Annotated in this window: 59 protein-coding genes, 1 pseudogene and 1 CRISPR repeat array (1 of these 61 running past the window's edge); of the genes and pseudogenes, 12 read left to right on the top strand and 48 right to left on the bottom strand. The window is 52.0% G+C overall.

Going from position 1 to position 56,793, the window contains the following annotated elements:
- Together OCV69_RS02155 and OCV69_RS02150 are read left to right on the top strand one after the other, a co-directional pair.
- A protein-coding gene (locus OCV69_RS02155; RefSeq protein ID WP_158357251.1) for an ABC transporter substrate-binding protein crosses the window boundary here: on the top strand, positions 1–121 show its final stretch. It extends 1,478 nt beyond the left edge of the window; the window shows 121 of its 1,599 coding nt (coding positions 1,479–1,599); the start codon falls outside the window, past its left edge; the stop codon is at positions 119–121.
- A 63-nt stretch (positions 122–184) separates the two neighbouring features.
- Positions 185–1,048 carry a hypothetical protein gene (locus tag OCV69_RS02150; protein WP_158357249.1) on the top strand — a complete coding sequence of 288 codons (864 nt, stop codon included), beginning with the start codon at positions 185–187 and terminating at the stop codon, positions 1,046–1,048.
- 103 nt (positions 1,049–1,151) lie between these two features.
- Here OCV69_RS02150 and OCV69_RS02145 read toward each other — a convergent pair whose 3' ends face one another.
- The 20 genes from OCV69_RS02145 to OCV69_RS02050 form a co-directional block, all read right to left on the bottom strand.
- Positions 1,152–1,985 carry a DegV family protein gene (locus OCV69_RS02145; protein ID WP_158357247.1) on the bottom strand — a complete coding sequence of 278 codons (834 nt, stop codon included), beginning with the start codon at positions 1,983–1,985 and terminating at the stop codon, positions 1,152–1,154.
- 130 nt (positions 1,986–2,115) lie between these two features.
- Positions 2,116–3,897 carry a M56 family metallopeptidase gene (locus OCV69_RS02140; protein ID WP_158357245.1) on the bottom strand — a complete coding sequence of 594 codons (1,782 nt, stop codon included), beginning with the start codon at positions 3,895–3,897 and terminating at the stop codon, positions 2,116–2,118.
- Complete coding sequence (locus OCV69_RS02135) at positions 3,894–4,304, bottom strand: BlaI/MecI/CopY family transcriptional regulator (protein ID WP_158357243.1); 411 nt, start codon at positions 4,302–4,304, stop codon at positions 3,894–3,896. Before OCV69_RS02135 ends, OCV69_RS02140 begins: the two co-directional genes overlap by 4 nt.
- Positions 4,305–4,471: 167 nt before the next feature.
- A complete protein-coding gene (locus tag OCV69_RS02130) occupies positions 4,472–5,773 on the bottom strand; it encodes an immunoglobulin-like domain-containing protein (protein WP_158357241.1) in 1,302 nt (433 codons plus the stop codon).
- Positions 5,774–5,904: 131 nt separating this feature from the next.
- Complete coding sequence (locus OCV69_RS02125) at positions 5,905–6,357, bottom strand: hypothetical protein (RefSeq protein ID WP_158357239.1); 453 nt, start codon at positions 6,355–6,357, stop codon at positions 5,905–5,907.
- A gap of 586 nt (positions 6,358–6,943) precedes the next feature.
- Positions 6,944–8,221, bottom strand: coding sequence for a phosphoribosylamine--glycine ligase (purD, locus tag OCV69_RS02120; protein ID WP_158357237.1), 1,278 nt, complete (start codon positions 8,219–8,221; stop codon positions 6,944–6,946).
- Positions 8,222–8,257: 36 nt separating this feature from the next.
- Positions 8,258–8,851, bottom strand: a complete 594-nt coding sequence (gene purN, locus OCV69_RS02115) for a phosphoribosylglycinamide formyltransferase (RefSeq protein ID WP_022273574.1) — start codon at positions 8,849–8,851, stop codon at positions 8,258–8,260.
- Positions 8,845–9,876, bottom strand: coding sequence for a phosphoribosylformylglycinamidine cyclo-ligase (gene purM / locus OCV69_RS02110; RefSeq protein WP_158357235.1), 1,032 nt, complete (start codon positions 9,874–9,876; stop codon positions 8,845–8,847). The genes purN and purM overlap by 7 nt, the downstream gene beginning before the upstream one ends.
- A gap of 51 nt (positions 9,877–9,927) precedes the next feature.
- A complete protein-coding gene (purE, locus tag OCV69_RS02105) occupies positions 9,928–10,446 on the bottom strand; it encodes a 5-(carboxyamino)imidazole ribonucleotide mutase (RefSeq protein WP_022273576.1) in 519 nt (172 codons plus the stop codon).
- A gap of 102 nt (positions 10,447–10,548) precedes the next feature.
- Positions 10,549–12,639, bottom strand: a complete 2,091-nt coding sequence (locus OCV69_RS02100) for an aminopeptidase (protein WP_158357233.1) — start codon at positions 12,637–12,639, stop codon at positions 10,549–10,551.
- A 71-nt stretch (positions 12,640–12,710) separates the two neighbouring features.
- Positions 12,711–13,028, bottom strand: a complete 318-nt coding sequence (locus OCV69_RS02095) for a calcium:proton exchanger (RefSeq protein WP_158357231.1) — start codon at positions 13,026–13,028, stop codon at positions 12,711–12,713.
- A complete protein-coding gene (locus OCV69_RS02090; RefSeq protein WP_022273579.1) occupies positions 13,009–13,488 on the bottom strand; it encodes a VanZ family protein in 480 nt (159 codons plus the stop codon). Before OCV69_RS02090 ends, OCV69_RS02095 begins: the two co-directional genes overlap by 20 nt.
- A gap of 133 nt (positions 13,489–13,621) precedes the next feature.
- Positions 13,622–13,771 (bottom strand): hypothetical protein, encoded by a 150-nt coding sequence (locus OCV69_RS02085; protein ID WP_262562937.1) that lies wholly within the window; start codon positions 13,769–13,771, stop codon positions 13,622–13,624.
- Between the two features lie 13 nt (positions 13,772–13,784).
- Positions 13,785–14,459 (bottom strand): orotate phosphoribosyltransferase, encoded by a 675-nt coding sequence (pyrE, locus tag OCV69_RS02080; protein WP_158357229.1) that lies wholly within the window; start codon positions 14,457–14,459, stop codon positions 13,785–13,787.
- A gap of 43 nt (positions 14,460–14,502) precedes the next feature.
- Entirely contained in the window at positions 14,503–15,405 is a 903-nt protein-coding gene (locus OCV69_RS02075; RefSeq protein ID WP_158357227.1) for a dihydroorotate dehydrogenase, read from the bottom strand.
- A gap of 2 nt (positions 15,406–15,407) precedes the next feature.
- Positions 15,408–16,247 carry a dihydroorotate dehydrogenase electron transfer subunit gene (locus OCV69_RS02070; RefSeq protein ID WP_158357225.1) on the bottom strand — a complete coding sequence of 280 codons (840 nt, stop codon included), beginning with the start codon at positions 16,245–16,247 and terminating at the stop codon, positions 15,408–15,410.
- Positions 16,248–16,256: 9 nt separating this feature from the next.
- A complete protein-coding gene (pyrF, locus tag OCV69_RS02065) occupies positions 16,257–17,174 on the bottom strand; it encodes an orotidine-5'-phosphate decarboxylase (protein ID WP_022273584.1) in 918 nt (305 codons plus the stop codon).
- 142 nt (positions 17,175–17,316) lie between these two features.
- Positions 17,317–19,101: an oligoendopeptidase F gene (pepF, locus tag OCV69_RS02060; RefSeq protein WP_158357223.1), complete on the bottom strand. Its 1,785-nt coding sequence runs from the start codon at positions 19,099–19,101 to the stop codon at positions 17,317–17,319.
- Between the two features lie 48 nt (positions 19,102–19,149).
- Positions 19,150–19,827, bottom strand: coding sequence for an LrgB family protein (locus OCV69_RS02055; protein WP_022273587.1), 678 nt, complete (start codon positions 19,825–19,827; stop codon positions 19,150–19,152).
- On the bottom strand, positions 19,828–20,187 hold the full coding sequence (locus OCV69_RS02050) for a CidA/LrgA family protein (protein ID WP_022273588.1): 360 nt from the start codon (positions 20,185–20,187) through the stop codon (positions 19,828–19,830).
- A gap of 209 nt (positions 20,188–20,396) precedes the next feature.
- On the opposite strand from OCV69_RS02050, the gene OCV69_RS02045 reads away from it, so the two are divergent.
- Positions 20,397–21,131, top strand: a complete 735-nt coding sequence (locus tag OCV69_RS02045; protein WP_262562935.1) for a GNAT family N-acetyltransferase — start codon at positions 20,397–20,399, stop codon at positions 21,129–21,131.
- Between the two features lie 55 nt (positions 21,132–21,186).
- On the opposite strand, the gene OCV69_RS02040 is transcribed toward OCV69_RS02045, so the two are convergent.
- Entirely contained in the window at positions 21,187–21,912 is a 726-nt protein-coding gene (locus tag OCV69_RS02040; protein WP_022273590.1) for a GTP pyrophosphokinase, read from the bottom strand.
- Positions 21,913–22,138: 226 nt separating this feature from the next.
- Here OCV69_RS02040 and OCV69_RS02035 point away from each other — a divergent pair, with 226 nt between their 5' ends.
- Entirely contained in the window at positions 22,139–22,981 is an 843-nt protein-coding gene (locus tag OCV69_RS02035; protein ID WP_022273591.1) for a D-amino acid aminotransferase, read from the top strand.
- 48 nt (positions 22,982–23,029) lie between these two features.
- Here the strand turns inward: OCV69_RS02035 and OCV69_RS02030 are convergent, their stop codons facing one another.
- The 20 genes and pseudogenes from OCV69_RS02030 to OCV69_RS01940 form a co-directional block, all read right to left on the bottom strand.
- Positions 23,030–23,671 (bottom strand): endonuclease III domain-containing protein, encoded by a 642-nt coding sequence (locus OCV69_RS02030; RefSeq protein ID WP_158357221.1) that lies wholly within the window; start codon positions 23,669–23,671, stop codon positions 23,030–23,032.
- A 44-nt stretch (positions 23,672–23,715) separates the two neighbouring features.
- Positions 23,716–24,498, bottom strand: coding sequence for a GNAT family N-acetyltransferase (locus tag OCV69_RS02025; RefSeq protein WP_262562934.1), 783 nt, complete (start codon positions 24,496–24,498; stop codon positions 23,716–23,718).
- 22 nt (positions 24,499–24,520) lie between these two features.
- Positions 24,521–25,267, bottom strand: coding sequence for an MATE family efflux transporter (locus tag OCV69_RS16800; RefSeq protein WP_331485613.1), 747 nt, complete (start codon positions 25,265–25,267; stop codon positions 24,521–24,523).
- Positions 25,252–25,848: an MATE family efflux transporter gene (locus OCV69_RS16795; RefSeq protein WP_331485612.1), complete on the bottom strand. Its 597-nt coding sequence runs from the start codon at positions 25,846–25,848 to the stop codon at positions 25,252–25,254. The genes OCV69_RS16800 and OCV69_RS16795 overlap by 16 nt, the downstream gene beginning before the upstream one ends.
- On the bottom strand, positions 25,845–26,288 hold the full coding sequence (locus OCV69_RS02015) for a MarR family winged helix-turn-helix transcriptional regulator (protein WP_158357220.1): 444 nt from the start codon (positions 26,286–26,288) through the stop codon (positions 25,845–25,847). The genes OCV69_RS16795 and OCV69_RS02015 overlap by 4 nt, the downstream gene beginning before the upstream one ends.
- 165 nt (positions 26,289–26,453) lie before the next feature.
- Entirely contained in the window at positions 26,454–26,870 is a 417-nt protein-coding gene (locus OCV69_RS16940; RefSeq protein WP_158357402.1) for a DUF5655 domain-containing protein, read from the bottom strand.
- Positions 26,850–27,197 (bottom strand): annotated as a pseudogene (locus tag OCV69_RS16935) (DUF2200 domain-containing protein); the annotation flags it as partial. The gene OCV69_RS16940 and the pseudogene OCV69_RS16935, both read right to left, overlap by 21 nt.
- Positions 27,194–27,601 carry an iron chaperone gene (locus tag OCV69_RS02000; protein ID WP_158357218.1) on the bottom strand — a complete coding sequence of 136 codons (408 nt, stop codon included), beginning with the start codon at positions 27,599–27,601 and terminating at the stop codon, positions 27,194–27,196. The pseudogene OCV69_RS16935 and the gene OCV69_RS02000, both read right to left, overlap by 4 nt.
- A gap of 53 nt (positions 27,602–27,654) precedes the next feature.
- A complete protein-coding gene (locus OCV69_RS01995; protein ID WP_158357216.1) occupies positions 27,655–27,942 on the bottom strand; it encodes a hypothetical protein in 288 nt (95 codons plus the stop codon).
- A gap of 74 nt (positions 27,943–28,016) precedes the next feature.
- The gene (locus OCV69_RS01990) at positions 28,017–28,256 is read right to left on the bottom strand and encodes a hypothetical protein (RefSeq protein WP_158357214.1); all 240 of its coding nucleotides are present in this window, start codon (positions 28,254–28,256) and stop codon (positions 28,017–28,019) included.
- 21 nt (positions 28,257–28,277) lie between these two features.
- Positions 28,278–30,844: a CRISPR direct-repeat array (repeat unit 32 nt; unit sequence ATTTCAATCCACGCTCCCACAAGGGGAGCGAC).
- Positions 30,845–31,051: 207 nt separating this feature from the next.
- Positions 31,052–31,342 (bottom strand): CRISPR-associated endonuclease Cas2, encoded by a 291-nt coding sequence (gene cas2 / locus OCV69_RS01985; protein WP_158357212.1) that lies wholly within the window; start codon positions 31,340–31,342, stop codon positions 31,052–31,054.
- Positions 31,343–31,351: 9 nt separating this feature from the next.
- Positions 31,352–32,383: a type I-C CRISPR-associated endonuclease Cas1c gene (gene cas1c, locus OCV69_RS01980; protein WP_158357210.1), complete on the bottom strand. Its 1,032-nt coding sequence runs from the start codon at positions 32,381–32,383 to the stop codon at positions 31,352–31,354.
- Positions 32,380–33,045: a CRISPR-associated protein Cas4 gene (cas4, locus tag OCV69_RS01975; protein WP_158357208.1), complete on the bottom strand. Its 666-nt coding sequence runs from the start codon at positions 33,043–33,045 to the stop codon at positions 32,380–32,382. Before cas4 ends, cas1c begins: the two co-directional genes overlap by 4 nt.
- Positions 33,045–33,956, bottom strand: a complete 912-nt coding sequence (cas7c, locus tag OCV69_RS01970) for a type I-C CRISPR-associated protein Cas7/Csd2 (protein ID WP_158357206.1) — start codon at positions 33,954–33,956, stop codon at positions 33,045–33,047. The genes cas4 and cas7c overlap by 1 nt, the downstream gene beginning before the upstream one ends.
- The gene (cas8c, locus tag OCV69_RS01965; RefSeq protein WP_158357204.1) at positions 33,957–35,687 is read right to left on the bottom strand and encodes a type I-C CRISPR-associated protein Cas8c/Csd1; all 1,731 of its coding nucleotides are present in this window, start codon (positions 35,685–35,687) and stop codon (positions 33,957–33,959) included.
- Positions 35,684–36,346: a type I-C CRISPR-associated protein Cas5c gene (cas5c, locus tag OCV69_RS01960; protein WP_158357202.1), complete on the bottom strand. Its 663-nt coding sequence runs from the start codon at positions 36,344–36,346 to the stop codon at positions 35,684–35,686. Before cas5c ends, cas8c begins: the two co-directional genes overlap by 4 nt.
- Positions 36,347–36,366: 20 nt before the next feature.
- Positions 36,367–36,807 carry a hypothetical protein gene (locus OCV69_RS01955; RefSeq protein ID WP_158357200.1) on the bottom strand — a complete coding sequence of 147 codons (441 nt, stop codon included), beginning with the start codon at positions 36,805–36,807 and terminating at the stop codon, positions 36,367–36,369.
- Positions 36,791–37,258 (bottom strand): DUF3990 domain-containing protein, encoded by a 468-nt coding sequence (locus tag OCV69_RS01950; RefSeq protein ID WP_158357198.1) that lies wholly within the window; start codon positions 37,256–37,258, stop codon positions 36,791–36,793. The genes OCV69_RS01955 and OCV69_RS01950 overlap by 17 nt, the downstream gene beginning before the upstream one ends.
- Positions 37,259–37,551: 293 nt before the next feature.
- Entirely contained in the window at positions 37,552–39,711 is a 2,160-nt protein-coding gene (gene cas3, locus OCV69_RS01945) for a CRISPR-associated helicase Cas3' (protein WP_158357196.1), read from the bottom strand.
- A 14-nt stretch (positions 39,712–39,725) separates the two neighbouring features.
- Positions 39,726–42,950 carry a UvrD-helicase domain-containing protein gene (locus OCV69_RS01940; protein WP_158357193.1) on the bottom strand — a complete coding sequence of 1,075 codons (3,225 nt, stop codon included), beginning with the start codon at positions 42,948–42,950 and terminating at the stop codon, positions 39,726–39,728.
- 104 nt (positions 42,951–43,054) lie between these two features.
- Here OCV69_RS01940 and OCV69_RS01935 point away from each other — a divergent pair, with 104 nt between their 5' ends.
- Positions 43,055–43,921, top strand: a complete 867-nt coding sequence (locus OCV69_RS01935) for a YitT family protein (protein WP_158357191.1) — start codon at positions 43,055–43,057, stop codon at positions 43,919–43,921.
- Between the two features lie 13 nt (positions 43,922–43,934).
- Here OCV69_RS01935 and OCV69_RS01930 read toward each other — a convergent pair whose 3' ends face one another.
- A complete protein-coding gene (locus OCV69_RS01930; protein ID WP_158357189.1) occupies positions 43,935–44,747 on the bottom strand; it encodes a helix-turn-helix domain-containing protein in 813 nt (270 codons plus the stop codon).
- A 105-nt stretch (positions 44,748–44,852) separates the two neighbouring features.
- Between OCV69_RS01930 and OCV69_RS01925 the strand changes: the two genes are divergently transcribed.
- Positions 44,853–45,887 (top strand): alpha-L-fucosidase, encoded by a 1,035-nt coding sequence (locus OCV69_RS01925; protein WP_158357187.1) that lies wholly within the window; start codon positions 44,853–44,855, stop codon positions 45,885–45,887.
- Here OCV69_RS01925 and OCV69_RS01920 read toward each other — a convergent pair.
- The 5 genes from OCV69_RS01920 to OCV69_RS01900 form a co-directional block, all read right to left on the bottom strand.
- The gene (locus OCV69_RS01920) at positions 45,882–47,069 is read right to left on the bottom strand and encodes a serine hydrolase domain-containing protein (RefSeq protein WP_158357185.1); all 1,188 of its coding nucleotides are present in this window, start codon (positions 47,067–47,069) and stop codon (positions 45,882–45,884) included. The genes OCV69_RS01925 and OCV69_RS01920 overlap by 6 nt on opposite strands.
- A gap of 92 nt (positions 47,070–47,161) precedes the next feature.
- A complete protein-coding gene (locus OCV69_RS01915) occupies positions 47,162–50,185 on the bottom strand; it encodes a suppressor of fused domain protein (protein WP_158357182.1) in 3,024 nt (1,007 codons plus the stop codon).
- 417 nt (positions 50,186–50,602) lie between these two features.
- Positions 50,603–51,349, bottom strand: a complete 747-nt coding sequence (locus OCV69_RS01910) for an ATP-binding protein (RefSeq protein WP_262562932.1) — start codon at positions 51,347–51,349, stop codon at positions 50,603–50,605.
- Complete coding sequence (gene istA / locus OCV69_RS01905; RefSeq protein ID WP_262562931.1) at positions 51,336–52,571, bottom strand: IS21 family transposase; 1,236 nt, start codon at positions 52,569–52,571, stop codon at positions 51,336–51,338. Before istA ends, OCV69_RS01910 begins: the two co-directional genes overlap by 14 nt.
- A gap of 30 nt (positions 52,572–52,601) precedes the next feature.
- Complete coding sequence (locus OCV69_RS01900; RefSeq protein WP_262562930.1) at positions 52,602–52,904, bottom strand: hypothetical protein; 303 nt, start codon at positions 52,902–52,904, stop codon at positions 52,602–52,604.
- 185 nt (positions 52,905–53,089) lie between these two features.
- On the opposite strand from OCV69_RS01900, the gene OCV69_RS01895 reads away from it, so the two are divergent.
- The 4 genes from OCV69_RS01895 to OCV69_RS01880 all read left to right on the top strand — a co-directional run bounded on the left by OCV69_RS01895 (position 53,090) and on the right by OCV69_RS01880 (position 55,177).
- Complete coding sequence (locus OCV69_RS01895; RefSeq protein ID WP_158357180.1) at positions 53,090–53,722, top strand: cytidylate kinase-like family protein; 633 nt, start codon at positions 53,090–53,092, stop codon at positions 53,720–53,722.
- Between the two features lie 145 nt (positions 53,723–53,867).
- The gene (locus tag OCV69_RS01890; protein ID WP_158357178.1) at positions 53,868–54,311 is read left to right on the top strand and encodes a sigma-70 family RNA polymerase sigma factor; all 444 of its coding nucleotides are present in this window, start codon (positions 53,868–53,870) and stop codon (positions 54,309–54,311) included.
- Positions 54,304–54,504, top strand: a complete 201-nt coding sequence (locus tag OCV69_RS01885) for a helix-turn-helix domain-containing protein (RefSeq protein ID WP_158357176.1) — start codon at positions 54,304–54,306, stop codon at positions 54,502–54,504. Before OCV69_RS01890 ends, OCV69_RS01885 begins: the two co-directional genes overlap by 8 nt.
- Positions 54,505–54,556: 52 nt before the next feature.
- The gene (locus tag OCV69_RS01880; RefSeq protein ID WP_331485610.1) at positions 54,557–55,177 is read left to right on the top strand and encodes a GNAT family N-acetyltransferase; all 621 of its coding nucleotides are present in this window, start codon (positions 54,557–54,559) and stop codon (positions 55,175–55,177) included.
- A gap of 163 nt (positions 55,178–55,340) precedes the next feature.
- On the opposite strand, the gene OCV69_RS01875 is transcribed toward OCV69_RS01880, so the two are convergent.
- Positions 55,341–55,802 carry a MarR family winged helix-turn-helix transcriptional regulator gene (locus OCV69_RS01875; RefSeq protein WP_158357174.1) on the bottom strand — a complete coding sequence of 154 codons (462 nt, stop codon included), beginning with the start codon at positions 55,800–55,802 and terminating at the stop codon, positions 55,341–55,343.
- 120 nt (positions 55,803–55,922) lie between these two features.
- Here OCV69_RS01875 and OCV69_RS01870 point away from each other — a divergent pair, with 120 nt between their 5' ends.
- Both OCV69_RS01870 and OCV69_RS01865 read left to right on the top strand, forming a co-directional pair.
- Positions 55,923–56,420, top strand: coding sequence for a flavin reductase family protein (locus tag OCV69_RS01870; RefSeq protein WP_158357172.1), 498 nt, complete (start codon positions 55,923–55,925; stop codon positions 56,418–56,420).
- 170 nt (positions 56,421–56,590) lie between these two features.
- Positions 56,591–56,791, top strand: coding sequence for a transposon-encoded TnpW family protein (locus OCV69_RS01865; RefSeq protein ID WP_331485608.1), 201 nt, complete (start codon positions 56,591–56,593; stop codon positions 56,789–56,791).
- Positions 56,792–56,793: the final 2 nt, after the last annotated feature.

The following is a 56,793-nucleotide window of genomic DNA, read 5'->3' as shown; positions in this document are numbered from 1 at the left end:
CGATCTGGGTCCTCTTCCCTGGACCGCCAGGGTCCTCGTGGGCGGTCTTATACTTTCCTGGGTACTGATCCTTCTCTGGGCCTTCCGGGATATCTTGAAAAAGAGAACACAAAATCATTGATTTTCCCGTTTTTTCAGCTATAATAGGTGGTTGGGAAATATTGTATTAAAAGGAGAGCTGATTATGAAAAAAATCACAGTAACCGCAATCGCACTTTCCATGGCTATGGCCATGACCGGCTGTTCCGGAAACAGCACCGAAACCACAGCCGCCAGCGAGGCTGAGACCACAGCCGCCGAGACTTCTGCTGCTGAGACATCTGCCGCTGAAACCTCCGCTGCCGAAACGTCTGCCGCTGAAACCTCCGCTGCCGAAACGTCTGCCGCTGAGGCCGGAGAGGTTTCTGTCATGAGCTATGAGGAGTACATGGCCGCCGAGCTGGATTCCAAGGTTGTCATCGAGGCTTCCGTACAGGCAAAGCAGTCCTGGTGGGAGGACAAGGCCACCGTTTACGCCCAGGATGAGGACGGCGCATACTTCCTTTATAACATGGCCTGCTCCAAAGAGGACTATGAAAAATTAGTTCCCGGCGCAACGATCCGGGTAACCGGCTATAAGACTGAGTGGTCCGGCGAGGTGGAGATCATCGACGCCACCTTCGAATTTGTCGATGGTGAATTCATCGCTGAGCCCTTTGACGCCACAGAGCTTCTGGGCAAGGACGAGCTCATCGACCACCAGAACCAGCTGGCCACCTTTAAGGGACTGACTGTGGAGCCCGCAGGAAAGGATGCGGACGGCAATGACGTCGCTTTCCTTTACAACTGGGATGGAAGCGGCTCTGAAGGCGACGATCTGTACTTTAACGTTTCCTATAACGGCCAGACCTATTCCTTCGTTGTAGAGTCCTACCTCTGCGATGCTTCCTCTGATGTATATGCCGCTGTAAAGGCCCTGGAGATCGGCCAGACCATCGACGCCGAGGGCTTCCTTTACTGGTATGAGGGCGTAAACCCGCACATCACTTCTGTGACCGTTGCAGAATAAAAAGCGGTCGGGGCCAGTCCCCTCCCTTTTGCCAGGAACCCAAAAAAGACCGGTACGCTCCCGGGCAGCCTCATGCCCCGGAAGGTACCGGTCCTTTTTATTCCTATCGTTCGATATACTGGATGGCCACGCACCCGGGTCCGCCCTGGGCCACGAATACAGGGCTTAGATCCATCATCTGGATCCCGATCCCTTTAAATTCTGCTTCGATCATCTCACGGATGGCTCCGGCTTCTTTGGGAGCCGCCGCATGGACGATATAAAGGAGATACCGCCCATCGATCCCTTTTTTCTTCATATGGTCCATGATCCCGGACACAGCCGCTGACATGGTACGCTTCACAAAAAATTTATCCAGACGGGTGCCGTCCTCCGTCAGCCGCATCACCGGCTTCAGCTTAAGGACTGAACCCAGGGCCGCCGCCACAGGAGTCAGCCTCCCTCCGCGCTTTAAAAATCCAAAGTCCTGGGGGATCAGAAAAGATTCCGTCTTTTCCGCTGCACTCTTTAACCATTCCAGGATCTCGGGGATCCCCTTCCCCTCCTCCTTCATCTTCTGGGCCTTTTCCACCATATATCTGTGGGGGCCGCAAAGGGTCCGGCTGTTGAACACGGTGATCCGGTCCCGGTTTTCCACCATATCCCTGGCGCTTAAGGCACCATGATACGTCCCCGAAAGACCGTCGGCGACACAGATATTCAAAACATCCGCATCCTGGTATTTCTCATAGACCTCCACAACATCCCCGATGGGAGGCTGGGAGGACCTGGGAATCTCTCCCTTTCCAATACGCCCGTAGAACTCTTCCATATCGATCTGTAAATCCCGGCCATCCATATCTCCCACGCTGACACACAGGGGGATCACGTCAAATCCGGCCGCCTTCGCCTCTTCTTCTGTATAGAGCACAGAAGAATCCGTCACTATCTGTACCACGACAAAACCCTCCACTTTTTGATGTGGTTTTCAAAACCACTTTTTATAGTTTGCAATATATGTCGTGATTTGTCAATAGCTTGGTTCTAAAATCTTTATAAATTTGTATCAATCCAGCCGTGCGCAGATCTTACGGAAACAGAACGTATTTCTCGATCCGGCCATCCATCTCATACCAGATCCCGTACCAGAGATCCTCCAGGTCCGGTCCGTCCGCTGCCAGAAAGCCGCAGATGATGCTGTCCGTTTCCGGGATCTCCACCGGGCCGTATACCAGATGGTTCCCCGGGATCTCCGCTATTTTTTCCTCCACCTGCTGCCGGTACTCCTCTGCCAGGGGGGCATCCCGGAATACGCCGGAGCCACTTTGCTCCAGAAACAGCTTCGTCATATCTTCCGGAAGAGGCTCCACGGTCCCTCCATCCTCCAGATACCAGAAGATCCGGCTGTCTCCGCCCTCCTTATATGCCTCCGTCACCACAAGAGCCGAATCGCGGCCTCCCACGACCTCTGTATACCGGTCGCCCTGGACGACGATGGGGCCTGCCTCCTCCAGGGTAAAGGCCGCGGCCAGCTCGGATTTCCCATTGGCCTTCAGAAGGAAGGACAGGTACCCGAAGCTGCCGTGGAGAGAGATCTTTCCGCCGCTGACCCAGTCCAGCTCCGCCGCTGCACCATAGGGCTCTTTTTTCGCCTTCTCCAGATCCAGGACTGCCGCCGGAGCTTTCTCCTCCCCGTCTCCTTCCCCAACCTTTCCCGCCAGGAAAATGGAGGTGGGGCCGTCCGCTCCCCCGATGATGCTGAAGGACTCTGCGGTCTGCCCGTCTCCTGTCTTTCCTGCCAGGAAGATCGAGGTGGGGCCATCTGCTCCCCCGATGATGCTGACAGCATTCTGGGCCTTCCCGTCCGGAGCCATGAGAAAGAGTCCCGCGGCCAGGGCCACCAGGAGCAGAGCCAGGGCGGTCATCCAGGAGCCCGGCTTCCTGTAATCTAAAATATGCCGGATCCGTTCCCTGGCGCTGCTTTCCCCAAAGGCCAGGGGAATAAGCAGGGCGCTCCTCTCCTCCTCAAACCGGAGCAGGGCCAGGGAATAGGGCTTCCTGCTTTCCTCTCCCAGCCATTCCATCACCTTCTCATCACAGGCCATCTCCACATCCCGGCAGTACAGGAGGAAGGCGGCCCATGCCAGTGGATTGAACCAGTGGATGACCAGGACTCCAAAAACAAATATCTTTGTCACATGGTCGTACCGGAGCCTGTGGGCCTGTTCGTGGGCCAGGATCAGCTCCCTCTCCTCTTTCCGCTCTTCACCAGAGCAGGCAGACGGAAGGAGGATCCTGGGCTTCCAGATCCCCAGCACCATGGGCATCTGGATCCGGTCCGTGATATATACGCGTTCCAGCCGCTTCCCCCTCACCGTACACTGGGCCTCCTCCGCCGGGACTGCATCAGAGATCCGCCGCTTCAGCAGCCCATACCGGAAAAGCCCTGTCAGAAGAAGGACTACCATTCCGCCCAGCCACAGCCACTGGAACGCGAAGGCATAGATCTGCACCGGATCCGCAGACGTCGCTGGAGAAGGCTCCAGAAGCTGCCAAAGAAGTTCATTGACAGCCGAATCCACCGGCTCCAGTCCTGTGGACAGCCGGAGGACCGTGCCCATGCCGGGCCTTCCATCCACCTCCACAGCGGCCTGTTGGAGCGGTTCCGCCGCCGGAAACAGACTGGAAGCCGCCGGGACCGGAATGGAAAACAGCAGCCTTCCAAAGGCAGCCAGCCACAAAATACACACATATTTTCTTGGGAACCGCCTCATCATAAGGCGCAGCGCCAGAACGGCCAGGATCACAACCCCTCCCGTCAGGCTTCTGTTTAAAAGCTCCGTCATCGTGCCTACGTCAAACAGGCTCATACGCTCCCTCCCTTCTCTTCCCTATGCTCCTCCTCAGACGCGCCGTCCCCGGGAACGGCTTCCTCGATAAGCCGGTGCAGCTCCCTGGCCTCCTCAGCCGTCAGCCTGCGTCCGCTGAGGAACGCATTGAGAAAGGCCGGAAGAGAACCGCCGAAGCTCCTTTCGATCAGCTGGCTGCTCTCGGCCCTCTGTACCTGCTCCCGGCCAATCAAGGACGTGACCGTGGCATCCTCGTTCTTTACAAAGCCCTTGGCCTCCAGCTTCTTTAAAACCGTATAGCAGGTGGATTTTTTCCACTCCAGCCGCTCTCTGGCCATTTTCGCCAGCTCCGTGGACCGCACCGGCTCCGCCTCCCAGATCAGATCCATAAACCGGTATTCGCTTTCATACAATTTCAGATCTGTCATATATTCCCTCCTTACCACGGTCTATTGCAATAGTCCTTTTGTATTTTAAGTCTATCATAATAGACCTATTTGTGCAAGAAGAGAAATCTTACAGTTTTATGAACGAAAAAAGGCTGCTGCAAGGGGCAGGTTCATGACCCGCTTTTTGCAGCAGCCTCCAGGCTCCCCTATTCTGTGACCACCAGATAACATGCCTCTCCATAAAAGCCCCTGGCATCTCCCCGGCCGCTGTCCCACTCTGCCAGGATCTCATACATCCGGTCGGGCCTGAGCTCCAGCAGCTCCCCAGCTTCCAAGATTGTTTCCGAAACAGGCTCTGCATCCGCTTTTCCCATGTCGGCCCTGGAGTATTCTTTTATATTCATCCGGTCGGGAACCACTGTACAGGATACTGTATATAAAACGCCTTCCATTCCCTGGTACTGCGTAAGCTCCAGCGGATCCTGCTGTGGAAACGCCTCCGTGGAAGCGGCTCCGCAGGCTGTGATCCCCTGCATTTCTCCGCCGGCTCCGCGTTTACAGTGCCATGTATAATTTTCCGGCTCCAGCTGAAGCTCCGCCAGGGTGGAGGAAAGAGAATCCTGGAGCCTCAGGACCGGCGGCTCCTGTAACGCCTGGACCGGAAGCTCAAATTCTGCCGTCAGCCCGTACTCTGTGAAGTCCCCTGGCCCCCGGAAATCCATGACCGGCTTCACCAGCCGGTACTGCCCCGGTTCCAATGTTCCGTAAAGCGCTTCCCAGTCTGCCTTCCACTCCACCGGCTGGTTTTCCGGCATGGAATAGGCAATACTGTGAAAGGCCCACTGGCCATCTTCATATGGAACCGCCTCCCAGCCTGTGCCGTTCCAGACCTCCAGACTGTATTCCTCCCCAAATTCCATATTGAGCTCCGTGTGGTTCACCAGGGAAACCGTGATCCCTGTTTCTGTAACGTCCGTGATCTCCATGGTCACTCCCTGGAGGAGACCAGCCTCTGACTCTGCCTGGATCGTCTCCCCGGCGCCATCATCCCCGGATTCCCCGGCGCTGGGATTTTCTGTTCCCTGGTGTTCAGACGCCCCGATTCCCAGAGTTCCGGTGTTTTCTGTCTCAGCATTTTCTTCTGCCTCAAAAAGCGCAAAGCCCCTGTCATATTTTACATACAATTTTTTCGGTTCTTCCGGATCATAATAAATTTCCTGCCCCTGATTCAGATGGGTGCCGCAGAAATCCTCCGCAGGCCATTCCAAATTATTGACGGAAGCTACATTCCCCAAAAACTGCCAGCCGTCCTCCCTGGGAAGATCAAAGCCAGTGGCATTGTACAAGTACAGGGATCCATCATAAAAAACAGAGATCCGCTGTACCTCTTCAGAAGCGTATCCGGTGGGGGCAAGGGTATCTGGTTCCGATGGTGTCCCGGCAGGAGCCTGGCATCCTGACAGAAGCAGACAGGAAAGTCCAAAAAACATAAATATCCTTTTTATCACAATATCGCCGCCTTTCTTTTTGAGTCAGATGTCTTTCACCGTTTCCCATGCAGTTCTGCGATCCTTTCATAAAAACAGCTCTATCCTGATCCATGTTCTGGCTTTTTTCCATAGACCGCACCTCCGCTATTTTAAGACTGGGACATCAGATACTCTGCAATGTAATGATATGCCAGCACAGCAAAAGCAGGCATGATACAAATGTATGTCAGGACATTGCCGACTGTAAAATTGTAAGTGTTGGATACCTCGCCGTACTCCAGCAGGTATCTGCAAAGCAGCCCGGCAATCGTCAGGATAACTGATAGAAGGTAAACCCGTTTTTCTTTTTTTGCCCCATAAACTCTGGCAAATCCCAGACCGATCACTCCATAGGACACCACCAGAAAATAAATTTTTGAAAAATCCAGAGGGGAAACCGGGCTTAGGACCGGGAAAACAAAGCAGCCGGCAAATACCACATAGCCCAACAAAAATATCTTTACGGCACACGGGTATTTATTCTTGTATCTGGCACCGGCATTTCCCAGGGTAAAAGCCTCGGCCATTACCAGCACAAATGAGATCATCAGAAAGATCCACATATCATCACCCCTTCCTGTGTCCAGACAAACATGTACCGTTCTCTGTATATTTGTATTGTATCATAAAGTCACACCTGAATCCTTTATTTATTCTTACAATATGATGAAAACAGTATCATTTACAGCCTGTTTTCCCTGCCTGTCCCGTACCATTTCTGACGCGGGTATCTGTCCTGGATATCTTTCCAGGAACGAAACCGTTGACTCTTTCCCAGACGTGGCATATTACAGTCTTAGCAAGGAAACCGGACCCTGTTCCACAGCTAAAGCGAACCCCCAGAGAGACCAATCTCTGGGGGCCCTTTTCGGGTTCGCTGTCTTTATCATTTCGTTCTAACCAATCGCGAATATAATAACCAGTTACGCTTGCAGTAACCGAAGCAAGAAATCAGATCCTGTATTTCAATGTTTTTAGGATTGCCACGCCAAACTATGCCAGATGGGGTTTTCTGCGAAACAGGCGGCTGATTGAAAACAGTTTTCCCATTCTTCACCCCTGTCACGGCACATTGTTTTTTTACAGCAGAAAAAAGAAAGACCACGGCCAGCCAGTTTTTCCCGGCTGTCCGTGGTCTTTCCAATATCCCTACGCCTCGTCCACCGCCCTGGCGATGTCCGTCCTGTAATATTTGTTGGCAAAGGAGATCTCCTTCACTGCCTTATATGCGTTTTCTCTGGCTTCCTTCACAGTGGCTCCGTTGGCCGTCACGCCCAGTACCCGGCCGCCGTTGGTGACGATCTGGCCCTGGCCGTTGAACTTCGTACCGGAGTGGAATACATAGTAATCCTCTTTATCCCTGAACTTCTCCAGGCCGTCGATCACAAAGCCCTTCTCATAAGAAACGGGATATCCGTCGGAGGCCAGGATCACGCAGACGGTGGCCCGGTCGTTATCGAATTTCAGATCGATCTGGTCCAGGGTCCCGTCAATGCAGGCCTCAAATACATCCACAATATCATTTTCCAGCCTGGGCAGCACCACCTGGGCCTCCGGATCGCCGAATCTGGCATTGTATTCCAGTACCTTGGGGCCGTTTTCCGTCAGCATCAGACCGAAGAAGATCACGCCCTTAAAGGGACGGCCTTCGGCCTTCATGGCGTCCACCGTAGGCTGGTAAATATGCTCCTGACAGTAGGCGTCCACTTCCTTCGTATAGAAGGGGCTGGGGGAATAGTTTCCCATACCGCCGGTGTTTAAGCCCTGGTCTCCGTCCTTGGCCCGCTTGTGGTCCTGGGCAGAGCTCATGATCTTCACTGTATTTCCATCCACAAAGGAAAGGACGGAAACCTCCCGGCCTGTCATGAATTCTTCGACTACGATCTCGTTTCCCGCAGAGCCGAACTTTTTATCCATCATCAGCTCACGGACTCCGGCCCTGGCCTCAGAAAGGTCCTGGCAGATCAGCACGCCCTTTCCCAGGGCCAGCCCGTCGGCCTTTAATACAATGGGCATTTTTGCAGTCTCCAGGTATGCCAGCGCCGCCTCCGGATCCGTAAAGGTCTCATAGGCCGCCGTTGGGATCCCGTATTTTTTCATGAGGTTTTTGGAGAACGCCTTGGAGCCCTCCAGGATAGCCGCTGCCTTGTTGGGTCCGAATACCCGCAGTCCAGCCTCCTGGAAGGCGTCCACGATACCGCCTACCAGGGGATCGTCCATGCCGATCACCGTCAGATCGATCTCCTTTTCTTTGGCAAAGGCCACCAGCTTTTCAAACTCCATGGGCTTGATATCCACGCACTCCGCCACCTGGGAGATCCCGGCGTTTCCCGGTGCGCAGTAGATCTTATCCACCCGGCGGCTCTGGGCCGTCTTCCAGGCAATGGCGTGCTCTCTTCCGCCGCTTCCTACGATCAGAACTTTCATTTTCCTCTCCTCCTGTAAACAAGGGCTGCGATCTTTCTATATCTGTCCGTTGGCGATCATATCAATGGCTCTTGGGAGGATCACCCACTCGGCCTCCTCCATGACCCGCCGCTGCAAAAGCTCCGGCGTATCCCCCGGCTTTACCTCCACTGCCTTCTGTAAAAGGATGGGGCCGGAATCCATGCCCTCGTCCACGAAATGGACGGTAGCTCCTGTGAGCTTCACGCCCCTGGCCAGGGCAGCCTCATGGACCTTTAACCCATAATAGCCCACGCCGCAGAAGGACGGGATCAGGGACGGATGGATATTGATGATCTTATTCCTGTACTTTGCGATCATGGCCTCCGGGATCTTTACCAGGAAGCCTGCCAGGACCACCAGGTCCAGGTCATAGGAATCCACCTTTGCCACCAGGGCCTCGTTAAAGGAAGCCCGGTCCGGAAAATCCTTCGGTGAGATGCACTCTGCCGGGATCCCATGGTTCCTGGCCCGCTCCAGGGCGTATGCACCCGGGTTATTGCTGATGACAGCCGCAACCTCTGCATTGGTGATCTTTCCCTGGTCCATGGCATCCAGGATGGCCTGGAGATTGGTCCCTCCTCCGGAAACCAGCACCCCGACTCTTAGCATAAGGTCACTCCCTTTTCGCCTGCCTCAATGGAACCGATGATATACGGCGTATCGCCTGCTGCCCGCATGGCCTCCATGGCCTTTTCAGCGTCAGCCGGATCCACGGCAACGATCATGCCGATCCCCATATTAAAGGTATTGTACATCATCTGCTCCTCGATCTGGCCCTTTTTCTGCATCATTCCGAAAATAGGCGGTACAGGATAGCTGTCCTTTCTGATCACAGCATGAACGCCGTCCTTTAACATACGGGGAACGTTCTCATAAAATCCGCCGCCTGTGATGTGGCTGCACGCCTTTACAGTCACGCCGGCATTTTTCACATTCTTTAATGCTTTTACATAGATCCTGGTGGGAGCCAGCAGTGTCTCACCCAGGGTCTTTCCCAGCTCGTCGTAATATGTATCCAGGCCCTCGCGGTCCATTTCCTTCTCAAACACCTTTCTCACCAGAGAGAAGCCGTTGGAATGAACGCCTGTGGAGGCCATGCCGATGAGAACGTCTCCGACAGCCAGGTTCTCGCCTGTGATCATTTCCTTCTTATCGCAGACACCCACAGCAAAACCGGCCAGATCGTACTCGTCCTCTGCCATGAGACCCGGATGCTCCGCAGTCTCTCCGCCGATCAGAGCAGCTTCCGACTGGAGGCAGCCCTCGGCCACGCCCTTAACGATATCCGCGATCTTTTCCGGATAATTCTTGCCGCATGCAATATAATCCAGGAAGAATAAGGGCTCTCCGCCTGCACAGGCAATATCGTTGACGCACATGGCAACGGCGTCGATACCGATGGTATCGTGCTTATCCATGATCATGGAAAGCTTCACCTTTGTTCCGCAGCCGTCGGTACCGGAAAGCAGCACAGGCTCCTCCATCTCTTTGATCTTCGCCAGGGAAAAGGCGCCGGAAAAGCCTCCGAGACCGCCTAAAACCTCTTCACGCATGGTCTTCTTCACATGCGCCTTCATTAATTCCACAGACTTATAACCAGCTTCAATATCTACTCCGGCTTTCTTGTAATCCATACTTTCCTCCTAAAATCCAGGGTTTTCGTTTGTGTTTCCGTTTTGTGCGCCTTATTTCTTCATGGACGCCAGATACTCTTTGTATCCGGTCTTGTCTAACTTCTCCGCTTTTCCTACGACTTCGTTTTTCATCTTTTCAGAGTATGCCTTTAACCGGGAAAGGAGCTCCGGATCAGAGGCAGCCAGGATCTTCGCTGCCAGGATCCCCGCGTTCTTTCCTCCGTTGATGGCAACCGTGGCCACCGGGATGCCGGAGGGCATCTGGACAATGGAATAAAGGGAGTCCACGCCGCCCAGATCAGACGTTTTCATGGGGATGCCGATGACCGGCATGGGGAACAGGGCTGCACACATGCCCGGTAAATGGGCTGCCTTCCCGGCTCCGGCGATGATCACCTTTACTCCCCGCTCCTCGGCGGTCTTTGCATAATCAAAGAAAATATCCGGCTCCCTATGGGCGGAAATTATGGTCATTTCAAAATCGATCCCCATCTCTTCCAGGAAGTCTGCGGCCTGGGCCATTACCGGCATATCCGAATCGCTTCCCATTACAATGCTTACTTTTGCCATTGTCAACACTCCTTCATAGGTAGATGATTATTAATAAGTAATTCTAATAAAAGCTAGTAAGATGAATCATTCTTCTTATGAATCATAATACTAGCTTTTTATTTACCTGTCAAGTGCCTGGTTCAACTCTTCTGTTCCAGGGAGCACAAAACGGCCGTCCTTTATGATTGGGACCCGGGTTCCGCCAGGCTCCACGACGGTGATGCTGCCCAGCTCCTTATAGGGGATGGTGATGTCCTTATGGACACCGAAATATGCCCGGGAAACATTCTCCTTCCTTAAGATGGAGATCTCGTTGTCCCTGGCAGTCATCTCCTTGCCGTCGGGATTATACATGGGGCTGTCCTCAGACCAGCTATAACAGGTGTCTCCCACAGCAAAATGGGGGCCCATTTTCTCCACGATCAGGATCGGCAGCCGGTCTGTGATCCCGAACCGCTCGGCCATGGCGTAAGCCGTGGTATTGGTGCCGATGGCAAATTCTCCCATGGGAAGGGTCTCATGCTGGTTCATGATCTCCTGGACCACCAGCCGTCTTCCTGCCTCGGCGGCCTCCTTTTTTTCCTGCTCTCCAGCCAGGGGCAAAAGCTCCTCCAGGAAGTTGCCGCAGGATACGAAGGTCACCCGGCCCTCCTTAAATTCCATGGTCAGATCTTTAAACTGGATGCCGCTGATATAAACGCTTCCCACATGGAGGAGGCCTTCCGTTCCAGAAAGCCTCGGAGATGTAAACACCTCTCCCAGAGGGATATTTACATCAGCCACGCAGTTTTCAAACCGGGTCTGGGAGGCCGGATCGGAAAGCTCCGCCAGATCGATGCGGAGGTTCGTCCGGTTCGTTCCATTTCCCAGGACCTCCACGTACTCCGCCCGGTCCAGGGCGTCGATGATGTGCTGCTGGATCTTCTGGTATTTTACGTAATCCAGGGTATTGATGTCGATGGTTTCCTTAAAGATCTCCTCAAAATCCGGTCCGATGGAAGGCAGCGGGAAGGCGATGATCGTAAAGCTGGTCTCGTCGCCCGGGATATACTGGTTCACCACCGGCATGGACAGATTCCTGTATTCCAGGAACAGCCTCTGCTGCTTTTCTGTGAAGGACCAGGCCTCCTCCTTATTGACCGGAGAAAAGCTGTCCTCTCCAAAGGTCTCCACCACAGCCGGTCCGGCGTATTCTGCGGCTTCCTTTTTGTACTGCTCATAGGCAGTCTTTAAAACGGAAAGTTTCCGGTCCCGGAACGCCTTATCATAATAAACGGCGCTGTCATACCTGTGATCATAGTCATACTGCTTATTGGGCGAAGAGGAGGTGTATCCCGCTCTTCCTGCCGGGTTTTTATTGACGCTGTCCACGGCTGCCCGCATGAAGATCACAGAAAGCCCATGGGCCTCAAAATTTTTCACAGCCTGGCGGATCATCCGCTCGAATCCCAGGGGATAACGGATCAGCACGGTCTTTTTCTTTGAAAGATCGCGGCCCATGACGGCAAATCCCCGGATATATCCGTCGGTATACGTATCCGCCATGCAGCGGATGGTCTCCTCCGGAAGACGGTTCAGGAAACCGGCTGTCTGGAGCTCCTGCTCTGAAATATACTCGCCGAACCGGTACAGGTAGGACAGATCAGAAAGATCGCTTTCCATGATGATCTTCTTTGCAAAGTCCAGGGACGGGTCCAGGCATTCCCGGATCCTGTATGTTAAGGTCACGTCGCAGTAATCGCTGACGCACCAGTACAGGACGTCCTTCACTTCCCTTTCTGTGGGAACGCCTTCCTCGAACAGATTATAGATCTCGATCAGGGCCTCGTTTCCGATGACCATTTCCAGCATCCGTCCCTCAAAGGCGTAGGCGATATCGCCCCGGATCTCGGCGTACAGGAAGCAGAGCAGCCTTCCCAGCTCCTTTCCCAGCCGGCTCACCGCCCAGGCCGGATTTCCGTAGCTCGTCTCATACCGGTCCCCCCGGATATCCTCATAGAGCTTTTCATTGAGCTCCTTAAGCTCCTCTCCGGTCCAGGAACCAAAAGTTCCTTCCTCCACTGCCTCCATGACTCTGCCGCAGAGCCCGATAAACCGGGACATGGCCGTAAAGAAATCCCTGTACGGCTCCGTTACCGTCTGCTCCTCCTGAAATTTAAGGATCCGCGCCATGGAAAGCTCATACCGCTCTCTGATCAGCTGCTGTTCCATTTTTCCCTCCATTTTCCGCCCTGCCCGGCTCCAGGCCGGACCGGCTTCCCATTATTTTACGATATACCCGTTTACAGGGCTATAAAGATCACCGCCAGCCACAGGACCACCAGGATCCCTGCGGCTATGAGGCTGGCCTTTGCCAGTATATAATTCTTTTCCCTCTCTAAAAAAGAAAAGATCCCATAGACCAGGGACGAGGCCGCCGTCAGGATGCTGCAGAATCCCAGAGCGGCCGCCACCAACGGCGCATTTCCCCCGGTCACATACCCCAGGGCCAGGGCGGCGGCTCCAAAGAGAAGGGAAACCGCCGCTAACCCCGCTGCCACAAGGCTGGCCTTTGCCAGGGGCTTTTTTATATACGATACTTTATTTCCGATACGCTGCACTATATCTTCTCCATATCTTTCTGGCTCCGCAGAAGGTCAGATACCCTGCCAGAGCTCCGATGGTATTTAAAAGCAGGTCGTCCACGTCAAAGCTTCCCACCCGGAAGACCAGCTGGGTCGTCTCGATACAGAGGCTGAACACCGCTCCCAGAAGGGTCGTGGTGTACCAGCGGTCCACCCGGCTCCATATCTCCGGAAGGAAGAACCCAAATGGCATGAACGCCGCCATGTTTCCGACAATATTTAAAAATACGGCTCTCCAGCCCAGCACATCCGCATGGGTCAGAAAGCGCCTGATCTCCTTTAATGGGGTCAGATTATAGCTGTAACCGGCCCGTATGCCGGGAGTCCGCCCCATCTCCTCCGCAAAAAACAAAAAATACGTCAGCAGCACCAGATACAGGACAAAAAACAGGAAGCCCAGCTTCCGGTGCCTTTCATTCTTAATAAAAAAATCCACGTTTTATTCCAAACAGACCCTGGGCCTGATACTTTCTATATTATTGTTTCCATCTGACAATTTCCGATTTGTCCCTTTTTGCACAGATAAGATGCCGTCCCCAGGACAGCATCTTATCTGGTGTACCTTATGATTAAAATGTGATCTCTGATTTTCTCTTAAGGAGCAGAGCGCCGTTTATAATGGCGATGATGCCTGCTGTCAGGCCCACAGAAGCGACTACGATCCCGACGGCAATGCTGGCGGCGCCTGTATTGCGCATGGTCTTATAGATTCTTTCCATGACGTGTCCTCCTCTATTTTACACCATACTGCTCATAGTATGCATCGATGGCAGCCTTTAATGTGTCGTCGATCACAACTTTTCCTTTATACTCTCTGTTGTAAAGGTGCTCCACCACTTCCTTCATGGTCACGATGGCCGTGGTCTTGAAGCCATACTTTTCCTGGATCTCTGTAAGGGCAGATTTTTCTCCCTTTCCTCTTTCGCAGCGGTCCACAGAAACCACCAGTCCCAGAACGTCCACATTCCCCTGGGCCTTGATGATCGGAAGAGTCTCCTCGATGGAGGTTCCCGCTGTGGTCACATCCTCGATGATGACTACCTTATCGCCATCGGCAATGGGGCTTCCTAAGAGGATCCCCTTATCGCCATGGTCCTTTACCTCTTTTCTGTTGGAGCAGTATTTGATATCTGCGTCAAAATGCTCGCTTAAGGCCATGCTGGCAGCAACGGTCAGGGGGATTCCCTTGTAAGCCGGTCCGAACAGCACGTCAAACTCTGTTCCAAAGGTATTCTGGATGGCCTTTGCATAGTACTCTCCCAGCTTTCTTAACTGGGCGCCGGTGCGGTAAAAGCCTGTGTTCACGAAGAACGGGGTCTTTCTTCCGCTCTTTGTTACGAAATCACCAAACTTTAAAACGCCACAGTCCACCATAAATTCAATAAATTCCTGCTTATATTTTTCCATTTTCCGAATCCTTTCTCTGTTTTGCGGATGCGGGACACTGGCCCTAACGGACCGCCCCGATCAGCTCATTGATATCTTCCACTCCGTACTTTTTCATGTACGCTTCGATCCCGTCCACGATCTCTGCCGTTGTGCAGGGGTTCACGAAGTTGGCCGTTCCCACTGCCACGGCTGTGGCTCCGGCCAGGATAAATTCCATGGCGTCGTCGGCAGTCATGATGCCGCCCATGCCGATCACCGGGATCTTCACTGCCTGGGCTGCCTGGTACACCATACGCACCGCCACCGGCTTCACCGCCGGACCGGACATTCCGCCGGTCTTATTGGCCAGGGCAAAGGTCCTCCGGTTGATATCGATCTTCATTCCCGTAATGGTATTGATCAGGGATACCACGTCGGCTCCTCCTGCCTCCACAGCCTTTGCCATTTCGGAAATATCCGTCACATTGGGAGAAAGCTTCATGATCACCGGCTGCTTTGCCACTTTTTTAATGGCGGCTGTGATATCCTCCGCCACCTTCGGATCCTGTCCAAAGGCCAGGGCTCCGGCTTTTACGTTGGGACAGGAGATGTTGATCTCCAGCATGTCCACATCCGTCTCGCCCAGGCGCTCCACCACGTCCAGATAATCTTCCTTTGTTTTTCCGCAGACATTTACGATGATCTTCGTATCATACTGCTTTAAAAACGGGATATCCCGTTCGATAAACACATCCACACCCGGTCCCTGAAGGCCGATGGCGTTTAACATGCCGCCGTATACCTCTGTCACCCTGGGCGTCGGATTTCCCGGCCAGGGTACATTGGCGATCCCCTTGGTCACCACGGCTCCCAGACGGTTCAGATCCACCATCTCGCCGTATTCCATACCGGACCCGAAGGTACCGGAGCAGGTCATCACCGGATTCTTAAGCTGGACTCCGGCTAAATTCACCTTTGTGTTCATGCTTAATCCTCCTTTACTTTTACCGTTCCGCACATACAGCCGCCGGCGATCCGCTCCCTCTGCTCCTCAGAGGAAAGCAGCTCCACCTCATCCGCTAAGAATACGGGGCCGTCCTTGCAGACTCTCTTGTTTTTCACGTTGCTGTGCTCGTCCACGTCCTTACTGTGGCAGACGCAGCCCAGACATGCGCCGATGCCGCAGGCCATCTTCTCCTCCAGGGAGATCCAGCACTCGATGCCGTTTTCTGCTGCATACGCCTTAAGGGCCTTTAACATGGGCGTAGGACCGCAGGCATAGATCACATCGGCCTTTAAGCTGCCCGCCCGGATGGCATCGATGACGTTTCCTTTCGTTCCGACGCTTCCATCCTCAGAGGCGATGACCACCTCTGCGTATTTTCCGATCTCATCTGCCAGGAAGGTCTCCGCATCCCGGTAACCTAAAACGGCGGTCTTTTCGCATTCTAAGTTCTTTGCCAGCTCTAACATCGGCGGGATCCCGATGCCTCCTCCGATAAGAAAGGCCTTCTTATCCTTTAACGGAAACCCGTTTCCCAGAGGACCCATGATGTCCAGCGTATCCCCGGCCTGGTATCCGGAAAACTCCAGAGTCCCGGCTCCGGCGATCCTGTACACGATGCGCAGTCTTCCCTTTTCCTTATCAGCTTCACAGATACTGATGGGCCGCGGTAAAAGTTTTGAGGGGTCGTTGGTGTAGACTGCGATGAACTGGCCGGGTCTGGACGCCGCTGCCATTTCCGGCGCATCCAGCCACATGCTGAAGATCCCCTCCGCCAGCTTTTCCTGGCTTACGATTGCTGCTCTCACTTTTTTCTGTGCCATGGCTTCCTCCTAGAGAACACTGTTGATATCAGCGATCATGTCCATAACTGCCTGTCTGGACGCCTCTGCGAAATGCTCCGGGCCGAACTTGGCGTATTTTTCCTGCTTGTAAGCCGCAATGATGCCGCGGGAGGAGTTGACCACCGCGCCGAGTCCGTCTTCATTGAAGCAGTTGGCCAGATCCTTTGCCGTGCCGCCCTGGGCGCCGTAGCCCGGCACCAGGAAGTAGGTATGGGGCATCAGCTTTCTTAAGATCTTGCTCATTTCCGGATAGGTGGCTCCCACAACGGCTCCCACATTGCTGTATGTACCGTCCATGCAGTCTGCGCCCCACTCCACGACCTTTTCAGCCACCAGCTCGTACAGCGGCCTTCCGTCGATGAGGCGGTCCTGGAACTCGCCGCTGGAGGGATTGGAGGTCTTTACAAGGACGAACAGTCCGCGGTCCTCTTCCCGGCACACGTCCACGAAGGGCTTTACGCCGTCGGTTCCCAGATACGGGTTCACAGTGATAAAATCAGTATCAAAACCGGAGCATACATTGCTGCCGACCTTTACCTTTCCCAGATGTCCCACCGCATAGGCAGAGGACGTGGAGCCGATATCGCCGCGCTTTACGTCTCCGATCACCAGAAGTCCCTTTTTCTTGCAGTATTCCACGGTTCTGGCATATATTTTAAGTCCCTCAATGCCAAACTGCTCATACATGGCAATCTGGGGTTTCACTGAGGGAATCAGATCATAGGTGCTGTCAACGATTTCTTTATTGAACTGCCATACGGCTTCCGCAGCTCCTTCTAATGTCTCTCCAAACTCCTTAAACGCGTTCTGGACGATGTGAGACGGAATGTAGCTTAACATCGGGTCAAGACCAACACAGATAGGCGCCTTTGTTTTCTGAATCTTCTGTACCAGCTGACTAATCATAGTTTCCTCCTTCAATGCAGTTCCATTTCCTGTATTTCTATTTCCTATAAAACCTTATTCTTATAGATTTTAGCATAAGAAAGAACGGCTTTCAAGCCCCAAGTGAAAAGATTTGGGGCTTGAAAGAAGGGAGTTTCCATGATCATTCCAGGGATCCCAGCAGAGACTCAAACACATCCAGAGCAGCGTTTACCACTCCCGGCCCCTCCATATCAAGGCCGCAGAGTTTTAAAAGCTCTGTGGGCTTCATGGAGGATCCGCCCTTTAAAAAGTTAAAATAGCCCTCCAGGGCATTTTTATCTCCGTCGAAGATCCTCTGGCCGATGGTAACGGCAGCGGCAAAGGCCGTGGCGTACTGGTACACGTAGAAAGTATAGTAAAAATGGGGGATCCGTGCCCACTCCACGTCGATCTCCGGATCCACGCACATATCCGGGCCAAAATATTTTTCATTGAGCCCGTGATAAAGAGAGCAGAGAGCGTCCGCAGTCAGAGGGATCCCGTCCCGGCACATCTTATGGGTCTCCCACTCAAATTCGGCAAACATGGTCTGGCGGAACATTACGGAGCGGAACCGGTCCAGAAGCTGGAAGATCAGGGATTCCTTCTCCTCCCTGGTCCCTGCCTGGCGGATCATGTGCTGGAACAGGATCACCTCGTTGCAGGTGGATGCCACCTCCGCTACAAAAATGGTATACCCGGCGTAGGCCGGCGGCTGGGCGTGATCCGAATACCAGGAATGGAGGGAGTGGCCCATCTCATGGGCCAGGGTAAGGACCGAATCCAGGCTGTCCGTATAGCTCATGAGCACATAGGGATGACAGCCGTATACATGACGGGAGTATCCGCCGCTCCTCTTTCCCTGGTTTTCGTAGACATCGATCCACCGGCTGGAAAAGCCCGTTTCCAAAAGCTTCCCATACTCCTCTCCCAGAGGCTTTAACCCCTCCAGGATCAGCCTTTTCCCCTCCTCATAGGGATACTTCTTATCCGTCCCTCCGGCCAGGGGGACAAACAGGTCGTACATATGGATCTCTGGAAGGCCCAGCCGTTCCTTTCTCAGCCTCACATACCTGTGCAGGGCCGGAAGCCGGTTTCCAATGGTCTCCAGAAGGCTGTCATAGACCTGCTCCGGCACCTCGTTGGCCGCCAGGGACATTTCCCGGCTGGAGCTGTAATTTCTCGCTCTGGCCGTAAAGCAGGCCTGCTTTACATGGCCCTCATAGGCTGCTGCCAGAGTATTGGAAAACTGGCGGTAGCTGCTGTAATAACTATGAAAGACCGCCTGCCTCAGACTCCAGTCCCGGCTTTCCATCAGCGTTCCGTAGGAGCCGTGGGTCACAGGGATCTCCTCTCCGTCTCCCCCGCGGACTGCCTGGAAACGGACGTCTGCATTGTTGAACATGGTAAAGATCGCCGAAGGAGCCGCCGCCGTCTGGCCAAAGCCCGCCAGGAGCCGTTCCTCCCTTTCTCCCAGCATATGCTCCTTCCTGGCCAGGATCCGCTCCAGATACAGCCGGTACCCGGAAAGCGCTCCGTCTTCCAGGAAGCCCTTCATGACCGGTTCCGGTATCCCAAGGAGCTCCGGCTCTGCAAAGGAGGATGCCTCCATGGCCCGGGATAAAAGAAGCTGCGCCCGGGATAAAAGGGCCTGGGAAGCGCTCTGGGACGTATCCTCGTCTCTTTTCTGGATCGCGTAAGCCAGAAGCCTGGAAAATTTCAGATCCATGGCCACATCGTGATCCAGGTACTCCTTCAGCACAGCCGCGTCCTCCCCTAAACGGCCCTTAAAGCCATCATACCGTCCGATCCCGCTTTCCAGCTCTGCAAAAAGCTCCTCCAGAGCCTCCTCTGTGGGGATCAGATCCCGCAGATCCCACTGGAACTGCGGATCCATCTCACTGCGTTTTTTTAATGCCTCTGCCATAAAAACTCTCCTTTCCTCCCGGACATGCCTCCCGGCTCCGGGGCTTTCTTATCCGATCAGTCCCGCCATCAGGGGAACGGCGATCACGGTCATCAGGCCTGCTACGGCAATGGAAAGGCTGCTCATGGCGCCCTCCACTTCTCCCAGCTCCAGGGCCTTGGAAGTCCCGATGGCATGGGCCGCCGTTCCCAGGGCCAGTCCCTTTGCAATGGGCTCCCGGATCCCCACCAGCTTAAACCAGCCTTCTGCCACGATGTTCCCCAGGATGCCGGTAAATATGATGCTGACGATGGTGATGGTCACGATGCCTCCGGCCTCCTCCGCCACGCCCATACCGATGGCTGTGGTGATGGATTTGGGAAGCAGGGATACATAATGCACATGCTCCAGACGGAACACCAGGGACATGGCAAAAATGCTCAGGACGCTTCCTGCCACTCCGGTGGTGATGCCGCAGAGAACAGCGGCAAGGTTTTTCTTTAAAAGCTCCAGCTGCTTATAAAGGGGGATCGCCAGACAGACCGTGGCCGGTGTCAGAAAATAGCTGATGTAGGACGCCCCCTGGTTATAATCCCCGTAAGAGATCCCTGTGGCCTTTAAAAGGGCCATCACCAGAAGGATCGCTACCAGAAGGGGGTTCAGAATGGCCCAGCCCAGTTTTTTCTTTAAGGCCATGCCCACAAGATAGGCGGCCACACTTACAAACATCCCAAAATATAACGGCATCTAGTTCTCCTCCTTTTTCTGTCGTCTGATGATCCACTCTGCCGATTTTCCCGTCACCGTCATGACGACCAGCGTGGAAACCACGGTGATGACGAAAAAGGGGACCAGGATGGCCTTCAGTTCGTCAAATTTCTCAATGAGGCCCACTGCTGACGGAATGAACATCAGAGGCATCAGATCCAGCAGCAGATTGCCGGTGGCCTGGACGTCCTGAAGCTTCACCGCCCCGGAGCATAAAAGCCCAAGAAGGATGAACAGGCCGTAAACTCCTGCGGGCACCGGAAACGGGATCCACTGGTTCAAAAGCTCGCCGGTCATGGTGATCCCAAAGATAATGGCGATTTCCTTCAGATATTTCATAATTATTCTCCTCTCCTTATGAATGTCCCCATTTTAGCACCGTCTGTCTCTCCGGGCAACAAATTATACAGAATTTTCCGCATTTTCTTCCGGCCTTCTTGCATTTCCATCTGATACCTGTTACTATCTGAGATACTGGATCCGGGAATCAGGGGACAAAACAGGCCATTGTCCTGACCCGGATCAGACTATACCAGGAGGATTCTTCTATGGATATCACCATTTCTTCCAGCCTGACACCCAGAGAAAAGGATAAAATTTTCCTTCTTCTGGACGCATGCTATAAAAAAGAGCCCGTTTCCCTGACCTTTCCCACGGAGGAAGCCGATCATTATCTTCTTGCCTGGGAAAACGGCCGTCTCCTGTGCGCAGCCGCGCTTTTAAAGGAGGACGAGACCGTTTATGAATGCACCGCCTTCACCCGGCCGGACTGCCGGAGAAACGGCATCTTTGGAGCCGTTCTTGAAAAGGGCCTTTCCCTTCTTCCGGAGGATACGGAGCTTTTATTCTATGTAGACAAAAAAAGCCCCGATGCCCTGGAGGCCGTAACGGCCCTGGGCGCAGAGCTTCTTTCTGACGAACATATGATGGAGCTGGCATCAGATGCCGTCTCTGCCATAAAAGGCATGGGAAAAACGGGATATCTGACGGTCACAGAGGCCATGGAGGGAGAACAGGCCATCCTGGTCTTTTCTGACGCCCACGGCTCTCTGAACATCTCCCTTTACGGCACCCACTATTACCTGTACGGCTTTGAGATCCGGGAGGGCCAGAGGGGGCAGGGCTTCGGGACCAGCCTGCTTATAAAGGTTCTGTCCTTCCTGGCAGAACGGGAGCCTCTTCCAGTGACGCTCCAGGTATCCGGCTCCAACGGCCCGGCCCTTTCCCTGTATAAAAAAACAGGGTTCCGCATCACCGAAACCCTGTCCCGTTATCTGTACTAAACTTTGGACATCCAGCCATTTGGCCTATTGGCCGCACCGGCCTGCCAGACGGCTGTTAATCCTTGTCAAACTGCAGGAGCCTGGACGGATCTGCCCGGTTCTCGATCTTCTGCCGGATGGACTGCATCTTTAAGTCCGTCTGGGCAATGATCTCCGCGCACTCCTTTAATTCCTCGCTGATCTCGCCCGAGTCGTCCAGATCCTTTTTATACTTCATCTGGTGGTCCAGGCTGGCCCAGAAGTCCATGGCCATGGTACGGATCTGGACCTCCACCCGCATCTTCTCCTTCCGGTCGGAAAAGAATACGGGGATCTCAATGATCATATGGTAGCTGCGGTAGCCGTTGACCTTGGGACAGCGGATATAGTCCTTTACCATAAGAACGTTCACATCGTCCTGGCGGGCCAGCATCTCAGCCACCACATAAATATCGTCGATGAAGGAGCAGATCACCCGGATCCCGGCCACATCGTAAAGGTTTTCCGCCACCGACTGGACGCTCACCGGATATCCCCGGCGTTTCAGCTTTTCCAGGATGCTTAACGGCTTCTTCACCCTGGATTTGATCATCTGGATGGGATTTCTCTGGTAGCGCACCGCCAGATCGTCGTTGAGCACCTCCAACTTGGTCTTCACCTCCCGGATGGCACAGGTATACATCATCATCATCTCCCGGAACTGGAGCGCCTCATTGAGAAAGCTGTCCGGGATATCCACGGTCATAGGAGCATTTACGGCAGACTGTACCAGGCCGCCGCTGGGATTCATAGTAATATTCATTTATTTATGTACCTCACTGATCTCATTGGAATTTTCTTTTCTTCATTATACATGATATGGGATGGCTTCTCAATGAAAGAATACTTAATTTTCTCTAAACCTTTCCATAACCTGTCCATCGGATTCTTTACAACGGGAACAAACCATGCTATGATAGCCATAGATGTAACTGGCAGACAAAGACTTGCCTGCATCACCACACAAGAATCCTTGGGAGGGTAAAATAATGAAAACTCTAGGCTACTACAATGGCAATTACGGACCGCTGGAAGAAATGACCGTACCCATGAATGACCGTGCCTGCTACTTCGGCGACGGCGTTTACGAGGCGACTCTTGCAAAAAACGGAAAGATCTTCGCTTTAAAGGAGCACCTGGACCGTTTCTTCAACAGCGCCGGACTCCTTAAGATCGAAATTCCCTACACACGGGAAGAGCTGACCTCCATCCTTTACGATATGCTGGCAAAAATGGACGACTCTGAGATCTTCATTTACTGGCAGGTGACCCGCGGCACAGGGATCCGCCAGCACCAGTTCCCGGCTGCCGGAACAAAGGCGAACCTGTGGATCTTCATGAAACCTGGAAAGCACGGCGATTCCAGCAAGCGTCTGAAGCTGACCGATATGGAGGACACCCGCTTCCTTCACTGCAACATCAAGACACTGAACCTGCTCCCCAACGTTATGGCTGCTGAAAAGGCAGAGTCCATGGGCTGCGGAGAATGCGTATTCCATCGTGGAGACGTGGTTACGGAATGTGCCCACAGCAATGTTTCCATCATCAAGGACGGCGTTTTCAAGACCCATCCCACCGACCACTACATCCTTCCCGGCATCACAAGGATGCACCTGGTACAGATCTGTAAGGACAATGGGATCCCTGTGGATGAGACTCCCTTCACCATGGAGGAGCTGATGGACGCCGACGAGGTCATCGTTTCCAGCTCTACTAAGTTCTGTGCACCGGCCTGCGAGATGAACGGTACTCCCATCGGAGGAAAGGCTCCCGAGCTGGTAAAGATCCTTCAGGAAAAATATCTGGAGAAATTTGAGAACGAAACAAAATAAGATGCAGACGGCGGCCCCGGATCGATCCAGTTCCAGGGCCGCCGCTTTTTATACTCCGGCTTTTTTACAGATATCAGAAAGGCAGCATCGTTCACAATGGGGCTTCGTCCTGGCGGTGCACACATCCCGTCCATGAAACACCAGCCGGTGGCAGAAATCGCTTCCCTCGTCCGGGGGGATCAGCTTCCACAGCTCCATCTCTACCTTCTTCGGTTCCTTTACGCCGTCCACCAGGCCCATGCGGTTCACCAGACGGATGCAGTGGGTATCCGTGACGATAGCCGGTTTTCCGAACACATCCCCCATGATCAGATTTGCACTCTTCCGCCCCACCCCCGGCAGCTTTAAAAGGGCGTCAAAATCGTCGGGCACCTTTCCTCCGTACTGGTCCCACAGGATCTTCATACAGGCGCTGATGTCCCTGGTCTTGCTGTGACCCAGTCCGCAGGGCTTTACGATGGCCTCGATCGCATCTGGATCCGCCTGGGCCAGGGACTCCACATCGGGGAATTTCTCATACAGCTTTTCCACTACCACGTTGACCCGGGCATCGGTGCACTGGGCCGCCAGCCGGACACTGACCAAAAGCTTCCAGGCCTCGTTATAATCCAGGGTACAGCCCGCCTCCGGGTATTCCTTTTTCAGCCGGTCTATGATCTCCAGAGCCAGCTTTTTTCTTTCGTTTTCCATAAAACCTCTCCTTTATATCTGCTTCTATGGCATCCGTTTTCCCACTACACAGGCCCTTTGTCTGCTTCCACTTCATAGACCACATAGGGATGGCTTACATGATACCCAAGCTTCTCTGCCAGAGCTGCGGAGATCTCCGTATGGGCATCCCAGGACGGATAAAGCCCCCGCTCCAGGCATTCCAGGATCAGCGCCGCCCCGCAGGCAGAGGCCAGGCCCCGGTTCCTCATATCCTCCCGGGTATCGATCTCGATCTCAATGGCGTCCCGGCTCCTGGCATAGGAGGAGGCTCCTGCCAGCAGCTCGTTTCCCCGGAGGGCCGCCACCCCCAGTCCCATGGCTTCATACGCCTCACAGGAGGGGAAGCAGGAAACCAGGTCCCGGCTCCATTCCTCCTTAAGGCATTTTCCATATAACTCCCCATGGATCCGGGAAAGGGTGATCCCCGCAGGAAGGGTCTCCGCCAGGGCCCGCAGCCTGCCAGGGTCGAAGCAGTCCCCCTCTTTTTTTATGGCATACCGGGTATGCTCCCTGGCCCGGTCTCCCAGGACCTTTTTTATAAGCTCCCGCCAGGCTGCATCCGGCGGCGCCAGGAGCAAGTACTGCCGCCCGTAATCCCAGGCTATGAGACGTTCTTCTGGTTTTCCCGCCAGAAAGCAGAAGTCACCCAGGACCGCTGCTGCCGAATCCATGCCGCCTGCGGTCCCATAAACGCATCCCATCATTCCCTGGAGACAGGCATCGGCCATCACTTCCCTGCGGCCGGAAAACAGAAAAGCAGCCATGCCCGGATCCTCCAGCCTGTAAATTCCCTCTGGAATCTTCATCCCGCAGCCTCCTTTATCTTTTTTAATACTGATACCGTTTCCTTTTTGCCGCCAAAAAGACCAGGGTCACGGCCGCCGCCACCAGTTCGGCTCCCACAATGGAGCCCCAGATGCCGTCCACGCCCCAGATCAGCGGAAACACCAGGACTGCCGTGATCTCAAACACCAGGCTCCTCAAAAAAGCGATGGCCGCCGAAGTAAGCCCATCGTTTAAGGCCGTAAAGAAAGCAGAGCCGAAAATGGCGATCCCGGAAAACAGGAATGAAAATGAGTAGATCAGAAAGCCCCTGGCCGTCAGCTCCATGAGCCCTGGGTCGTATCCCACAAAAAGCTTTGCCAGCGGCCTTCCAAGAAGCTCCGCCGCCCCGAACATGGCCGCGGAGGAAACTAAGATCACCGCAGAGCTTTTCTTTAACAGGCTGTGAAGCTCCAGACGGTTTCCGGCCCCGAAATGGAAGCCCACCACTGGAGCCACTCCAGTGGAATATCCGATGAATATGGACAGAAAGACCATGTTCACATACATCAGGACCCCATAGGCAGCGACACCGTCCTCACCGGCATACTTTAAAAGCTGGAGATTATAGAGCATCCCCACCAGGGACATGGAGATATTGCTCATGAGCTCTGAGGAGCCGTTGATGCAGGCTTTGGCCAGAGCCCTTTTATCCAGGGATGCCTTTCCCAGCCGGAACAGGCTGCCGTTGGGCCGGGAAAAGTAGACCAGGGGGATCAGGCCGCCCAGAGACTGGCTTAAGGCCGTGGCCATGGCTGCTCCCGGGAGCCCCACCGGAACACGGCCATAAACAGGTAGTCCATGACCATGTTTGCAATGCCGGAAACCACCGTCACTGCCAGTCCCAGCCTTGGCTTCTGGGCTGTGATAAAAAAGGTCTGGAACTCATACTGGAGCATGAACAGGGGAAGGGCCGACAATATGATCCGTCCATAGATCACACAGTTTTCCAGCATGATCCCCTCTGCACCCAGAAGCCTGGCCACAGGCCGGATCAGAAGCATCCCCAGGATACCGATCCCGATGCCGCAGCCGGCTGTTACATAAACAAACATAGAAAAGAGGCGCTGGGCCTTTTCATGCTTTCCCTCTCCCAGGGTCTTGGCGATCAGCGCCCCGCCTCCGGCTCCGAACATAAAGCCCACGGCTCCCAGGATCATTAAAAACGGCCATATAAAGTTCACCGCCGCAAAGGGCGTTTTCCCTACCAGGTTAGAAACAAAAAAACCGTCCACCACGCCATAAACCGACGTGAACACCATCATGATAATGGATGGGATCGTAAAGCGCATGAGCCGTCCTAAGCTGAAATGGTCTGATAACTGGATCTTCATACGCCAAGCCTCCCGGTCTTTTCCCGGAACTGCTCCAGGTATCTTCCTGTGAGCCGGATATACTGCTCCAGTTCTTCTCCGGTCCAGGAATCAAAGATCTCATTTTCGATCTTTATAAGACGGCCGGCCGTCTTTTCTGCCAGCTCCATTCCCTCCTCTGTCAGGCGGACCAGCTTTCTCCTGCCCCCGGGGCTTTCCAGGGTCAAGATCCCCTGGGCCTCCAGCTTTTTAATAGCCGAGTGGATGGTCTGCCTGCTGATCCCCGTCAGCTTCGCGATCTCCAAAAGAGGGCATGGATTCTCCCTGGAGCAAAGCGCATAAAGGATCATCATGGCGCTGTCTGAAAGCCCCAGCTTCAATGACGCATTGTGATATGCCTCGTCGATCTCAGAGGTCAGCAGATTATAGTACTGAAGCTGCTCTGATACACATGGTTTCATATGTCGTCTTCTCCTTTCAGTCCGATTTCGTACTCTGGATTATAGTCCGAAATCAGACTGGTGTCAAGATTTTTATAAAGAGATCCTTCCATGCCCCGCCCATGGATCCTAAAACCCAAAAAGCGCTCTGACAGATCTCTTCCTGTCAAAACGCTTTTATGACTGCTACTTCCGATCTGAAAAAGCCGCTGCCTCCCGGATCCACTCCATCAGCTCATCGTCGATCTCCTCCTTACTGGCGGTAAGAACATGATGGGTCCAACGGCCTGGATACGGCTCTGTGGCCACATCAATCCTGGGGGAAACGACCTGGTGAGGCAGGCTGAACGTTACCACCAGAAACGGCTCCGGACAGTCCTTTTTCTTTCTGACCCGCATAAACGAAGCACAGGCAAACATGTGTTTATTATAAAAGGAAATCTGAGTTTTCTGGAATTTGACCCGGACACCTGGGATATCCTTTAATATTTTCTGCTCTAGGACCTCGTAAATGGGGAGCGCATCCGGATGGGGTTCAAAAAACAAAAGCCGCTGGCTGTCTGCTGGCTCTGCCTCTGGCAGCTTTCTCAAGATCTTTTCCATGGCTTTCCCCCTGGCCAGCTCATCCACCAGCTTATCCAGATAACGGATCTCCCGCATCAGCGGCTCTTCGATCTCCTCCACCCGTACACCACAGACAACGCCCTTGATCTCATTTCTGGCCGGATTGGGGGCCGGAGCGTTCCGGAAGAAATCGCCATAAGAAAGCTCCGAATCCAAGGCCGCTTCAAGCTCTGTCCGTGTATAACCGGTCAGCCAGGTGATGATCTGGTCCACTTCCCCCTGGGTGCGTCCCTTTTTCATTGCCTTATTTACCAGTAAAGGATAAATTTTCCCGAATTTCATGTTATATACGTTTTCACTGGTCATTTCCCATTCTCCTTTTCACACCATACCGCAATCTCTGCCACCAGCTCCCAGTCCAGGGGCTGGTCATAAGGCAGCCGGATCGTCCCCTTCTGGGTCTGGTACCCGGTCAGACGGTCTGCAAATTTCTCCACAGCTTCCGGTCCCGGATACAGTCCCACATGATTTTTAAACGCTGCAAACTGGATCAGATTGCGCTTTTTCCAATATGTGGGCATACTCCAGGATATTTTTTCCATGGTATCCGGGATCGCTGCCCGGATCGTCTCGTTAATCTCTTTTAAAAGCGGCTGTGCCTTTTCCGGCTGGTTTAAAATATATTCGTCAATGGTTTCCGGCGGCTTCCCGCAATAATGATCCTGGCCGTTACGAGCAAATGTACGGCCGCATTTGGGACATGTCCACATAAAAATTCCTCCTCAATACGTTTTAATCTATTTTTGCGCGAAGGGAACGACTGTCATACTGTTCCTGGTCCACACCCTCCAGCTGGAAGTGAATATTGTCCCACCGGAACAGAGGCAACTTCCTTTCTTTCGGATGCACCTGGTTTCATATCTGCATTTTCTGTTTTTTCCTGGTTTTCGCTTCTGGCTTCATTTGATTCTCCAAATTCCGCATTGACATCCTCTAATTTTTTAAATATACTGTATATAGAGGAGGCAAGAGCGTCGCTGGGGGAACCGTTTTTCGGGATGGCCCTGGTCTTGATCGGCGTATTACCTCCGTTTTTTCTGATAAATCTCATGTAAATACAAACGGTTATCTTTTGCGACCTTCACCGCAAAAACGACAAAATAATCTCCCGAAAATTCCCCTTTTTCAATGCGTATTTTCTCCGATAACAGCACCATCCCATCCGCGGCCTTTGCGATCCTTTTGGTAATCCAACACCTTTCCATGATCTATGACTGCTGGTACTGCGCCAGATGTAATTGCTTCCATTCGGCCTATTCCATGGCCAATATCCTCTTTTATTCCCGCACGGCTCAGATAAACCTGTCCCAGTACATCAAGATTTTTTGTAGCAACCCTAATGCCATAAATCGACGCTTCATTCATGACCTGAAGACCGCCTATGCTATTTCAATTCACGCTCCCACGAGGGGAGCGATGCAAGGTGACAACCCCCTGCGAGACGGATTGCTCTATTTCAATCCACGCTCCCACGAGGGGAGCGACGAAGATGGCTCATCGCTTACTGCTGTAACAATAGGCATTTCAATCCACGCTCCCACAAGGGGAGCGACTTTTTGAAGCGTTTGCTTTAAACATCTTATTTGAATTTCAATCCACGCTCCCACAAGGGGAGCGACGCTTTACAACTTGATCCACGTCCCCACTATGGCATTTCAATCCACGCTCCCACAAGGGGAGCGACGATGCACCGGAACATCACCGGGGTTGTCGGCTTCGTATTTCAATCCACGCTCCCACAAGGGGAGCGACGATGTTTGCATGGTATGCACCAGTGCAGATGTGGATTTCAATCCACGCTCCCACAAGGGGAGCGACGGTCTGCCTCTTTTTATTTTGGAGGTTCCTTATGGAATTTCAATCCACGCTCCCACAAGGGGAGCGACAGACAGGCAAAGAGCCAGGTCACCGCCCGGACCATGATTTCAATCCACGCTCCCACAAGGGGAGCGACTATATGGGAGCAGATAAAGGAGTAGAAGATAAATATTTCAATCCACGCTCCCACAAGGGGAGCGACGGCTCCAAACACAAGCGTCCTTCTGATGGATTCAATTTCAATCCACGCTCCCACAAGGGGAGCGACTTTTCCCGCTGGATCCTTCGCACCTGGATCTCCAATTTCAATCCACGCTCCCACAAGGGGAGCGACCGGGATCCGGTTCAGCACCTTAAAGCGTGCGTTTATTTCAATCCACGCTCCCACAAGGGGAGCGACGGCAAAAATTTTAATTGACCATAAAATCCAGGAGCTATTTCAATCCACGCTCCCACAAGGGGAGCGACCCTGTTCTCATCGCTGGGGATGCCGATATACGCGATTTCAATCCACGCTCCCACAAGGGGAGCGACTGGTTATAGACATTAACACGGGTGGAGATGTAAATTTCAATCCACGCTCCCACAAGGGGAGCGACCTGATAAACAGCAGTGGTATGCTTACGCAGTACAATTTCAATCCACGCTCCCACAAGGGGAGCGACAGCAAAAGGCGTTTGCGGATGAGTATTTAAAATGTGGATTTCAATCCACGCTCCCACAAGGGGAGCGACGCAATCGCCTACACGGCGGGCGCTGGGATTAGGATTATTTCAATCCACGCTCCCACAAGGGGAGCGACGATAGCCGCCAGTACATCCCTAGATACTGACGGCATTTCAATCCACGCTCCCACAAGGGGAGCGACTGTTATTGACCCCGCCAGAACTCCGCGGGCATATAAGATTTCAATCCACGCTCCCACAAGGGGAGCGACCTCCGCGAATCCGTATTTGAGCAGATTGCATGGGATTTCAATCCACGCTCCCACAAGGGGAGCGACCATCCCTAGATACTGACGGCGAACTACTTTCTGGGATTTCAATCCACGCTCCCACAAGGGGAGCGACCGGATCGGCGATATGAAGGATTTTACGCCTTCATATTTCAATCCACGCTCCCACAAGGGGAGCGACAGTCCAGTTTATTAAGGATGTCCGGGACAAGCTGATTTCAATCCACGCTCCCACAAGGGGAGCGACAAATGAGCATACAGGAGTTCCTGGACACCTTGGGATTTCAATCCACGCTCCCACAAGGGGAGCGACGGTGCATTTGGAGACAGACCGGGGGCAGATCATATTTCAATCCACGCTCCCACAAGGGGAGCGACGCCGCGATGGCATTATAAGGAGGGGACATGGAATTTCAATCCACGCTCCCACAAGGGGAGCGACTCCGGGATTTTGCCAATATCTACGCCACTCTGGAGATTTCAATCCACGCTCCCACAAGGGGAGCGACCTTTGCTTGATTTCTTAGGCTTTCTGCGTATTTAAATTTCAATCCACGCTCCCACAAGGGGAGCGACGGCTGGAGGAATTGGACGAGTTCTCTGGAATCGAAATTTCAATCCACGCTCCCACAAGGGGAGCGACATTAACTCCCTTCCAGCAGCCATTCTGGTATCAAGCATTTCAATCCACGCTCCCACAAGGGGAGCGACTGTTATTGACCCCGCCAGAACTCCGCGGGCATATAAGATTTCAATCCACGCTCCCACAAGGGGAGCGACGCTGACACAGTCCCCAGCGTTGATCCGGCTCATGATTTCAATCCACGCTCCCACAAGGGGAGCGACGTGCGGTTGTTTACATAGCAAAACATTGTCAAAGAATTTCAATCCACGCTCCCACAAGGGGAGCGACCAACTGCCGCCATTCGTTCGGATCTGGGGATGGTGTATTTCAATCCACGCTCCCACAAGGGGAGCGACACGGAATCAAGCGTGATATACCCGTATGTGATATCATTTCAATCCACGCTCCCACAAGGGGAGCGACACAGACAGGCGGTATGAGGGATTTTACGCCTTCATATTTCAATCCACGCTCCCACAAGGGGAGCGACGGATAAAATCGCGGAAAAGGGTCTGAACACAGGATTTCAATCCACGCTCCCACAAGGGGAGCGACCGCAATTTTACACAAAATTCCATATCTGTTTTATTTCATTTTTACCAATCCTTTCCCCATATCATATTTCCACACACAGCCCGCTTCCGACTTTTAATCATTTTTTGTACATTTTTTCTGGTGCGAATCGCCCAGAGATTTCCTGTCTGCTTCCATTTCGCACCAAAACAATATTCGGCATTCTATAATGTCTGCTCCACAGACCTGCTATAAGATCAATACCTGATCTGCCGCAAGCCCATGATCCACGCCAACATGGTCTACCTTTGTCTGATACTTATTTCCCAGATAATAAAACCGCAGGCTGTCCACCTCTTCGTCGATAAGTTCTGTCAGCTTTGCCTTCAGCGCTATGCACTGTGCCTGGTCTAAAAGACATTCAAACACTGAATTCTGAACTCTTCTTCCATAATTTACACACTGCTTTGCCACTTTACGGAGTCTTGCTTTTCCCGCCGTCGTTTCTGTATTTACGTCATAAGTGATCAATACCAGCATCGTTCCACCTCATTTCCATAAAAACACAGGATATCCATCCAGATCTCCACGAAGATATCTTGCAAGGAGCATGGCCTGTACATAGGGTACCATCCCCCATTCCACCTTTTCCTTTAAATATGGATGGGTGAGAGTCTCTTTCTTTTTATTCTGCCACTCTGTCAGAACCTTTTTTCTCAGTTCTGCATCCATCAGAACAGCTCCATTTTCCTTTCTGGTAAAATTCTTACCACTGACGATCCTTTTATTGATCAGTGACAGGACAAATCGGTCTGCCAGAACAGGCCGCAGTTCTTCGATCAGATCAAGCGCGAGCGATGCCCTGCCAGGCCGGTCGGTATGAAGATATCCTACGTATGGATCCAGTCCCACCGTTTCCAGTGCAGCGGTAACTGTATTGGTCAATAACGTGTATACAAAAGACAACAGAGCGTTCACAGGATCCAGAGGAGGCCGTCTGCTCCTCCCTTGAAATAAAAAATCTTTCTTCTGCTGTAAAATAAGCTGATCAAAAACGCCAAAATAAACACTGGCCGCCTCTCCTTCATATCCACGCAGCTGATCCTTCGACACGCTCCCGCGCACCAGTTCCATAGAGTTTTTTAAATATTGACTGGCTTCCTTGACTCGTTCTTCACCTATCTGCATCCCATGATCCCGAATTGCCCGCTCCAATATCCATCTGGCGTTATATATCTTCCCCAGAATACACGTTTTTGCAAGTTCCAGGCTCTCCCCCTCATCTCGGCTGCTGTCATACTGTCTCTGTCTGAGGATCACATTTCCTTTTACCTTTCCTGTCACCCTCGCCAGAAATTTCCCTTGAGGAGAGAGAAAACATAGGGAAACATTCCTTTCCGCACATCCTCCCATCAAGGCAGGGCTTACTCCCCGATATCCAAACGATACGATTCCCTCCAGGTTATGAAGCGGCAGCCGTCCAATCTCCTCCTTTTCCTCATAAACCACTACGTTCTCTCCATCCAGTCCCAGATAACTGTTTTCTGAAGTAACATAAAGCGTGTTCAGCAGTTTTTTCATTCCTGATCCTCCTCCAGAATATGGCTGAGATACGTTTTCACGGATTCCGTTTTTGAAAGCCCCGGCAGGCATATTTCCTTTAGAGAGCAGGAACTGCAGGCCTTTCTGCGCTTAACCTTTGGCGTGTACCCCCTCCGGTAATATTCGTGCATTTCTGAGAAACAGGACCGCACCTCCTGCCGCAGCTCTTCTGTGAACACAACCGTCTCCCTTCTCCTTGTCTCTCCATAAAAAACAGCACCTTCGGGAATCTCTGTGGAAAACATCTCTTCCAGGCACATGGCCTGGGCTGCCAGCTGCAGCCTGTCCTCTTCCGTCAGCTTTGGTTTTCCTTTTTTATATTCCACCGGATAGACAGAATACTGCCCTCTGTGGCCATGGAGGGAAATGCCATCCTCGCATTTATGAAACTCTACCAGATCGCATTCCCCGCTCACTCCCATTTCCCGCGAGGCCACAGGAAGGGCTCTGACCACCAGGACCCCGGCTCTTTTTTCTGTCAGATATGGATCGTGGGCCCGTTTATGCATCAGCTCCCCAATCACCGTATGGACATTTTCCTCCCATTGCTGCTCCACATGGATCAACGCCCACTGTCTTCTGCAGAATTTAAAATGCTGGATCCCTGAGATCATCAGATATTCTTCTTCTGGATATGCCATTAAACCATCCTTTTCATTTCCACTGAATCCGGAACGCACGCTTCATCGATCGTAACCGTATAATCCTGATATTTTCTCGGGTAAAGTACGCCTTCCTTTTTTTCTACCCTGACTGAATCAAACAGCTTATATGCCGGACAATCTCCCAGTTCCTTGCTGTGCTTAAATACGATCAGCTCCCGTACTGCCATTTTTCCTCTGGCTGCAGAATGGTCGTGTTCAAACATATTAAGGATGGCTTCCCACAAAAGCTCCAGATCGTCCTCTGTAAATCCTGTCACCTTACGGGCCAGATTAGCAGACACATATCCCTCTGCCCGGTACAGGCCATAGGGAACGATGCTCTTTCTTCCCATTTCTGTGGTCTTATTCTCTGCATCCTTTTCTGTCGTGATCGCAACCCGCGTGATCGTCACCTCCTGACTGAGGATCGGATCAATACTCCTGGCAAACCCGATCTGGACAGGGCCGCGAACCTGGCCGCAATTCAAGGACGCCTTTACAAATGTGGTCATAACTGCACCGAATGTACGTATATCATAAAAATTTCTGCACATATAATCTTTAAGCTTCAGATCCGCATCCGGGTCGCCTTTTTTCAGTTTTTTCAGCGATTCGGTCAGCTTTTTATCCTCCGTATCCATAACACCCAAAGCCTCGCACGCTTCCCTGTCGCTCCGGTTTAACGGTACATCCTCTTTAATATAGATCTTATACCCCTCTGCATCTTCCTTTACTGTCTCTATATAATTCCGGATCTTCCGTTTTAAACATACGTCTGTCACCAGTCCCAGACCGCTTTCCGGATCGATCCTGGGCATATTTCCGGCATCTGGATCCCCATTGGGATTTCCGTTTTCCACATCAAACAGGATCACAAATTCATATCTGTTTTTAATCGCCTCGTTCATTTATTTCTCCTCCTTCTTCTCATACCGTTTCTGCATCTGATGATAATACCCCAATGCGAATTCTCCCTGCTCCTCCAGGGACAGACGCAGTGGAAAATGCTCCAGCTTCCCCATAAGCTCTGTTAAGAGCCTTTCGTAAAAAATCTTTGAACTCCCTTTCTCCCGCTCCAGCTTCTTCAGATGACTGTTCTTCAACCGGTTTAAAATCGGAAATACGGAAGCTGGCGCCGTACTGGCCGAATTAAAATACCTGTCACGGATCGTTGAACGGATCCCCGGGTTTGTATCCATCTGGATGGATTCCAGAACTGCAAACAGTCTCCCAAGAACATAAGCCGTATCACAGCTTTCTGTATTCAGAGCCATAAAATTTTCCCCTTCTTTCCAATGATAATTTTGTATTAAATATGCCTTAATGATCTCAGCCCGTCCCCACGTAACGTTCCCCTGCTCGGCCCGGATCCGGATCAGTACATTCTCATAGAGGCCGGCTGGATATCGTCCTCCAGAAAGGACTGCCTGGAGCACCAGGGATGCCATCCCAGGAACCGGCGTCCGGTCCTTTGCATTTGGATTTACCGTCTGATCCAGCATATCCCTTATGCCGAGGTATTCACGCTTTTCCCACGACGGCCTTATGACCTCCATCCGTTCATAATGCTCTGCCAGACGCGTCAGGATGTTCCCAAATGATTTCTCATAAAAGAAACGGACAGACAGCCTCGCCGCATTGGGAGACAGTCCCAGAATATAGAATCTCTGTTCCAGGTCCAACTGCACCCCGTTAAGATCCATGGGCTGTCCCAGTTTTAGCTTTGTAAATATGTCCTTCAAAACTTCCTGGTTGTCTGTTTTCGGATCTGCTGACATAAAAAAGAAATCCTGATACTCCTCCTCTCCGCTCTCCGCCCAGAACACGATCATGGAATCCCCAAGACGGATCGCATGTTCTCTTTGGTCCAACAGATAATTGAGGGCTGTCGTATAGGCGAATTCCGCATATTTTCCCACCGGAGCATTGTAGCTCTGTTCTTTTCCATAGGATTCAAAGGAGGGTGCGTTAAAGGACACCAGCGCTGCCCCGCTGGACTGGGCTCCAGGCACCCCTTTGATCCCCCGGTGGATCCTGGCGATCTCGGTCCGTTCCCCGGTGACCAGGCAGACTCCCTGCGTTCCCGTTCCCATTCTCTCCAGGCTCTTTTCCCAGGCCTCTCTGATCCATGGATCCTCCTGGGCATAGTCCATTCCCATGACAAAGATCAGATTCCCTCCATCTGTGACCTCCTGCCATTTTTCCCTTATTACAGGATCCTGTTCCGCGTCCTCCGGATCCCAGGTCTCAAAAAACAAACAGATGGCATGGGCCATTCTGCCCCCGATCCCGTTCAGAAGCTTCAAATGCCGTTCCCTTGATGCCTGAAAGCACTCCAGGACCCGGGGACTTGTCCCATTCGCATCGATCCCCAGGATATACTTTGAATTGTCACATAGAAAATTGGCTGCCACTCCAGAAGAGCGGGTCACCATTTCCGGAACCATTAAAGATACAGGAACCCATACCTTCTTTTTTCCGCGGTCTGCTTCCGTTTTCATGGGAAGGATCCCAGTTATCCTGCCTTCCTCTGACAGATTGACTGCATATGAGACCTTTGCCTTACACCAGCCTTCCGCCGCCACTTCTTCACGTTCTGCCAGCCTCTCATATAATCCCACTAAAGCGTCAAGGATCATCGTATCACCTCACAATCCCGCAGATCGATCACACCTCTTTTCATCACAGCCCGGAAAAACATAGGAACCAGATCTTCTCTGTCCGTGTAATCCATATCGTACAGCATAAAGCCCAGATCCTTTTCCTCGACTGAGTCATAAGCTGTTACGATATCTTCCTCCTCGCAGATGGAAAACCGGACCGGAAACTCCCTGCATCCAAAATATGGTGTGTGAAAACACTCTCCCCTCCTCAGCCTCCGCATGATGATATCCTTAAATTTTCCTGGGTTATCTGAAGCAGAGGCGTTTTCTGTCATATCGAAGTGGGCCTCTATCACATATTCCACATCGCACAGCAGCCTGGAGGCTCTCTGGACGATCTCATCTTTTGTACTAATGTAAAGCGCTTTATCCAGGCCATTATATGCCTGAAGGACACTTCCGGCTGCGATCTTGCTTTTTACCTCATTCCTCCGCACACTGGTAAAACGGATGGGCTTTACCACATGGATCTTATCGATCACCCACCGCATCCCCGGGTGCCAATAAATTGCATCCAGGATCCCTCTGGCTGCGGAAGGCGTCATGACATCGTAGGAACATCGTTCCACTTTAAATTCCGGTCTGGAAAACAGAGCATAGTCTCCCCAGGCCCTGATCTTTACACCTATTCCCATAACTTCTCCTTTTCTGCCCTTTACAAAACCTCCCCTGCCTGATAGCATGCCGCGATATAGTCTCTGGGCTGGTAATAGAAATCCGTATTAAAATCCGATATACTGGCATTGATCCAGGAATGATATACCTCCCAGATCCCCTTTAAAATGTCTCCGTCGCTGTAACAGTCCTCGATCAGCCGTTCATATACCTCTCCGATATCCCAATAATCGGGAACCATATATCTGCATTTCTTAACGTTATCAAATCCCCCCATTTCCGCCCCTGTTTCTTCGATAAATGTTTCCGATACCTTTTCCATCGGCTCACAGTGGAATACATCCGCGTATTCATAGATCCGCTCCAGCCGCTCTTTTCCCAGAATATCGGTGATCTCTTCCCTGCTTCTTTTTAACCTTCTTCCCATAAACTCGATCAGACTGCATGTAAAAAAAAGCCTGTCATTATTTTTCTCTGCCATATGCTTCCTCGCTTTTTATAAATTGCAGCGTATCCAGCGCCGACACCGTATGGAAACTGATCTGATGAGTCGGGTATTTAAACCGGGCAAGCTCCCAGAATGCGGCTCTGGATATCTTTCCGTCCATAAAATTCTGAATATAATTATAGATCGTATCATCTGCCATGGGCCCTTCCACAATATCATAGGTGTGGGAGATCCCCCTGCGGCAGGATACGATAAAATCCAGCCATTCTTCTGTCATCATTTCAAACACCAGATAGTTCAGCCCCGGATCCGGCGTGTATTCATAAGTATTTATAAAACCTGTTTTCCCATACCGGGATGCCCACCTTACAGCCTGCTCCCGGTACTGGGTGCAGTAAAAGCCAAAATAAAAATCCTTATTAAATCTGGCCTTTCTGATTTCGGGAAATTCTACGGTCTCACTGCTGCCATGGTATAATAACATATGCGCCTCCTTTTCTTCTGTTTTTACTATACTACATCCTTCATGAAATTTCAACATTTTTATTACGTTAACATTAATGAAATATTATATGTTTCCAAAAATTGTACTTGAAATTTTTTAGGATTTACTATACCATCTATCTGTCGGGTTTTTCTTTTTCAAACGAAATCCCGGGGATTGAAATATTAAGGTTAGTCGTAACGCTGACAATCGCAGCGGCAGGGAATCCTTTCGGGTTCCCTGCCGCTGCTGCCATTTTAGTTGTTCTGTGAAAATACTCCCTTCCGGATCTCCTAAAAAAAGCTGGCGATCCCTGTCTCTATCTCCAGATCCAGCCCCATCTCATCGGTATATCGTTCCTTCGCTGTCAGTTCATAGAGATTTCCCAGTTCCTCTAAAACAGGCCGGATCATCCCTGCCCCCGACAGCTTATCAAGTACATCCTTATGCACAGGCACACAATATTGCTGGAGTCTGCGCAGATCTTCCCTGGTGCATCCCCTTACATGGATCTGCCTCACAAGTTCTTCTGCCTCTTCTTCCCTTGCTACCACAACTGAAATCGATTCCTCCTCGATCAGACGGAACTCTTTTCCAACCGTAGCAAACGGATAGCTCTTATTTTTAAACGCCTCCAGGATCTTCTTTTTATCCAGGCTCTCATCCCTCACATGATAAAGACGCCGGAAATATTCTTCCACGGATCCAGTGGAAGAAAACTCCATTCCTTCCTCTAAAAGGCTTTTCGCTATACCGGTCTGCTGGGCCTGACCGGGAGGTGTCTTTTCTCCCTCCAGAGAGAATGTAAAAACGTTGCTTTCTCCGGCTCCTCTTTTTCCTTCCCGGTTGCACCTTCCTGCCGCCTGGATCATGGAATCCACGCCTGCAAGCTCGCGGTATACAGTATCAAAATCCAGATCCACTCCTGCCTCCACCAGACTTGTGGAAACAACAAGACACTTTCTTCCATCGTCCAGACGCGTTTTTATTTCCTCCAGGACCCGTCTCCGGTGGCTTGGGTACATGGACGTTGAAAGATGATAAACGCCCTCGCCCTTCAGTTCCTTATAAAGCTCCTGTGCCTGTCTCCTGGTATTTACGATACAAAGTGCCTTTCTTTCCGCACTCAGATGCTCCTCCAGCTGACTTTTTGATACAGTTCCGAGGTCACAGAAGGTCGTCCGTTTAAAAAAACGGAACTGCTCTTCCATACGGGGACAAAGCTCTGTGATGTGCCTTTCCTTTGGAAAAAAAGGCCGCAGCGCCGGCTGTGTGGCTGTACAGAGAACTGCGCTGACCCGGTAATTGGCAATCAGCTCCTCGATCATCGCCGTACATGGCTTCAGATAATCCGTCGGAAGCATCTGGGCTTCGTCAAAAATGATCACGCTGTTGGCAATATTATGGAGTTTTCTGCACCTGGAAGACCGGCTTCCATACAAGGACTCAAAAAACTGCACATTGGTCGTCACGATTACTGGCTTATCCCAGTTCTCCGCCGCCAGATGCATGGCCTTTAATTCCTCTGTTTCCTCCAGTCCCTCTGCCGTAAAATCGTCCATATTGCTGTGGTGCTCCAGAACATTTGAATCTCCCAGGATTTCCCGGAATACAGCGGCGTTCTGTTCGATGATGCTGGTATACGGGATCACATAGATCACCCGGTCCATCCCATGCTTTACAGCATGACGCAGGGCAAATGCCAGTGACGAGATCGTTTTTCCTCCGCCAGTCGGTACTGTCAGACGGAACAGTCCCCTATCTATGGAGCCGGACTCCAGGCAATGTCTCAGGATTTCCGTTCTTCTCCCATTGACAGTCTCCTCCTCATTGCTTTCCAGCCAATCCGAAATATACGTTTCAAGCCGTTCCAAAAGAACTTCCAGGGAGTCTCCAGGAATCCTTCCCGTCTCTCCTTCCTTCATAAACGTTTCTGTGTCCAGAAAATCCGCATCCACAAGGCAGGAATAGAGCATCCGTATGAACACACTCATGGAAAAATCCGGGTCATGGGCTTTTTTTACGTCAAAAGGAACGGATGCCAGTTCGGGAATCTTGATCTCGTTCCGGTAAGCCTGATAATCCTCCAGCTTCCTTTTTCTCCTCCCACACAAGCTGGAAGAACCGGCATCATCCGTCGGTGCTCCATAATTGGGAAGTCCGGCATGGTGCCCGGCAATGCAATACCCCATAAATCCATACATACCGCCTTTTTCAAAGCACACCTGCATTCCGGCGCTGGAATGATCCACCCGCCTGTCGCTGTTCTCCGTTATTTTTTTCTGGAATGCTGCTGAATACTTTCCAATATCATGGAGAAGGCCGCAGCAATACCCCCAATCACGTTTTCCAAACCGGGACGCGAATTCACCGGACAGCACGGCCGTCCCTTCCAGATGTTCCTTTACCGTCTGGACCCTGTCTCCACATGTATGTCCCAGATATCTCTCCATAACCATTCCCCCTCCTACATAAAATCAAACAAACTCAGCTGCTTCATCTCCATCTCCCCCGGTCCCCGTACCGTTTCCCGCAAAAGAGCCTCTTCCGGCAGCTCTGAAAGGAATACGGACGGCTCCCCAGAGGTCAGAATGACCAGCTCCTCCTTCGCTCTGGTCATTCCCACATAAAATAGACGCCGCTCCTCCTGGAGTCCGGCTTCCGGATCTCCTTCTTCCGGCCCGGATCCAGCCTTTCTGTTTTTAAAATACTCCAGAGGGATCGAATTCTTCCGGACCCCGTAGAGGATCACTGCCGGAAACTCCAGGCCCTTGGACCCATGGAGCGTCATGAGGGAGACAGTATCCGCCGTACAGCAGCCTCCTCCCCGCCGCATCAGGTCTCCTTCCTCTCCAAAATCCAGCAGGTATAAAAATTCCTCCATGGTCTTATGGAAGACAGCCATGGCCGAAAGCTTTTCCACCGCCTCATCTCCGTCCAGTCCCATGTCCCGGCTCCATTTTTCCACCAGCGCCGCCGGCCGTTTCTTTTTCAATGGCCTGTATGCCTCCAAAAGCGCCGGATCCCAGCTCCCTTCTTCTGGTGAGTCTTCTGTCCCGTTTCCGTACAGCGCCCGGAAAAACTTCAGAGCCCTCTGTACGTTCTCCTCTTCCAGAAACGAGCCCTTTCCAGTGACCGTATACGGGATCCCCTCGGTTTTCAGAAACTCCTCCATTTCCTCCACCTGGCGGTTGGTCCGGCACAGCACCGCGATATCTGAAAAGCTTCGGATCGGTTCCTCTCCAGAACGGGCCCGTTCCCCGGCATCCAGCATGTCGATGCCGCCCACCATCCGGCTGATCTCCCTGGCGGCAGCGATCCCCTCGGAGCGTCTGCCGGACGCCGTCAGCACGCGGACCGGCAGGCCATTTCCTGCCATAGGAAGCAGTTCCCTTTTCTCACCTGGATTCTTCGAGATCATGCCGCAGGCGGCGGTTGTGATCCACGCCGTGGACCTGTAATTTTCCCGGAGCCGGATCACCTCCGTTTCCGGAAAATCCTCCATAAGGCGGGCAAAGCATTCCGGATCTGATCCCCGGAAGCCGTATATGGACTGGTCCGGATCCCCGATCACAAAAAGCTCGTCCCCCTCCCGGTTCCATGCCAGGATCAGCCGGTATTGCAGGGGGCTGATATCCTGAAACTCATCCACCAGAAGATATCGGAACCGGCGGCAGAATTTCCGAACCGGCTCTGATGCCAGGTACAGAAGCCCCAGAGCCTCCGTCAGAAGATCGTCAAAATCCATGAGCCCCTGCTCCCGCATCCGCTCTTCATAGGCCCCTGCCGCTTTTCTGAGCCCCTCGGACATGGGTTCCGCTTCTCCTGCTCCCAGGATCCTTTTTGTCTTCTCCTCCGATACTGCCCTTAAAAGCTCCGAAGAACGGAGCTTCAGTCCCATGTCTTCAATGACTGCCTCCGCCAGCTTCTGGCACTCCAGGCCGTCTGCCAGCACGGTCTCCTTACCCGCTGCCTTTAAAAGCGCCAGACAGATGGAATGGAAGGTTCCCGTCTGGATCCGTCCCGCGGCGCTCCGGTTCGGCATTTCCCTCCGGAGGCGTTCCTTCAGCTCCCCGGCTGCCTGGTTCGTAAAGGTGACCGCTGTGATCTCCGACGGCTTTACGCGGCGGAGCTCTGTAAGGCAGCGGATCCTGGCCGCCAGGGTTCCGGTCTTTCCTGTTCCCGGCCCCGCGATCACGGCCACGGCACGGGCCGTGTGCTCTGCCGCCCGGCGCTGCTCCTCATTGAGGCGGGCCAGGAAATCCGCTTCCAGGATATTTCCATCCATGCCCTCTGCCCCGGCCCGGACACTGGTGTCACGGATCTTTCCTGCCAGCTCCAGGTCCCCGGTATCACAGGCCTCTCTCCTGTCTTCCTTTCTGTCATCAGAAGCCCGGGACTCTCCTCCCCCGGCTCCAAAGATCCCGGCCATGGTCATCTGTCCATCGGGGTTTTCCAGCTCGTCCGGCCGGAACAGCCGGATCGTTCCGTACTCCCCGTCAAAGCCCGGAAGCCGTGTGACCTCCCCGTTCCTGAGGCGCCGGATTCCTTCTGCCGCCAGACGTCCAAAATGGCGGAGAATGTCCTCGATGGGCACTTCCCGGAGGATCTCAAATTCCGTCCCCAGCACCCAGAGCATATCCAGATATTCCTCCTGTACCCTTTTACTGGCCGCAGACCTCCCGGTGGAAGCGGCGATCACCTCCGGCAGCGGGACCAGGCTCTCAAAGGGCTTTCTTCTCTCCGGCAGGAAGCCCTCCGGCCGGTCAGCCAGCTGATCGATCCGGTGGGAGACGCCCATGGTCATCTTCTTTTTACATACCGGACAGATCCCTCCATGGCTCTCCGCCTCCAAAGGACTCATGCAGATATGGCATTTCCGGTGGCCATCAAAATGGTACTTTCCCTCCTCAGGAAAAAACTCAATGGTGCCGGCCAGTCCGTTCCCCGTTTCCACCGCTCTCTTAAGCCCCGCATAGGACAGCTCTGTATCCAGCAGGTTCGCTTCTCTTCCCAGCTTTGCAGGAGAGTGGGCGTCGGAATTGGAAATAAGCTGGAAACGGTCCAGAGCCGAAAGCCGCCAGTTCATGGGCGGATCTGAGGAAAGCCCCGTTTCCACCGCATGGATATGGGGAGCCAGGTCCCCGAAGCACTCCTCCACCGTATCGAAGCCGGAGCAGGCCCCGAACATGGAAAAATGCGGTGTCCAGATATGGGCCGGAACGAAGATGCCGTCCGGACATGTCTCCAGCATGATCTCCAGGAGATCGCGGCAGGAAAGCCCCAGGATCGGCCGTCCGTCTGAGTGGATATTCCCGATGGCCTCCAGCCGTTTCGATAAAAGCTTTGCCTCCTCCAGTCCCGGCAGCAGGATCAGGCTGTGGACCTTCCGGACCCTGCCGTCCTGTTTATAAATGGAACTGATCTCCCCGGAAACCACAAACCGGGTCCCTTTGCACGCTTCTCCCTCTCCCGGCTCCCGCATATACTCCTTCTTCAGCCGGCAGAGCCCGTCCTCTGCCGGGACCAGCTTTTCCTCCAGCTCAGCCCGCCAGGCAGGATGGGTAAAATCTCCTGTGCCTAAAAGACGGATCCCCTTTCGCCTGGCAGAAAGCTCCAGGGTCTCCGGCGTCAGCTCCCGGCTGGTGGCCCTGGAATACCGGGAATGAATATGCAGATCTGCAATATACATCAGCGATCCCCTCCTTATTAATTTCCAATGTTTTTCATTTTGCGATTGCAGAGCCAAAGCCAAAATGGTATGATATAGACCACAATTCCATTTTAGGAGGTACTATGGAAAAGAAAAAAACAGACCTTAAGGAGATCCTCTCCTTTTTACTGATCCTGGCCGGAAGCGCCATCCTGGCCATCAACATGAACACCTTCGTGGAACAGGGAGGCCTGGTGCCCGGCGGTTTTTCCGGACTCTCCAAGCTGATCCAGAGGGTGGCCCTGACCTTCTTCGGCCTTAAGATCCCGTTTACACTGTTAAACGTATTTTTTAATGCCATTCCGGCAATGCTGGCCTACCGCTTTGTTGGGAAAAAGTTTACGATCCTTTCCTGTATCAGCATCGTGGTGGTCTCTGTCCTGGTAGACCAGCTTCCCATAACTCCCATCACCGGCGATATCCTGCTGATCTCCGTATTCGGCGGCATCATCAACGGCCTGGGAATGAGCCTGATCCTCAACAACAATGCCAGCAGCGGCGGCACAGATTTTATTGCCATGACCTTATCCGCAAAATATAAGATCTCTACCTTTAATTACATGCTGCTCTTCAGCGCTGCCGTGATCCTGACCTCCGGCTTCCTGTTTGGTATGGATAAGGCCCTGTATTCGATCATCTTCCAGTTCTGTAATACCCAGGTGATCAATACCTTTTATAAAAAATACCATAAAAAGACCCTGCTGATCATCACCGAGGATCCGGCATCCATTTCCGCTGACATCCTGGAGCTGACCCATCACAGCAGCACGATCTTTAAAGGCATGGGCTTTTACAGCGCCCATAAAAAGTACCTGATCTACACAGTGCTTTCCGACAGCGATGTGCGGAAGGTGCGGAAACAGATCCTGGCCCATTACCCCGGCACCTTCGTCAGCGTGTTAAACTCCAGCGACGTGATAGGAAATTTCTACATCCAGCCTCTGGAATAGCCGCAGGCTGTGGTTAAAACCGCAGCTTCCGGTATTCCCGGGGGGATAATTTTTCATATTTTTTAAAAAAACGCGAAAAATAGTATGGATCTGTAAATCCCAGCGTTTCCGCCACCTCCCACACCGGCATATCCGTATGTCCCAGCATCTGCCTGGCCCTCTGGGCCAGCTGCCGGGACATATATTCTTTTAATCCCATCTTTGTATCCTGCTGGAAGGACCTGGAAAGCTGATGGACCGGCATATCCATGGCATCCGCCAGCTCCTGGATACGGAGCCCTGCGCTCAGATGCCCCTCCAGATAATCCAGGACCGACCTCTGGCGGTAAAATCCCCGGAAGGACTCCAGATACCCGTCGCCCCCTGCTCCCTGTTCAAAAAAGTCATAGACCAGGCGTGAAAATACCGCCTTCAGATAAAGGAGGCCTCCGACGGATTCCTTCTGGACGGCTCCCAGAATGTCCTCTAAAAAATCCCATTCATAAGGAAGCCCCCAGACCTTCCCCAGATGGCTGAACAGATCCACTCCTGGGAGCAGCTCCATGGTAAAGTGGATATAAAACTTCTGCATGGTGCTGGGACACACGTAGCTGTACCGGCACTCCGCCGGGACCAGGTACACGTTTCCCGGAAGAAGCTCCACCCGCTCCTCCTCATTTTCCAGGTATGCCTCCCCGTCCATCATAAAATAGATCCGGTTGAACGGTGACCTGGTATTTGGAAAATTCCATGACGTATCTCCGTAAAACATAGCCGCTTCCAGGAGATTTAGGCTTAGAGAGCCCCAGTTTCCCGTAAGAAACGGACATTCAAAAATTCCATCCATCCAAAAAGTCCATCTTTCTGTACAAAAATCCCATGTACTTATTCTAAAATTTATTATATAGTCATGCCCATGAAAACACAACAGCTTTTACCGGAGGTATTGGAAATGGATATGAGAAAATGGTTTAAAGAGGCCCAGTACGGCATGATGGCCCACTGGGGACTGTATTCCCTTCTGGGCGGAGAATGGAACGGAAAAAAAAGCAGCAGCTATGCGGAATGGATCCAGGCCAACCAACGGATCCCCATGGCAGAATACGACAAGCTGGCAACGGCCTTTAACCCGGTGTATTTTAACGCGGACCAGTGGATCCGTCTGGCAAAGGAATGCGGGATGAAGTATTTCGTCATGACCAGCAAGCACCACGACGGCTTCGCCCTCTTCCATTCCAGGGCCGACCGCTTCAACGTGGTGGATGCCACGCCCTTTGGCCGCGACGTGGTGGGAGAGCTGGCCGAGGCCTGTTATAAGCATGGTCTGAAATTCGGTCTCTACTACTCCCAGGATCTGGACTGGCATGAGGAGCACGGCGGCGGCTATCTCTCCGGCCATATCCCCTGCGCCGGCCAGTCCTGGTGCAACGACTGGGATTTTCCCGATAATGCGAAAAAAAACTTCGATATCTGTTTTGAAAACAAGATCCGCCCCCAGGTGGAGGAGATCTTAAGAAATTATGGGGAGCTGTGCCTGATCTGGTTTGATGTGCCCATGACCATCCGGGACTCCCAGAGCCGTGAGCTTTTCGATCTGGTAAAAAAATACCAGCCGGACTGTCTGATCAACTCCCGGCTGGGCAACGGCGCTTATGATTACGTTTCTCTGGGGGACAACGAGATCCCGGATTCCATTCCCGGAGACGGGGAGCTGGATCCCGCCGGGCTGGATCTCAATGGCTGCGACGGCTTAAAGCCCTCTCCCTACGGCCTTTACGAAACCGCCGCCACCTTAAACCACAGCTGGGGCTACTGTGCCTGGGACCAGGACTGGAAAAGTGCCGAGACCATCCTGGCCATCCGGAAGAAATTAAACGGCCTGGGCATTAACTATCTTCTGAATGTGGGCCCCGACCATCTGGGCCGGATCCCAGGAGCCAGCGTGGATATCCTAAGAGAGGCGGCCAGACGGCAGGGGGCTTTATAATAGTCCGCCTGCAATGGCCCGGAAAAATTCCACATGCTTCAGCTCATAGTCCTGGGACATAAAATCCGGATCCGCACTGGTCTTTACTATGATGATCTGCCTGGAGGGATCTGCATACATCCACTGGCCGTAAACGCCGATGGCCATGAACTCTCCCCGATCCCCTTCCGGCACCCACCACTGGTACCCATATCCAATGGCGTTATAGACGTCCTGGTTTGCCCCGGGCCTGGAATAGGCTGCGCTGACATCCATGCTGTCCCTCACCCATTCTTTTGTGAGGATCTGCTCCCCATGGAAGCTGCCCCCGTTCAGATAAAGCCGTGCAAACCGTGCATAATCCCTGAGGGAGACGCTTAAGCCTCCCATGGCCAGCTCCGTCCCGTTGCTCAGAGTCCAGTATGCGTCCTGCTCTGCGCCGATCCGTTTCCAGAGCTTCTCCTCCATATATTCCGCCAGGCTGCGTCCGGTGGCATTTTTAATGATCTGACCCAGGATCTCTGTATTAATGCTCTGATATCTGCGGTGGGTATACGGCGCCTCCTGCACCCCATGGTCTGCGATCACCTTCATGGACGGTGTGCCCATGAGGGTGCGCATGGAGAACCGGCTCATATCCGTATCCTCATTGAAATCGATCCCGGAAGCCATCTGCAGGCAGGCGCGGATCGGAATGGACTCCAGATCCGTCCCTGCAAACTCCGGGACATACATTCCAATGGGATCCTCGATGCTTTCAACAGCGCCTTCAGCTACTGCGATCCCCATCAGAGCTGAAACAAAGGATTTTCCCATGGAATTGGACGAAAACAGCGTCTGGGGATTGCCTCCATAAAAATATTTTTCATATTTGATCACATCGTCCTTCACCACCAGCAAGGCCGAGGTCTTTGTATTCTCAAGAAATCCCTCTGTGGGATAAAATCTGCCCTTAAACCGGAAGCCGTCCGCCAGGAAAACGTTTTCTTCCTTTAGAAACTGGAAGGGACTGTCTCCCCGGCTTATTTTCTTTGTGGGCTGGATCTCCGGAGTATGCTGGAAGGTATACGCCAGGTTTTCATCCTTAAAGCTTTTTAAGGAGGTGTGGAGGATCTTTATCTTCTCTCCAAAGCAAAGCCACAGTGCTCCGGCCGCAATGGCTGTACAGGCAGCCGTCATCCCCAATTTATGTATCTTTTTCATCTCTTCGCTTCCTTTCCTGTTCCCGTTTTCTGATCACCCGGTCATTTTAAACCGTACAGCAACAGTACAGTCAAGGGGTTCTGAAAAGTTTTTTATAAAAGATCTGCCGGCCGGTCCGGATGGACTACAAAGTCCGCCTCCGCAAGCTTTTCCAACAGGGCCTCCGCATTGTGTTCCACCTTATACTCCAGCTCCTCCCGGTGCAGGGGGATGACCTGGTAGAAGTTGATCTCCTCTCCGCCGGGAAGATGGCAGAAAAAGCCCTCCTTTTGGATATTCTGAGGCTCTGCCAGGACCGCGCCACAGAGCTTTGTGTCCTCCGCAAAGGGCCTTTGATTGTCCATGGTGTGACCCCAGCCCAGCCATGTATCCGACTGGATGGGCAGACGGGCCAGTACCTTTAACAGGCGGACCGGCCAGTACCACCGCTCATCCTTCATGGACTCCTCGTCCAGTCTCCAGTCCGGCGGCAGGGCAATGGCCAGCTCTGCCCGCTCCAGCCGGTATTCCGCCAGCTCCTCCGGGACCTGCATCTGGCGGGCTCCCATGCCCATGGTGACCAGCGTATAATAATTCCGCTCCCTGTCAAGAGGGACCACACAGATGTCCACATGGATATCCGGCGAGACCAGCTCATGGAAAACATGCTCGATCTCCCCAAAATACTTCTGGATATGCTCTTCCACCGCTTCCATCTCTTCTATGGTATAAACCTCCGGCCCGCCGCTCTCCTCCGGGGACCAGAACGCGCCCTCCTTTTCGGTCCCGTCCGGACGCAGGAATATCTGGAAATATTCGTCCTCTTCCATCAGATGATAGACCAGGCTCATATGATAATCCAGTCCCACCAGCACCGTATCCAGACGGGCCAATCGGCCGTCCGGGTGGTTCCGTTCCAGCCACCTCCCCTCCTTAAGCCAGCCCGCCAGCCGCTCCAGCCAGTCTGCGCTGAGGCTGGACATACCAGCCTCGTTCATCTGGAATACCAGATCAAAGGTCTGTCCGTTTACTATATAAGGGAACTGGGTAAACGGCCCGTTTGGCGCATACTGCTCTGGTTTCGGCCCGAAAATATTCCAGAACCGTTCCAGTCCTTCCCTATTGACGGTAATGCAGGAAATGGACCGCTGCTTCTCATCGGCATCTTCATCCAGGCCCTGTTGGAGATTCCGGTCGGCTCCGGGATCGATCCAGTGGTATTCCATCCGCTCCAGCGGCTCCCCGGCCTCGATCTCTCTCTTGAGCGTCAGGAACTCATGATCGCCCGGCTCCAGCTTAAGACCATGGGCCACGGCCTCCAATGCTCCGGCTTTATCGCCGGAATGGGACCGCAGCTTGGCCGCCTGCAGCCAGATCCATGGATAATCCGGTTCCTCCCGGATCCCCTTTTCTGCATAATCCAGGGCCTCCTCCAGCCGGCCGCAGTACATCAGGGCCACCGAGTACCGGTAGTACCATGTGGCACAGCCCCCGGCGTTTTTCTCTGAATCCTTCATCCACTGGACCGCCTTATAATAATATCTGTACTCATCCAGATTGTTGCAGGCATAGGAATACCACAGGGCGATCTTAAAATCCTGTCTGACCTGCCGGCTGGTAAACCGTCCCGTCTCCACGCCCCGCTCGATAAAGTCCTCCAGCCACTGGAGCATTTTCCCAAAATACCCCGATATTCCATCCTCAAAGGATCCCAGCGTTTCAATGTCCTGGACCGAAAGCAGGGAACCGGTCTCCGCATCCACCTGGGGCTCTCCCTCCTGTTCCCACAGGCGGACGGCCCCCACATCCCTCCTGAACACGTGGAATCCGCCCCAGGCCAGATCTGTTCCGGCAAAAAAATCCCTGGCCGCATCCAGGACAGCGGGCAGATCCCAGGCTATAAGATCCAGATACCCGTAATACAGGCCGGTGGCCCCTCCCAGAAACGTCACTGCATCCTCTCCCACATGTTCCCGGACCGACTCCCGCAAGGCGTCCCGGAACGTTAAAATTTCCTCCGCCCGTCCTTCCCCGGTAAAGCCATCCAGTGGATAACACAGGAATCCGGCCGCAATACCGTCCCTGTGGTAATCGTCCATGATTCCGCTCTCAGCCTTCATGTAGTCGTTGATGAGGACCGGCAGGCGGGTTGAACCGGCCCCCACATCCAGACGCCAGTCGGCCTCGGGTTCCTTCACCGGCTCCAGCTCATAGACAATATAGCTGTTTTCCAGATAATCCCCGGCGTCGTCCCATCGTGTATATCCCATATCCCGAAGCTTCCCCGGAAGCTCAGAAAGCAGAACCGCCGCTCCAGACCTGGGCTGTTTTGCAATATCCAGATCATGGATGAGAGCAATGGAGGACACCTCCCCCAGCACCTGGTCTGTGAGGGTACAGAGCAGCCACCATACCTTATCTTCCTCCGCCTTCATCAGCGGCAGGAGCTTCTCACAGTAAAGAGCCAGGGAAACCCTGTCCTCCCTGGGCTCTGTCCAGACCAGCACGTCCTCCGCCTGCACCTGGAGCTCCCCGGCCTGGAGAGAAAATCCCGCTGAGGGCTGACGTCCCACCAGGATATTCCAGTGCTCCAGCACAGACTCCGGCGCACGGCGCTGGAAATAGACCAGCGGGAACAGGGCCGACCGGTTTCCGTCGGCGCTGAGGATCAGCTCATACTTCTCCCCGCCAACGCCCAGTTCAAAGGAGGGGGAACAGAAGGCCAGCTCCAGGGCTTTCTGGCATTTCTCCACCAGTTCTTCTCCCCTCTCCCGCATCCCATCCGTATCCATGATCCGGCAAAGCTCTGCCTCGATCCCGGCAAAAGCTGCCCAGGCCTCTTCTGTCCGCTGCCGGAAATTCTTCTCAAACCCCGGCAGAGCCAGACACCGGCGGCAGTTGTCGATCAGTTCCTGGGGATCCGTATCGCCGGGGCGGGCTTCATGGGGCTCCAGCAGGCCGATGGCCCTCTGGAACAGCTCCCGGTCTCCCGGCTCCGCCAGATTGCTGTATGCCCGGGCCAGCTCGCTGTCCATCTCTGGCGTGCGCTCCCCGGCAGGGATGGCCTCCAGCGTGTCTATGATCTTCTGGAATTCATCTTCCTCATTCCATTTCTGGCATTGTTCCAGCAGCTTCATAAGTCATTCCTCCTTATCAGTTGTCGTAGCATCCGCCCATGCGCCAGCCAGGGCCATGATGTGCTCCATTTCACCATGGATCTGAATATCAGCCTCTCATCTGCCGTTTCCGGGAACAGGAACGGCATCACATCCAGAACCGCCCTCCGTATCCCTCTCCTGGACGGGATACGTCTTTCATGCCATGGGGGTCTGTACCTTTCTCCGAACATAAAGTCAAAATTTAAAATTAGTATTTATTATAATAAACGAAAACCAGGAAAGATGCAATCTCTTTCCTGGCTGTCTGTGTCAGTTTCTCCGGGCGGTCCCAGAGTGATTATTTCGCGCCAAGGGATCCGGGTCTGAGCTTTGCTCAGACCCATTGATTTTTCTCTCAGACCCAGCAATACGCTTTTGGGATCCGCCGATATGTTTTTACATTTTATGCTTAGCACAGTATTCCCGCATATTAGTGCTGCCGGTCTCAATCCAGAAAGCAGTGTATGCGTAGCGATCTACAATCGCTTCTGCCCGAACTCCTTCGCCCAGACGTTTCACCCAGTCATCTTTACGATATTGCGTACAGAAGATGGTAGATGTTGTATCAGAACGCCTCTCCATAAGCTCAAACAGGAAGTGGAGTTCCGCATCTGATATGTCGGACACAAGCCACTCATCCAGTATCAGGAGAGGTATCCGGCTGTAGCGTTCAAGCAGCTTCCTTTGATTCCCGGCAACTATGGTGGAGTCCCCATACTCCATTAACAGGTCAGGCAGGCTGACATACCGTACCCTGACATGGTTCAGGCAGGCTTCTTTTCCCAGGGCACAGGCTAAGTAGGTCTTCCCTGAACCGGTAAATCCCTGGAGGATGACACTCTGATGCAAATCGATGTACTGGCCGCTGAACAGGTTCTCAATGAGTTCCCTGTTTAATCCGCGGTTGGCGTAGATAACTCCCTGCCGGTTTGCCTGCGGAAAACGAAGTTTCGCTGACTTGATCAGCCGCTGTATCTTCCCGTTATATTTCTCCTGGTAGATGTAATCCACCAGCCGCTGCATCCTTTCGTCGAAGGGCAGAGCTATTGTCGCAGGATCCGCCTGCTGTACCTCCAGCCCCGTGATTGCCTCACCCAGATTAATTTCACGCAGCTTGCGCCTGGTCTCTTCATTGATCATCATTGTCACCTCCGTAATAACTGCTCCCCCTCAGGTATCCCATCTGGGAATGTTCCTTTGCATCTGCTTTTTTGCGCTCTACGTAAATCTTGTCTTGATTGGATGCAAGGATCGAATTAAGATGGTGGTAACGGGGCTTTTTAATCCCGCTGGTGATGGCAAACTCACAGGCAGCTTCCAGGCGTGCTTCGGAGTATTTGTTGCTCAGTCTCAGGACAGCCAGCGCAGGGGTATAGCCCTGTTCTTTTATGGGAACCCCCTCAAAGATACGGTCAATCGCCTGTGCTGTATAATCGCCGATGGATCTTGCCCAGTTTTTGATCCGGATATCATCCCATGGGGAAAACTTGAACTTATCCGGCATATCTTCCGGATGGGTAGAATACTGGTTCCTCCGACCAGACGGGAAGCGATTATGCGTGGCTATGCGGGCAGAACCGCTGTAGATCTCCACGGTGCTATCCGTAACCTTCAAGTCAACACTCTTCCTGGCGTACTGGTAAGGACAAGAGTACCGGTTATACTCAAAGACGACATGGTAGTCAATGTTTACCTTTCTTCCATAGACCCACGTGGCGATCTCATAAGGGACAGACGGCAGTGGATGCAGGAACGGCTTCTCATCCAGGTAAGAGTCGTAGCGGCTCCCTTCACGTTTCTGGAAACTCTCGTGGTTGAATCCGTAGAGCTTTTTTGCAACGGCAGCTTTCAGATCCTCAAAGCTGTAAAAAGCCTCATTTCTTAGCCGTGCGATGATCGCTGTTGCAATCTTCCCCACTGTGCCTTCCACGGAAGCTTTCTGTTTGGGTTTACGGATACTTGCCGGCATGATGGCTGTCTGGTAGTGGCTGCCCATGGCTTCATAATCCACAGTCAGGACGACCTCCCCTTCTTTGGGATGGGACACAACGCCCGTCTTCAGGTTATCGCAGACAAGGCGCGTTGCTACCCCGCCGAAAAATTCATACATATGGATGTGGGCGCGGATAAAGCTGTCCATCTTCATGTCCCGGCAGGGTTCCACATAGGAGTACTGGCTGTATGGCAGGGTTCCTACAAACAGGTATACGGTTACGATCTCCCCTGTGGAAGTGTCGACATAGGCCATGGAAGGCCCTGACCAATCTACCTCCACGGCAGCGCCGGGCTTATGCTCCAAGTGGCTCGTAAGCTTGTTTATAATCGTGTATTCGCTGTAGCCCTGGCAGTATTTCGTATATCCCATGGGAATGTTGCCAGATGCCCTGCATTTGTCCTAGTATTCCTGCCAAAGGAGCTTCAGCGTCACCCCAGTACGTTTCAGTTCCTGGTGGACATACTCGTAATCTGGCTTGTCATACAGGTTTTCCAGGGCAAACTTGTCCGGATAAAACTTGCGGTAAACCGCATCCTCATCCATCTGTGCGATGTCCTCATAGGATATGCCCATCCTGTCAGCGATGTGGAACACATCACCGACAGAATTCTTGGAAATGTGCCTGCTAGTGGCGATTGCATTCCGTCCCATCCCGGCACTGCGAAGCTCCAGTATCAGCTTCACATTAATCTTTTTGGCCATGTTTTCGGCCTCCTTTCGTAGAATCGGAGACTATTTCTCCAATAAAGATTCTACAAAAGAAAAGCTGAAGTAAAAACCTGGCATTTCAGCATCGGGACGGATCTATTGCATGAACTGATCAAGGGTGGATCACTTGTGTGTACTGGTGGATCTCAAAAGCGTATCGATGGCTCTCATAGCGCGAAATATTCACCGAAGCTGTCCCGCTTGTAAAATCGGCACTGAAACCGTCCCAAAAGGGTGTTATTATCACGATTGCAAGAGAACATGGCTCTGCTGGAAAACAAGTCGGAAAAGTGATTGCAGAGAAATTGAATATCCCGTTTTACTACAAAGAAGTGGCTGCATTGGCAGCAGAAGAAAGCGGTTTGCACAAGGAATTTATTTCAGACCTTAATACAAATTCGCCGGGGGTTTTGCATGATTTGTACCTAAGTACAAGCGTTGTTCAACAGGCGATTACCGCACAGGAACAGATTATACGAAAAATAGCAGACCAAGGCTCTTGTGTGATTGTAGGGCGTGCTGCCGATTATGTTCTGAGGAACTATGAAAATGTGGTAAAAATTTTCATTTATGCGTCGGAAGAATATCGTACCCACAAGGTTATGGAAGTGTACGGAGATACCCAAGCGGAAGCTGTTAAAAATATTCGCCGCTCTGATGAAGCGAGAGCTGCCTATTATCACAGTATTTCCGATATGCGCTGGGGAGAAGCCCACAACTATGACTTGTTGATTGATAGTTCAATCGGTGTGGAACAGTGTGCCACAGCAATTTGTAGTTTCCTTTCCTGTTTGAAGAAGAAGCAGAAATAGCAAATCCAGCCGAGCCAGTCAACGGCAAGTAAATGGGCTACGCCCACCGTTGACAGCCCCGCCTGTCCTTGCTGGTGGGTAATCAAGGGGCGACAGCAAAAAGTGCTGCCGCCCTTTCCCATAATCGAAGAAAGGGGGATTTTCCATGACTGAGTACGAAGCCTATCAAGAACATATCCGCGATACCCATGATACCTATTGCCGGATTGTTATTCGCCATGCGTCCTTTGACGCTGCCCGTATGCTGGCAGCGAGGTGGAAACAGGAAATCTCCCTTGAATATTTGACCGAAGAAAAGTTTGTCCCACTAAGCACCACAGACGAGTATTTTCAAGTGCCGGACTATGGCGAAATTTATCCGTTCTCTGTCCGGGGGCAGACGATATTTTTAGATAGCTGTTCCCTTGCGGCGGCTCTTGCTGGACTGCCGGAACAGACGCAGGAGGAAATCTTTTTGTATTACTTCCAGCACTTGACGCAGAAAGAAATCGGAGAACAAAGCGGCTGGACACGCAGCACAATCGGGCGGCATATCCAGCTTGCCTTGAAGCGGCTGAAAGAGGAAATGGAGGTGTTGTCCCATGAGTAACCGACTTCTCCCCTATGACACGATTATAAAGGCACATGAGGGCGACCCCATAGTGATACAGGCTGTCCTTGACCGCTATGCCGGATATATCCGCTATTTCTCCAAAATGAACGGCTATTATAACTCTGATATGGAGGACTACATCACAACAAAGCTGATTGAAAGCCTGTTCAAGTTCCGGCTTGACCGTTGAGTTTGGATTGATGATATGATAAAATCATTTTAGCAAATTAGAAGTTGTAGAGGTGGATTTATTGATTGAAATAAAAGAAATCCGTAGACAAGATTATAAAAAAGCACAGAAATTCGCAATCCAAGGAATGCACTTAGATTGGTATATGGATAGCAAAATTATTTTAGATTTGTATGCAAAGTATTTTTGGTTCATGGAATTAAATCGTGCAACAAAAGTTTATGGTGCCTATGTTGATGGCACTTTTGTAGGTGTTTTACTTGCAGAAATGAAGAATGAAACGAAACGCTATTATAGCATTCCAAAAGCAATCTATGTGAAAATATTCGATTGGCTTCAACATCTTGTTGCAGGAAAAGGTGTTGGAGAATATGACGAAGCAAATAAGGATATGTATAATTCTTTTTGCCAAAAGAACAATCCCGATGGAGAGATAATTTTTTTCGCCGCTGACCCTGATTGCAAAATTAAAGGTATTGGAACAGCGTTACTGTCTGCATTTGAAAAAGACGAAAGAGGAAAGCATATTTATTTATACACAGACAATGCTTGCACTTATCAATTTTATGAGCATAGAGGTTTTGAACGGTCAGAGGAGCGACAAATTGTTCTTGATTTGGAAAAAAAGCAAGTTCCGTTAACTTGTCTTTTTTATACAAAGAAAATTACATAAAAGTAATAAGTTGCAAATCTTGGTTTGTTGAAAGGCAGTCATGCACTACAGTGTATGGCTGCCTATTTTTTGAAAGGTAATTATGTAATACCCTACGCTTTCTATAACAGTAATGTGTCCGGCATCTATAGAGTCTGATGCAGAATCAATAAACAGCTTTGATTTAAACAGAGCGAGATAAGATTTGAGAAATTGTTTGAATAGAAGCAATAAAATCATCTAACCGATCATCTGGAATTTTGCGTAGCAGTTCCATAAAACACTGGGAATTATCCGACAGTATGTAATTCAGAAATTGTATGGCTTTATCTGTAAGCTGTATTTGAATAAATCGACGGTCTGTAAAATCAGTTTTTCGGATAATAAAGTTTTGTGCGTACAGACGATTAACCATTTTTGTGGTCTGTTGCTTTGGCATTTTTGTAAATTGACCAAGCTCAGTCATAGTTGCAGATCCACCTAAATGCTGTAAAACACGCAGACAGTAATACATTTCAATACTGACACCATCAGGAAGCATTTGTTTGAATGGTTTTGTAATCTGGTAATTCCATTCGGGAAGAAGGCATAAAAGAGCTTGTTGGGTCTGTTGTATTTTAGATTTACTATCAAAATCGCTATTCAAAATAAAAGCACCTCCGATTGACAAGATTGTGTTTATTGTGATATAGTAACCTTAATGCTACTATTTTTTTTATCAATTTCATTATACTGAAAAGCTCAGAAAAAAGAAAGGAAAGTTTTTATGAAGAAAGAAATGACAAAAATTGCTTCCGCATTGATTCCAATGCCAAATTTGATTGTATCTTGTTGTGATAAGGAAGGTCGTAACAATGCTTTAGCAGTAGGTAGTGCTGCTATGATTTCTGGAAGTCCATGTATGCTGATGATTGGAATTATGCCAGAAAAATTCTCTTATCCAATTATTAAGGAGACAAAAGAGTTTGTGATTAATGTGCCAACAGAGGAAATGCGGAAACAGTATTTTTACCTTGGAACAAAGTCTGGGAGGGATGAAGACAAATTTGAAGCACTAAATCTTGTTTGGGAAAAAGGTAAAAAGGTAAATGCTCCGATTTTAATGGGCTGTCCAGTAAACTTAGAATGTAAAGTAGTTGCGTCTATGACACCCGGTGATAGTGATCATGAACTTTTTTTCGCAACGTTAGAGGCAGCACATTGTGATGAAGAGTACTTGACTAAGTATGGAAATATTGATTGGAAAAAAATAGATACGATATAGTTAAAAGTCTATAAAATTGGCATATAACTTCCGGTTTGCCACACTGAACTACCATAAAAACTGAATATCCCGCCGCACCGCAGCGCCACATGAAGCAGTAAATCCGAAAAAGATTTGCTGCTTTTTTTGCGCCCATTTTTGGCAAATCGGGAAAGTGTCGGTACTGGTATGTGAGCAAGGAATTCTACTTTGCAGAGGGAAAGACCTGTTTCGGGCGTGACCGCCGCCCGGACTGTGTGACGGAAATCCGCATGGGCAACTCCGTCCTTACCGTTTCCGGCTTCTTCAAGCAGGGCGCAACCGATACCGCAGCCGACAAGATGATGAAAGTGCTGGAAGCGGAAGCTGCTACACAAAAAACGGCGATTTGACC

Source organism: Alitiscatomonas aceti, from assembly GCF_025567195.1.
In the GTDB taxonomy this organism is placed as follows: Bacteria; Bacillota; Clostridia; order Lachnospirales; family Lachnospiraceae; genus Alitiscatomonas; species Alitiscatomonas aceti.
Note: the sequence above shows the minus strand (reverse complement) of the source record. Positions and strands in the feature narration are given on the sequence as shown.

Bases quoted from the DNA above. Each gene is read 5' to 3' on its own strand.
- OCV69_RS02150 (WP_158357249.1), top strand. From the start codon at position 185: ATGAAAAAAATCACAGTAACCGCAATCGCACTTTCCATGGCTATGGCC.
- OCV69_RS02140 (WP_158357245.1), bottom strand. From the start codon at position 3,897: ATGAGCCTGTTTGACGTAGGCACGATGACGGAGCTTTTAAACAGAAGC.
- OCV69_RS02135 (WP_158357243.1), bottom strand. From the start codon at position 4,304: ATGACAGATCTGAAATTGTATGAAAGCGAATACCGGTTTATGGATCTG.
- OCV69_RS02125 (WP_158357239.1), bottom strand. From the start codon at position 6,357: ATGTGGATCTTTCTGATGATCTCATTTGTGCTGGTAATGGCCGAGGCT.
- purD (WP_158357237.1), bottom strand. From the start codon at position 8,221: ATGAAAGTTCTGATCGTAGGAAGCGGCGGAAGAGAGCACGCCATTGCC.
- purN (WP_022273574.1), bottom strand. From the start codon at position 8,851: ATGCTAAGAGTCGGGGTGCTGGTTTCCGGAGGAGGGACCAATCTCCAG.
- purM (WP_158357235.1), bottom strand. From the start codon at position 9,876: ATGGATTACAAGAAAGCCGGAGTAGATATTGAAGCTGGTTATAAGTCT.
- purE (WP_022273576.1), bottom strand. From the start codon at position 10,446: ATGGCAAAAGTAAGCATTGTAATGGGAAGCGATTCGGATATGCCGGTA.
- OCV69_RS02100 (WP_158357233.1), bottom strand. From the start codon at position 12,639: ATGGAACAGCAGCTGATCAGAGAGCGGTATGAGCTTTCCATGGCGCGG.
- OCV69_RS02085 (WP_262562937.1), bottom strand. From the start codon at position 13,771: ATGGAAAGAATCTATAAGACCATGCGCAATACAGGCGCCGCCAGCATT.
- pyrE (WP_158357229.1), bottom strand. From the start codon at position 14,459: ATGGAAAAATATAAGCAGGAATTTATTGAATTTATGGTGGACTGTGGC.
- OCV69_RS02075 (WP_158357227.1), bottom strand. From the start codon at position 15,405: ATGAACACAAAGGTGAATTTAGCCGGAGTCCAGCTTAAGAATCCGGTG.
- OCV69_RS02070 (WP_158357225.1), bottom strand. From the start codon at position 16,247: ATGGCACAGAAAAAAGTGAGAGCAGCAATCGTAAGCCAGGAAAAGCTG.
- pyrF (WP_022273584.1), bottom strand. From the start codon at position 17,174: ATGATTAGTCAGCTGGTACAGAAGATTCAGAAAACAAAGGCGCCTATC.
- pepF (WP_158357223.1), bottom strand. From the start codon at position 19,101: ATGGCAGAGGCATTAAAAAAACGCAGTGAGATGGATCCGCAGTTCCAG.
- OCV69_RS02055 (WP_022273587.1), bottom strand. From the start codon at position 19,827: ATGCCGTTATATTTTGGGATGTTTGTAAGTGTGGCCGCCTATCTTGTG.
- OCV69_RS02050 (WP_022273588.1), bottom strand. From the start codon at position 20,187: ATGAAATATCTGAAGGAAATCGCCATTATCTTTGGGATCACCATGACC.
- OCV69_RS02045 (WP_262562935.1), top strand. From the start codon at position 20,397: ATGGATATCACCATTTCTTCCAGCCTGACACCCAGAGAAAAGGATAAA.
- OCV69_RS02040 (WP_022273590.1), bottom strand. From the start codon at position 21,912: ATGAATATTACTATGAATCCCAGCGGCGGCCTGGTACAGTCTGCCGTA.
- OCV69_RS02035 (WP_022273591.1), top strand. From the start codon at position 22,139: ATGAAAACTCTAGGCTACTACAATGGCAATTACGGACCGCTGGAAGAA.
- OCV69_RS02030 (WP_158357221.1), bottom strand. From the start codon at position 23,671: ATGGAAAACGAAAGAAAAAAGCTGGCTCTGGAGATCATAGACCGGCTG.
- OCV69_RS02025 (WP_262562934.1), bottom strand. From the start codon at position 24,498: ATGAAGATTCCAGAGGGAATTTACAGGCTGGAGGATCCGGGCATGGCT.
- OCV69_RS16800 (WP_331485613.1), bottom strand. From the start codon at position 25,267: ATGGCCACGGCCTTAAGCCAGTCTCTGGGCGGCCTGATCCCCCTGGTC.
- OCV69_RS16795 (WP_331485612.1), bottom strand. From the start codon at position 25,848: ATGAAGATCCAGTTATCAGACCATTTCAGCTTAGGACGGCTCATGCGC.
- OCV69_RS02015 (WP_158357220.1), bottom strand. From the start codon at position 26,288: ATGAAACCATGTGTATCAGAGCAGCTTCAGTACTATAATCTGCTGACC.
- OCV69_RS16940 (WP_158357402.1), bottom strand. From the start codon at position 26,870: ATGGAAAAGATCTTGAGAAAGCTGCCAGAGGCAGAGCCAGCAGACAGC.
- OCV69_RS02000 (WP_158357218.1), bottom strand. From the start codon at position 27,601: ATGTGGACATGTCCCAAATGCGGCCGTACATTTGCTCGTAACGGCCAG.
- OCV69_RS01995 (WP_158357216.1), bottom strand. From the start codon at position 27,942: ATGAGATTTATCAGAAAAAACGGAGGTAATACGCCGATCAAGACCAGG.
- OCV69_RS01990 (WP_158357214.1), bottom strand. From the start codon at position 28,256: ATGAATGAAGCGTCGATTTATGGCATTAGGGTTGCTACAAAAAATCTT.
- cas2 (WP_158357212.1), bottom strand. From the start codon at position 31,342: ATGCTGGTATTGATCACTTATGACGTAAATACAGAAACGACGGCGGGA.
- cas1c (WP_158357210.1), bottom strand. From the start codon at position 32,383: ATGAAAAAACTGCTGAACACGCTTTATGTTACTTCAGAAAACAGTTAT.
- cas4 (WP_158357208.1), bottom strand. From the start codon at position 33,045: ATGGCATATCCAGAAGAAGAATATCTGATGATCTCAGGGATCCAGCAT.
- cas7c (WP_158357206.1), bottom strand. From the start codon at position 33,956: ATGAACGAGGCGATTAAAAACAGATATGAATTTGTGATCCTGTTTGAT.
- cas8c (WP_158357204.1), bottom strand. From the start codon at position 35,687: ATGATCCTTGACGCTTTAGTGGGATTATATGAGAGGCTGGCAGAACGT.
- cas5c (WP_158357202.1), bottom strand. From the start codon at position 36,346: ATGGGAATAGGTGTAAAGATCAGGGCCTGGGGAGACTATGCTCTGTTT.
- OCV69_RS01955 (WP_158357200.1), bottom strand. From the start codon at position 36,807: ATGGCAGAGAAAAATAATGACAGGCTTTTTTTTACATGCAGTCTGATC.
- OCV69_RS01950 (WP_158357198.1), bottom strand. From the start codon at position 37,258: ATGTTATTATACCATGGCAGCAGTGAGACCGTAGAATTTCCCGAAATC.
- cas3 (WP_158357196.1), bottom strand. From the start codon at position 39,711: ATGGAGAGATATCTGGGACATACATGTGGAGACAGGGTCCAGACGGTA.
- OCV69_RS01940 (WP_158357193.1), bottom strand. From the start codon at position 42,950: ATGTATATTGCAGATCTGCATATTCATTCCCGGTATTCCAGGGCCACC.
- OCV69_RS01935 (WP_158357191.1), top strand. From the start codon at position 43,055: ATGGAAAAGAAAAAAACAGACCTTAAGGAGATCCTCTCCTTTTTACTG.
- OCV69_RS01930 (WP_158357189.1), bottom strand. From the start codon at position 44,747: ATGGATGGAATTTTTGAATGTCCGTTTCTTACGGGAAACTGGGGCTCT.
- OCV69_RS01925 (WP_158357187.1), top strand. From the start codon at position 44,853: ATGGATATGAGAAAATGGTTTAAAGAGGCCCAGTACGGCATGATGGCC.
- OCV69_RS01920 (WP_158357185.1), bottom strand. From the start codon at position 47,069: ATGAAAAAGATACATAAATTGGGGATGACGGCTGCCTGTACAGCCATT.
- OCV69_RS01915 (WP_158357182.1), bottom strand. From the start codon at position 50,185: ATGAAGCTGCTGGAACAATGCCAGAAATGGAATGAGGAAGATGAATTC.
- OCV69_RS01910 (WP_262562932.1), bottom strand. From the start codon at position 51,349: ATGATGATCAATGAAGAGACCAGGCGCAAGCTGCGTGAAATTAATCTG.
- istA (WP_262562931.1), bottom strand. From the start codon at position 52,571: ATGGGATATACGAAATACTGCCAGGGCTACAGCGAATACACGATTATA.
- OCV69_RS01900 (WP_262562930.1), bottom strand. From the start codon at position 52,904: ATGGCCAAAAAGATTAATGTGAAGCTGATACTGGAGCTTCGCAGTGCC.
- OCV69_RS01890 (WP_158357178.1), top strand. From the start codon at position 53,868: ATGACTGAGTACGAAGCCTATCAAGAACATATCCGCGATACCCATGAT.
- OCV69_RS01885 (WP_158357176.1), top strand. From the start codon at position 54,304: ATGAGTAACCGACTTCTCCCCTATGACACGATTATAAAGGCACATGAG.
- OCV69_RS01870 (WP_158357172.1), top strand. From the start codon at position 55,923: ATGAAGAAAGAAATGACAAAAATTGCTTCCGCATTGATTCCAATGCCA.